Origin of the sequence: Parasulfuritortus cantonensis, from assembly GCF_004337445.1 — a bacterium.
GTDB classification, from domain to species: domain Bacteria; phylum Pseudomonadota; class Gammaproteobacteria; order Burkholderiales; family Thiobacillaceae; genus Parasulfuritortus; species Parasulfuritortus cantonensis.
This window is the reverse complement of sequence record NZ_SJZB01000018.1, coordinates 112,767-157,177: the sequence shown is the minus strand read 5'-3', so window position 1 is coordinate 157,177 and position 44,411 is coordinate 112,767. Positions and strand designations below refer to the sequence as shown.

General features: G+C 68.5%; 40 protein-coding genes and 1 pseudogene (1 of these 41 only partly in view). 24 read left to right on the top strand and 17 right to left on the bottom strand.

Annotated features, from left to right (window positions below; all coding sequences use genetic code 11):
* Positions 1–324: DUF4405 domain-containing protein (locus EZJ19_RS05595; RefSeq protein WP_131445313.1), on the bottom strand; the 324-nt coding region annotated here is incomplete at its 3' end.
* 136 nt (positions 325–460) lie between these two features.
* Here EZJ19_RS05595 and ygiD point away from each other — a divergent pair.
* Both ygiD and EZJ19_RS05585 read left to right on the top strand, forming a co-directional pair.
* Positions 461–1,249: a 4,5-DOPA-extradiol-dioxygenase gene (gene ygiD / locus EZJ19_RS05590; protein ID WP_131445311.1), complete on the top strand. Its 789-nt coding sequence runs from the start codon at positions 461–463 to the stop codon at positions 1,247–1,249.
* Positions 1,246–2,448 carry a Bcr/CflA family multidrug efflux MFS transporter gene (locus EZJ19_RS05585; RefSeq protein ID WP_131445310.1) on the top strand — a complete coding sequence of 401 codons (1,203 nt, stop codon included), beginning with the start codon at positions 1,246–1,248 and terminating at the stop codon, positions 2,446–2,448. The genes ygiD and EZJ19_RS05585 overlap by 4 nt, the downstream gene beginning before the upstream one ends.
* Here EZJ19_RS05585 and EZJ19_RS05580 read toward each other — a convergent pair.
* The 3 genes from EZJ19_RS05580 to EZJ19_RS05570 are packed head-to-tail and all read right to left on the bottom strand — an operon-like array spanning position 2,445 to position 7,020.
* Positions 2,445–3,998, bottom strand: coding sequence for an HD domain-containing phosphohydrolase (locus EZJ19_RS05580; protein WP_131445308.1), 1,554 nt, complete (start codon positions 3,996–3,998; stop codon positions 2,445–2,447). The two genes, EZJ19_RS05585 and EZJ19_RS05580, sit on opposite strands and share 4 nt — an antisense overlap.
* Positions 3,995–5,434 (bottom strand): bacteriohemerythrin, encoded by a 1,440-nt coding sequence (locus EZJ19_RS05575; protein ID WP_131445306.1) that lies wholly within the window; start codon positions 5,432–5,434, stop codon positions 3,995–3,997. Before EZJ19_RS05575 ends, EZJ19_RS05580 begins: the two co-directional genes overlap by 4 nt.
* Positions 5,431–7,020, bottom strand: coding sequence for an ATP-binding protein (locus EZJ19_RS05570; RefSeq protein ID WP_165873478.1), 1,590 nt, complete (start codon positions 7,018–7,020; stop codon positions 5,431–5,433). The genes EZJ19_RS05575 and EZJ19_RS05570 overlap by 4 nt, the downstream gene beginning before the upstream one ends.
* A 257-nt stretch (positions 7,021–7,277) precedes the next feature.
* Between EZJ19_RS05570 and EZJ19_RS05565 the strand changes: the two genes are divergently transcribed.
* The 9 genes and pseudogenes from EZJ19_RS05565 (at position 7,278) to EZJ19_RS16770 (ending at position 18,596) form a co-directional block, all read left to right on the top strand.
* Complete coding sequence (locus tag EZJ19_RS05565; RefSeq protein WP_131445303.1) at positions 7,278–8,417, top strand: KamA family radical SAM protein; 1,140 nt, start codon at positions 7,278–7,280, stop codon at positions 8,415–8,417.
* 117 nt (positions 8,418–8,534) lie between these two features.
* Entirely contained in the window at positions 8,535–9,200 is a 666-nt protein-coding gene (locus EZJ19_RS05560) for a mechanosensitive ion channel family protein (protein WP_131445301.1), read from the top strand.
* Positions 9,197–11,890, top strand: coding sequence for a cation-transporting P-type ATPase (locus tag EZJ19_RS05555; protein WP_131445300.1), 2,694 nt, complete (start codon positions 9,197–9,199; stop codon positions 11,888–11,890). The genes EZJ19_RS05560 and EZJ19_RS05555 overlap by 4 nt, the downstream gene beginning before the upstream one ends.
* Positions 11,891–11,974: 84 nt before the next feature.
* Positions 11,975–12,439 (top strand): CBS domain-containing protein, encoded by a 465-nt coding sequence (locus EZJ19_RS05550; protein WP_131445298.1) that lies wholly within the window; start codon positions 11,975–11,977, stop codon positions 12,437–12,439.
* A gap of 2 nt (positions 12,440–12,441) precedes the next feature.
* A complete protein-coding gene (locus EZJ19_RS05545; protein ID WP_131445296.1) occupies positions 12,442–13,782 on the top strand; it encodes an ArsB/NhaD family transporter in 1,341 nt (446 codons plus the stop codon).
* Between the two features lie 206 nt (positions 13,783–13,988).
* The gene (locus EZJ19_RS05540; protein ID WP_165873477.1) at positions 13,989–14,498 is read left to right on the top strand and encodes a MarR family transcriptional regulator; all 510 of its coding nucleotides are present in this window, start codon (positions 13,989–13,991) and stop codon (positions 14,496–14,498) included.
* Positions 14,495–15,916 (top strand): efflux transporter outer membrane subunit, encoded by a 1,422-nt coding sequence (locus EZJ19_RS05535; protein WP_165873476.1) that lies wholly within the window; start codon positions 14,495–14,497, stop codon positions 15,914–15,916. Before EZJ19_RS05540 ends, EZJ19_RS05535 begins: the two co-directional genes overlap by 4 nt.
* Entirely contained in the window at positions 15,834–17,063 is a 1,230-nt protein-coding gene (locus EZJ19_RS05530) for an HlyD/EmrA/EmrK family protein (RefSeq protein WP_240754665.1), read from the top strand. The genes EZJ19_RS05535 and EZJ19_RS05530 overlap by 83 nt, the downstream gene beginning before the upstream one ends.
* 10 nt (positions 17,064–17,073) lie before the next feature.
* Positions 17,074–18,596, top strand: a pseudogene (locus tag EZJ19_RS16770) (DHA2 family efflux MFS transporter permease subunit).
* Between the two features lie 8 nt (positions 18,597–18,604).
* On the opposite strand, the gene EZJ19_RS05520 reads toward EZJ19_RS16770, so the two are convergent.
* On the bottom strand, positions 18,605–19,291 hold the full coding sequence (locus tag EZJ19_RS05520) for a Crp/Fnr family transcriptional regulator (RefSeq protein ID WP_131445291.1): 687 nt from the start codon (positions 19,289–19,291) through the stop codon (positions 18,605–18,607).
* Between the two features lie 235 nt (positions 19,292–19,526).
* Here EZJ19_RS05520 and EZJ19_RS05515 point away from each other — a divergent pair, with 235 nt between their 5' ends.
* The 3 genes from EZJ19_RS05515 (at position 19,527) to EZJ19_RS05505 (ending at position 23,115) form a co-directional block, all read left to right on the top strand.
* Complete coding sequence (locus EZJ19_RS05515) at positions 19,527–21,425, top strand: type IV pili methyl-accepting chemotaxis transducer N-terminal domain-containing protein (protein ID WP_131445289.1); 1,899 nt, start codon at positions 19,527–19,529, stop codon at positions 21,423–21,425.
* The gene (gene narL, locus EZJ19_RS05510) at positions 21,422–22,075 is read left to right on the top strand and encodes a two-component system response regulator NarL (RefSeq protein ID WP_131445288.1); all 654 of its coding nucleotides are present in this window, start codon (positions 21,422–21,424) and stop codon (positions 22,073–22,075) included. The genes EZJ19_RS05515 and narL overlap by 4 nt, the downstream gene beginning before the upstream one ends.
* A 167-nt stretch (positions 22,076–22,242) precedes the next feature.
* Entirely contained in the window at positions 22,243–23,115 is an 873-nt protein-coding gene (locus tag EZJ19_RS05505; RefSeq protein ID WP_240754662.1) for a PEP-CTERM sorting domain-containing protein, read from the top strand.
* A 125-nt stretch (positions 23,116–23,240) separates the two neighbouring features.
* On the opposite strand, the gene EZJ19_RS05500 is transcribed toward EZJ19_RS05505, so the two are convergent.
* Entirely contained in the window at positions 23,241–24,266 is a 1,026-nt protein-coding gene (locus EZJ19_RS05500) for a cytochrome-c peroxidase (RefSeq protein ID WP_131445287.1), read from the bottom strand.
* 306 nt (positions 24,267–24,572) lie between these two features.
* On the opposite strand from EZJ19_RS05500, the gene EZJ19_RS15785 reads away from it, so the two are divergent.
* The 3 genes from EZJ19_RS15785 to EZJ19_RS05490 all read left to right on the top strand — a co-directional run bounded on the left by EZJ19_RS15785 (position 24,573) and on the right by EZJ19_RS05490 (position 26,554).
* Complete coding sequence (locus EZJ19_RS15785) at positions 24,573–24,749, top strand: hypothetical protein (protein ID WP_165873475.1); 177 nt, start codon at positions 24,573–24,575, stop codon at positions 24,747–24,749.
* Between the two features lie 93 nt (positions 24,750–24,842).
* On the top strand, positions 24,843–25,601 hold the full coding sequence (locus EZJ19_RS05495; RefSeq protein WP_131445286.1) for a competence/damage-inducible protein A: 759 nt from the start codon (positions 24,843–24,845) through the stop codon (positions 25,599–25,601).
* Positions 25,601–26,554 (top strand): hypothetical protein, encoded by a 954-nt coding sequence (locus tag EZJ19_RS05490; RefSeq protein ID WP_131445285.1) that lies wholly within the window; start codon positions 25,601–25,603, stop codon positions 26,552–26,554. Before EZJ19_RS05495 ends, EZJ19_RS05490 begins: the two co-directional genes overlap by 1 nt.
* Positions 26,555–26,558: 4 nt before the next feature.
* Here EZJ19_RS05490 and EZJ19_RS05485 read toward each other — a convergent pair whose 3' ends face one another.
* The 10 genes from EZJ19_RS05485 to EZJ19_RS16845 form a co-directional block, all read right to left on the bottom strand.
* Positions 26,559–28,055, bottom strand: a complete 1,497-nt coding sequence (locus EZJ19_RS05485; protein ID WP_131445284.1) for a SpoVR family protein — start codon at positions 28,053–28,055, stop codon at positions 26,559–26,561.
* Between the two features lie 45 nt (positions 28,056–28,100).
* Positions 28,101–29,363, bottom strand: a complete 1,263-nt coding sequence (locus tag EZJ19_RS05480; protein WP_131445283.1) for a YeaH/YhbH family protein — start codon at positions 29,361–29,363, stop codon at positions 28,101–28,103.
* A gap of 13 nt (positions 29,364–29,376) precedes the next feature.
* The gene (locus EZJ19_RS05475) at positions 29,377–31,296 is read right to left on the bottom strand and encodes a PrkA family serine protein kinase (RefSeq protein ID WP_131445282.1); all 1,920 of its coding nucleotides are present in this window, start codon (positions 31,294–31,296) and stop codon (positions 29,377–29,379) included.
* 153 nt (positions 31,297–31,449) lie between these two features.
* Positions 31,450–31,719 carry a SemiSWEET transporter gene (locus EZJ19_RS05470; RefSeq protein WP_131445281.1) on the bottom strand — a complete coding sequence of 90 codons (270 nt, stop codon included), beginning with the start codon at positions 31,717–31,719 and terminating at the stop codon, positions 31,450–31,452.
* A gap of 61 nt (positions 31,720–31,780) precedes the next feature.
* A complete protein-coding gene (locus EZJ19_RS05465) occupies positions 31,781–31,945 on the bottom strand; it encodes a rubredoxin (protein WP_131445280.1) in 165 nt (54 codons plus the stop codon).
* Between the two features lie 29 nt (positions 31,946–31,974).
* Positions 31,975–32,115, bottom strand: a complete 141-nt coding sequence (locus EZJ19_RS15780; RefSeq protein ID WP_165873474.1) for a hypothetical protein — start codon at positions 32,113–32,115, stop codon at positions 31,975–31,977.
* A 103-nt stretch (positions 32,116–32,218) separates the two neighbouring features.
* Positions 32,219–33,163 carry a hydrogen peroxide-inducible genes activator gene (locus tag EZJ19_RS05460; RefSeq protein ID WP_131445279.1) on the bottom strand — a complete coding sequence of 315 codons (945 nt, stop codon included), beginning with the start codon at positions 33,161–33,163 and terminating at the stop codon, positions 32,219–32,221.
* An 81-nt stretch (positions 33,164–33,244) separates the two neighbouring features.
* A complete protein-coding gene (locus EZJ19_RS05455; protein ID WP_165873473.1) occupies positions 33,245–35,893 on the bottom strand; it encodes an HD domain-containing phosphohydrolase in 2,649 nt (882 codons plus the stop codon).
* Positions 35,894–36,056: 163 nt separating this feature from the next.
* Complete coding sequence (gene nhaA, locus EZJ19_RS05450; protein WP_476704069.1) at positions 36,057–37,178, bottom strand: Na+/H+ antiporter NhaA; 1,122 nt, start codon at positions 37,176–37,178, stop codon at positions 36,057–36,059.
* Positions 37,115–37,441 carry a Na+/H+ antiporter NhaA gene (locus tag EZJ19_RS16845; RefSeq protein WP_476704068.1) on the bottom strand — a complete coding sequence of 109 codons (327 nt, stop codon included), beginning with the start codon at positions 37,439–37,441 and terminating at the stop codon, positions 37,115–37,117. The genes nhaA and EZJ19_RS16845 overlap by 64 nt, the downstream gene beginning before the upstream one ends.
* 144 nt (positions 37,442–37,585) lie before the next feature.
* Between EZJ19_RS16845 and EZJ19_RS05445 the strand changes: the two genes are divergently transcribed.
* The 5 genes from EZJ19_RS05445 (at position 37,586) to EZJ19_RS05430 (ending at position 42,678) form a co-directional block, all read left to right on the top strand.
* A complete protein-coding gene (locus tag EZJ19_RS05445) occupies positions 37,586–37,771 on the top strand; it encodes a hypothetical protein (RefSeq protein ID WP_131445277.1) in 186 nt (61 codons plus the stop codon).
* 136 nt (positions 37,772–37,907) lie between these two features.
* Positions 37,908–40,082: a catalase/peroxidase HPI gene (katG, locus tag EZJ19_RS05440; protein WP_131445276.1), complete on the top strand. Its 2,175-nt coding sequence runs from the start codon at positions 37,908–37,910 to the stop codon at positions 40,080–40,082.
* A 175-nt stretch (positions 40,083–40,257) separates the two neighbouring features.
* Complete coding sequence (cfa, locus tag EZJ19_RS05435) at positions 40,258–41,424, top strand: cyclopropane fatty acyl phospholipid synthase (protein WP_131445275.1); 1,167 nt, start codon at positions 40,258–40,260, stop codon at positions 41,422–41,424.
* Positions 41,425–41,563: 139 nt separating this feature from the next.
* Entirely contained in the window at positions 41,564–41,740 is a 177-nt protein-coding gene (locus EZJ19_RS15775) for a hypothetical protein (RefSeq protein WP_165873472.1), read from the top strand.
* A gap of 5 nt (positions 41,741–41,745) precedes the next feature.
* Positions 41,746–42,678, top strand: a complete 933-nt coding sequence (locus tag EZJ19_RS05430; RefSeq protein WP_131445274.1) for a ZIP family metal transporter — start codon at positions 41,746–41,748, stop codon at positions 42,676–42,678.
* Positions 42,679–42,684: 6 nt separating this feature from the next.
* Here EZJ19_RS05430 and megL read toward each other — a convergent pair whose 3' ends face one another.
* Positions 42,685–43,884, bottom strand: a complete 1,200-nt coding sequence (megL, locus tag EZJ19_RS05425; protein ID WP_131445273.1) for a methionine gamma-lyase — start codon at positions 43,882–43,884, stop codon at positions 42,685–42,687.
* A 72-nt stretch (positions 43,885–43,956) separates the two neighbouring features.
* On the opposite strand from megL, the gene EZJ19_RS05420 reads away from it, so the two are divergent.
* The gene (locus tag EZJ19_RS05420; protein ID WP_131445272.1) at positions 43,957–44,322 is read left to right on the top strand and encodes a VanZ family protein; all 366 of its coding nucleotides are present in this window, start codon (positions 43,957–43,959) and stop codon (positions 44,320–44,322) included.
* A protein-coding gene (locus tag EZJ19_RS05415) for a ferritin-like domain-containing protein (RefSeq protein WP_131445271.1) crosses the window boundary here: on the top strand, positions 44,319–44,411 show its beginning. The gene runs 702 nt beyond the window's last position; only the first 93 of its 795 coding nucleotides appear in the window; it begins with the start codon at positions 44,319–44,321; the stop codon falls past the right edge of the window. The genes EZJ19_RS05420 and EZJ19_RS05415 overlap by 4 nt, the downstream gene beginning before the upstream one ends.

Sequence of the window (44,411 nt, the reverse complement as noted above, 5' to 3'; positions counted from 1 at the left end):
GATGGGGGCCTGGGCCAAGGCCCGGACCGGCGGCGCGAAGGCCGGCTCCTCGCTCTCGCCCGGGGCGAAGAAGCTGAGCAGCAGAACCAGGGCGAAGACGCCCATCAGGCCCTGACCGCGGCGTCCCGCCAGGTGGCGCTTGAAACCGTTGAAGTTCGCCACCACGTGCAATGCCACGCCGGCCAGGAGCGCCCAGCTGAGCCATTCGTGGGCGGCCTTGTTGAGGCCGGTGTCGATATGGAAGAAGATCAGCACGCCGGTCACGGCGGAAAGCAGGAAGGCGCCGGCGGCAAGCGGCGTCACCCAGTCGCGGGATAGTGTCATGGTGTCATCCTTGTTCTAAGCAGTTGAGGTAAACGATCTGAAACATTTATCTTCCCAGGAAGATAGTTTAAGGTAACCGACAATGATGCAAACAAAATGGATACCCGGCCGGCCGGCCGCTAGTGCGTGATCCGCCGTGGCGACTCCCTTCCCCACCCTGTTCCTCGGCCACGGCAGCCCGACCAACGCGCTCGACGACAACGGCGACAGCCGGACCTGGCGCGACCTGGGCCGGCGCCTGCCGCGTCCGCGCGCCATCCTGGCCGTCTCCGCGCATTGGGAACACGCCGGCCCGGCGCTGACCGTGTCGCCCCGGCCGGCCACGCTGCATGATTTCTACGGCTTCCCGGAAGACCTGGCGACCTTCGACTATCCGGTTCCCGGCGACCCGGCCCTGGTGGCCCGGGTCGCCGACCTGCTGGCACCCGGACCGGTCGCGGCCGACGGCGCCCGCGGCCTCGACCACGGCGTCTGGTCGCTGCTCGCCCACCTCTATCCGGACGCCGACGTTCCGGTCATCCAGCTGGCCCTCGACCGTACCCGCGCCGCCGCCGGCCACTACGAGCTGGCCCGCCGCCTGCGGCCGTTGCGCGACGAGGAAGTACTGATCTTGGCCAGCGGCAACGTCGTGCACGACCTCCGCCACATGGACTGGCGCCGCCCGGACGGCGGCTTCGACTGGGCCGCCCGTTTCAGCGCCGAGGTACGCACGCGCCTGGCCGCGGCCGACCACGCCGCCCTGGTCGACTACCTGGACCTCGGGCCCGAGGCGATCCGGGCCGTGCCGACGCCTGAGCACTATCTGCCCCTGCTCTACGTCGCCGCCGTCGCGGACCCCGGCGAAACGCCCGTCTTCGTCAACGACCACCTCAGCTACGGCAGCATCGGCATGCTCGGCGCCGTCTATGGCCTAGACCGGGCATGAGCGGCGCGGGGAACTGCGGGCGCGGCCTGCCGGCCTGGCTGGTGCTGCTCGGCGCCCTCACCGCCATCGGGCCGCTGTCCATCGACATGTACCTGCCCGGCTTCCCGGCCATGACCGCGGACTTCGCCGGCCAGGCCGGCCGACCCGAGTACACCCTGGCCGGCTATTTCGTCGGCACCGCCTTCGGCCAGCTCATCTACGGCCCGCTCAGCGACCGCTACGGCCGCAAGCCGCCGCTCTACGCCGGCCTCGCCCTGTACACCCTGGCCTCGCTGGCCGGCGCCCTGGCGACCGGTCTGGGCGAACTCACCTTCTGGCGCCTGACCCAGGGCCTGGGCGGCTGCGCCGGCATGGTGGTCACCCGGGCGGTGATCCGCGACCGCTGCGGCGTGCGCGACTCCGCGCGCGCCATGTCCCTGCTCATGCTAGTCATGGGGGTCGCCCCCATCGTCGCCCCCATGCTGGGCGGCTGGGTGGTCGCCAGCCTGGGCTGGCGCGCCATCTTCTGCCTGCTCACCGGCTTCGGCCTGGCCTGCCTGCTCGCCATCCGCCTGGGCCTGGCGGAAAGCCACGACACCCGGCACGCCCCGCCGCTCGGCTGGCGGCGCCTGGGCGAGGACTTCGGCGCCCTGCTCGGCGAGCGCGCATTCATGGGCTACTCGCTGGCCTCCGGCTTCGCCATGGCGGGCTTCTTCGCCTACATCTCGGGATCGCCGCACGTGTTCATGGAGCTGTACCACCTGAGCACCGAGCAGTACGGCTGGCTGTTCGCCAGCAATGCCGTGGGGTTCATCCTGGCCAGCCAGATCAACGCCCGCCTGATCCGCCGCCTGGAGCCGACCCGCGTGCTGCGCCGGGCCCAGACCGCGCTCGCCCTGCTGGCCGGCTGGCTGGCCCTGCTACCCCTGGCGGGCCAGCCCGGCCTGGTCGCCTTCGCCGCGCCGCTCACCCTGGCCATCGCCAGCCTGGGTTTCATCGTTCCCAACGCCACCGCCGCCGCCCTGGCCACGCACGGTCAGCGCGCGGGCACCGCATCGGCCCTGATGGGGGCGCTGCAATTCGGCCTCGCCACCCTGGCCGGCAGCCTGACCGGCCTGGCCCAGGGTGCGGAGGTGGCGCCGCTCGCCTGGATCATCGCGGCCTGCGCGCTGGCCGCCTGGCTCACCCACCACGCCCTGATCCGGGCGCCGGCGCACTAGCCACCGTCGCCGGGCGGTTCGGCATCGACCTGCGCCGACTGGGTCAGCGCATCGAGTTCGCCGCGCCGGTACAGCATCATGAAGGCCCGCACCACCTCGGGGTCGAACACGCTGCCGGCGCCGCGTTCGACCTCGGCCACGGCGTCGGCGAGCGTCCAGGCCGCCTTGTAAGGCCGCCGGCTGATCAGGGCATCGAAGACGTCGGCCGCCGTGGTGATCCGGGTCAACAGGGGCAGTTCGGCGGATGGCCGGCCTTCCGGATAGCCGCGCCCGTCCCAGCGCTCGTGGTGGCCGTAGGCGACCTCCTTGGCGAGGGCGAACGAGGGGTGGTGGTCGAGGATGCGGGCACCGATCCCGGTGTGCCGCTTCATGACCTCGAACTCCGCCGGGCTCAGGCGGCCGGGTTTGCGCAGGATGTCGTCGTCGATGCCGATCTTGCCGACGTCGTGCAGCCGGCTGGCCTTGCCGTACACGGCGGCATCCGTTTCCGAGATGCCCATTTCCAGGGCGATGGCGCGGGTTAGGCGGTCGATCCGGTTGACGTGGTCGCCCGTGGTCTTGTCCTTGAACTCGGCCACTTCCGCGAGCATGTCGATGGCGCTGTCGTAGGCCTCCTGCAGGTTGAAATGCAGGCGCAGGTTTTCCAAGGCGCTGGCGCATTGCTGAACCATCACCTGGATCAGCCTGCGGTCGCTTTCCGAGAGGCTGCCCTTCGGTTCGACGTAGACGAAGCCGACCGGCTCGGCATCGACCACGAGGGGCTCCACGAAGGCATCCCGGCGCAGGTCCGGGGCCGGCTTGCCGTTCAATACCAGGTCGGTGCAGGCGGCGCGGATCGACTCGAAGCGTTCGGAGCTGGAGAAGTCGTCGGTGACCGCCCGGACGGTGGTCTCGCCGCCGTCGAAGGTGGCGACGATTCCGTCGATGGTCTGGATGAAAGAGGCCTCGTCCAGCTTGCACAGGCCGACGATCTGGGTCAGGACGCCCTCGAAGAACGGCTGCAGGCTGGCATCGGCGGTGCGGTACAGGCTGGGCACGGCGACCAGGACCCGTTCCAGGCCGATGCGGTTGAGCTCGATGGCGCGCAGGTCGCGGTAGGCCTTGAGGGCCGAGCGCACGGTGGTGTAGAGCCGGGTGGCGCTCAGCTCGGTCTTGTCCTTGTAGTCGTCGATGTCGAAGTGGTCGATGACGTAGCGCTCGGGCGCCACGCCGGGCTGCCCGGTACGGATGACCAGGCGGACCATGGCGTTGCCGAGCTCGTTGCGGATGTATTCGACCAGGCGCAGGCCGGCGTCCTCGGTCTCCATGACGACGTCGATGAGGGCCATGGCGATGTCGCGGTGGCTCGCCAGGAGCGCTTTCGCCTCGGCGGCGGAGGCGGCCTCCAGGAATTCCAGGCCGCGACCGTCGAACTTGAAGTCGCTCAGGCTCAGCCGTGTCAGGGCCAGGATGTCCGGCTCGTCGTCGACGACCATGACCTTCCAGGGGTGGCGTGTCTTGCCGACGGCCAGCTCGGCAGCCGCGCCAGGCTTGCGGGAAACCAGTTTCACGGTGTCATCTCCAAGGCTGGATGGCGCATGTGGACCGGGAACTCGATATCCACGCGCATGCCGTCGCCGGGCCGGCTGGTGCAGGCGATGCGGCCACCCAGGCGTTCGCTGACGATGCTGTAGCAGAAGTACAGGCCCAGTCCGGCACCGCCGAGGTGGCGCCGGGCCGCGTAGAACGGCTCGAAGGCGTGTTCGATGACATCCTCCGGCATGCCGACGCCGTCGTCCATGTAGGCGATCCGGCAGTTGCCCGACGCCTCGACCGCGGCCTCGATCCTGATCGCGCCTCCGGGACGGCCGTAGAAACCATGTTCCAGACTGTTCTGCAGCAGGTTGGCGAGCACCTGCTCGACGAGCAGCGGGTCGCCGGAGACCGCCAAATCCGGGGCACAGGTCACGGCCACGGCCACGCCCGCGTCGCGCAGGCGCGGATGCCAGCCGAGCAGGGTTTCCCGGATGGCGTCGGCGAGCAGGTAGACCCGTTCCGTCTGGCCGGGCAGGTCGACGGACGTATGCCGGATGCGGTTCACCAGGGCCGCCGCCCGGTTCAGGTTGGTCAAGGCGAGCCGGTTGCCCTCGGTCAGGCGCTCGATGTAGGCACGCAGTTCGTCCTCGGCCACCTCCTCGCGGGAGAGCAGGCCGCGCAGCGCCGCCACGGTGTCGTCGCCGCTCGACAGGGCGCCCAGGGCAATGCCGAGCGGGGTGTTCATCTCGTGCGCCAGGCCGGCCACCATGCGCCCCATGGCCGCCAGCTTCTCGCCCGCCAGCTGTTGCCGCTGGGCCGATTCCACGGTGGCCAGGAGGTGGCGCAGTTCCTCGCCCTCGGCCGCCAGGCTGCGGTTTGCCTCGGCCAGGTCGCGGGTGCGCTCGGCCACCTTGGCCTCGAGCTCCCGGTTGGCGGCGTCCAGTTCGCGGTTCTTGTCGGCCAGCAGGCTGTACAGGTTGTGCAGGGCGTCGAGCAGGGTGGAGACGCTGTTGTCGACCGCCGCGTACTCCTTCTCGTAGGCCTCGGCGGCCGGCAGGCCGGCCTCGATGTCGGCCATCATCCTGGCCATGACCTGGTCCTCTCCCAGGATGTGCACGGTCAGCCAGGAGGACAGGAAACCCTGCAGCATCCCGGCCGGGTCGTCGCTCTGGTCCAGGCGCTGCCACATCAAGCCGACCTGCTCGACGAAGTTGTGGTGGTGTTCGGTGTGTTCGCGGACGTGCCGGGGATCGATGCCGCGCTTGCGCATCAGCCCCTCCTCGGTGGCGAAATGCACGCGCGCGTAGTCGGCCAGTTCGCCGAATATCCGATTGGCCTGCGCCTCGTCGCGGTCGCCCCGGACCAGCATCTCGCCGGTCTCGTTGACCAGATCGACCAAGTGGCGATGTTGGGCGTCGACCAGTTCGAGGCCGGTGACGAAGCGGTCGTCCCAGACGAATGCGGCGCTCATGGCAGTACCGTCCCGACGACGGTGGCGGGGAACTCGACGATGAAACGGGTCCCGGCACCCGGCTCGCTTTCGCAGACGATGCTGCCCTGCAGCCGGTGCTCGACGATGTCCTGGCAGATGGACAGGCCGAGGCCGGAGCCGCCGGAATCGCGCCGGGTGGTGTAGAACGACTCGAAGACGTGGCTACGCACCTCCGGCGTCATGCCCTGGCCGGTGTCCGAGTAGTCGATCCGGACCCGCTCGGGGGTCGCCAGGGTGACCACGATGCGAATCTCGCCGGCCTGGCGGTCGTCCGGGAAGCCATGGGTCAGGCTGTTGATGACCAGGTTGGTGAGCAGCTGCTGCATCTGGCCCGGCCAGCCGTCGATGCGGAGCTGCCGCGGACATTCGGTGTGCACCGTGATGGGCAGGCGCTTGAGGTAGTTGTGCAGCATGTACAGGACGTCCTGCAGGAGTTCCTTCATGTCGTAGACGCGTTTGGCGTCCGAGGTCTGGTCGACCGAGGTGCGCTTGAAGCTCTGGATCAGGTTGGCGGCGCGGACCAGATTGGCCTGGGCCATGTCGGCACCGCTCTTGAGCAGGCCCAGTTCGCGGCGCAGGTCTTCCTCGCTGACCTCCTCGGCGGCGAGCAGGGCATCGATGCGCGCCAGGGTGACGTCGCTGTTCGACAAGGCCCCCAGGGCCACCCCGATCGGCGTATTCACCTCATGCGCGAAGCCGGCGACCATGCGGCCGAGCGAGGCCATCTTCTCGTCGCGCAGCACGTGCTCCATGGCCGAACGCATCGCCACGACCTGCTGGTTGAGGTGCTGCATGCGCCAGCGCAGTTGCTCCAGCAGCCACCAGCCGAGCGCCACCACGAGCAGGTAGACGGCGCCGTGCAGGATGACGGTCTGGCGGATCCGGGCCGCCTCCAGCGCCATGGTACGGTCTTCGCTGAACGAGACGCTGATGCCGCCGCGCAGGTCGCCGATCTTGTAGCCCTGTTCGGCGTGGCATTGCAGGCAGGGCTTCTCCACCCAGAGCGGCGCCATGTACCGGAACAGCTGGCCGCCCTTGCCGTCGGCCTCGATCCAGGTCCGTTCCTTGCCGCCGGCCGCGAACGACTCCAGGGCCCGGGTCTCGCTGGCATCGGCCGCGTTGGCCGGGCGCAGGGGCTTCAAGCTGGTGATGTGGAGGCGGATGCCGTCCTTCTGTTCCGCGAGTTCGCCGACCAGCCGGGTCATGAATGCCGGGTTCACCAGGGTCAGCGGGCGGCCGTCCTGGGTGACCACGTCGCGCCAGGGCACCTTCAGGTAGGGGTTGGGCTGGAACTTCTCGGTGACCGGGACGTAGACCCCGCCGTGGTTGGCGTTCCAGCGCCGGACCAGGACCACCAGGTTGAAAATCTCGCGGGCCGAGCTCTGCGACAACTCGAAGCTGTGGCGCCGGATCGCGTCCGTCTGGTAACGCAGCGAGGCGCCCACCAGCAGCGTCCAGACGACCAGCGGCAGCCACCACCACAGGCGGCCCTGCAGGAGGGTCTGGAAATACCGCTTCACGGGCGACGGATCGCTTGCGCGGCGTGCTTCTTCAACGGCTGCCATGGACATGCTCCAAGGGGGTACCTCGACTCGACGCGGCCCGATCCCGGTCCGCGCAGGGCGCGGCGATACCAACAACTACGGCAGGAAACGCCGCAGATTTAGCCCGCCGTCCCGACCGACGCGGCGGCCGGCGGCCCGTCCCCCGGCAGGTAAGGAAAACCCTTACGGGATCACCGGGTTTTCGCCCTTGATCGCAGCCGGGACAATGAAAATCCATACGGGCTGCGGCCCGTTTTGTTTTTCCGAGGAGTCCGCTATTGCGTTACATCAAGAACCTCGCGGCCATTCCCGCGCTGCGGGCGGCCGGCGACCTGGCGACGCTCGAGCGCGTCGGCGCGCACTACGCCTTCCGCAGCAGTGAATACTACCTCGGCCTGATCGACTGGAGCGACCCGGCCGACCCCATCCGCCAACTCATCGTCCCGCGCGCCGAGGAACTCGACGCCTGGGGCGACCTGGACGCCTGCAACGAGGCGGCGGTCACGATCAGCCACGGCGTCCAGCACAAGTATGCCGACACCGTGCTGCTGCTCTGCAACGAGGTGTGCGGCGGCTACTGCCGCTACTGCTTCCGCAAGCGCCTGTTCATGGACGACAACGAGGAGGTCAACAAGGCGGTCTGGGACGGCCTCGACTACATCGCCGGCCACCCGGAAGTGACCAACGTCCTGCTCACCGGCGGCGACCCGCTCCTGATGAGCACCCGCCGGCTGGCCGAGATCATCGGCCGGCTACGCGAGATTCCGCACGTGCAGGTTATCCGCATCGGCTCCAAGATGCCGGCCTTCGACCCCTGGCGCATACTCGACGACCCGGAATTGCTGGCGATGTTCGAACGCCATTCGACGGCCGAGAAGCGCATCTACGTGATGGCCCATTTCGACCACCCGCGCGAACTGACCGAGCCGGCGGTACGCGCGCTCGACCAGTTGATCCGGCATGGCGTCGTCCTGACCAACCAGTGCCCGCTGATCGCCGGCATCAACGACGACCCGGTCGTGCTCGGCGAGCTTTACCGCAAGCTGTCCTGGCTGGGCTGCCCGCCCTACTACCTGTTCCAGGGCCGCCCGACCGCCGGCAACGCCCCCTACCGGGTGCCCATCGTGCGCGGCTGGCAGACCTTCCAGGAGGCCATCCACCGCGGCTCCGGTCTGGCCCGCCGGGCGCGCTACGTGATGTCACACGAATCCGGCAAGATCGAAATCCTGGCGGTCGACGAGACGCGCATCTACCTGCGCTACCACCGCGCCAAGGACCCGGCCCTGCGTGGCCGCTTCATGATCTACCACCGCAACGATGCGGCCTATTGGCTGGATGACCTGGACCCGGTGGACGCGGCCTTCGACGTGCGCTTCGGCCACGATTCGCTGTACGAGACGGCGGCGGGCCCGGAATGACCCGGGAGGCCTTGATAAGGGTTTCCCGTACGGGCATACCCCGATTCGACCCCGCAGGCGGCAACCTAGTATCGCGCCGGCACCCTGTATAGTTTTCGCTGCGACCAAGGAGTATCCATGAATCAGCAAATCGACATCTTCCTCGCCTCCTTGCAGACCTTCTGGAGCCAGATCGCCATCTTCGTGCCCAAGCTCCTGGCCGCCCTGATCCTGCTCTTCCTCGGCTGGCTCCTGGCGCGCGTCCTCAAGACCGGCGTCGAACGCCTGCTCAAGGCCCTGCAGTTCGACAGCCTGGCCGAGAAATCGGGCCTCGAGGCCCTGGCCAGCACGGGTGGCGTCAAGCTGACCCTGTCGAGCGTGATCGGCCTCCTGTTCTACTGGCTGGTCATCCTGGTGGTGGCGGTCTCGGTGGCCAACAGCCTGGGCCTGGAGACGGTCGCGGAGTTGCTCAACCGGGTCGTCCTCTACCTGCCCAACGTGGTGGTGGCCATCCTGGTCCTGCTGTTCGGCACCCTGCTGGCCCGCTTCGTCAACCGGCTGATCTTCGCCTGGCTGAGCGGCATCAAGGCGCCCAATGCCCTCGGCATCAGCACCGGGGCGGAATACGCCGTGCAGATCTTTGCCTTCTTCCTGGCCCTGGAGCAGTTGCAGATCGCCACCCAGCTGGTGACCGCGGCGTTCTCCATCGCCTTCGGCGGCCTGGTCCTCGCCCTGGCCCTCGCCTTCGGCCTGGGTGGCCGGGAATGGGCCGCGCAAAGGATCAAGTCGTGGTCTGAAAAATGACCCCGGCCGCCTGGCATGACCGGCCGGCGTCCGAGGCCCTGACGGGCCTCGACAGCTCCCGGCAGGGTCTCGCCCAGGCGGAAGCCGAACGCCGGCTGGCCCGGCACGGCGCCAACCGGCTGCCGCCGCCGCGCCGGCGCGGCCCCCTGCAGCGCTTCCTGCTCCAGTTCCACAACGTCCTCATCTACGTCCTGCTCGCCGCCGGCGCGGTCACCGTCCTGCTCGGCCACTGGCTGGACAGCGGGGTGATCTTCGGCGTCGTGGTGATCAACGCCTTCGTCGGCTTCGTCCAGGAAGGCAAGGCCGAGCACGCCCTCGAGGCGATCCGCAAGATGCTTTCGCCGGCCGCCCTGGTCCTGCGCGACGGCCAACGCCACAGCCTGCCGGCGGAACAGCTGGTACCCGGCGACATCGTCTTCCTGGCCTCGGGCGACCGGGTCCCGGCCGACCTGCGCCTTATCGACGTCAAGGGCCTGAAGATCGAGGAAGCCGCCCTGACCGGGGAATCGCTACCGGTCGAGAAGCAGGCAGCGGCGGTACCCGGCAACGCCGAACTGGGCGACCGCGCCTCGATGGCCTGGTCGGGCACCCTGGTGACCTACGGCCAGGGCACCGGCGTGGTGACCGCCACCGGCGCCGCCACCGAGATCGGCCGCATCAGCACCCTGCTCGCCGAGGTTCAGACCCTGAGCACCCCGCTCCTGCGCCAGATGTCCGGTTTCAGCCAGTGGCTGACCTGGGTCATCCTGGCCATCGCCGGCCTCGCCTTCGGCTTCGGCATCCTGGTGCGCGACTACGCCGTCGGCGACATGTTCATCGCCGCGGTCGGCCTCGCCGTGGCGGCGATTCCGGAGGGGCTGCCGGCGGTGATGACCATCACGCTGGCCATCGGGGTGCAGCGCATGGCCCGGCGCCGGGCCATCGTCCGGCGCCTGCCGGCGGTCGAGGCACTCGGTGCGGTGACCGTGATCTGCACCGACAAGACCGGCACCCTGACCCGCAACGAGATGACCGTGCAGCGCCTGCTCACCGCCGGCCACAGCTACGACGTCTCCGGGGTCGGCTACGCGCCCCACGGCGGCTTCAGCCTGGCCGACAAGGACGCCCCGGTGGCCGAGCACCCGGAACTGCTCGACGTCGCCCGCGCCGGCCTGCTGTGCAACGACGCCGTCCTGCACCGGAGCGGCGACGACTGGCAACTCGCCGGCGACCCGACCGAGGGCGCCCTGGTCACCCTGGCCATGAAGGCCGGCCTCGAGGCCGCCTTCGAACTCGAGGCCCTGCCGCGGGTCGACATCATCCCGTTCGAGTCGCAGCACCGCTTCATGGCCACCCTGCACCACGACCATGCCGGCCACGCCCTGATCTACCTGAAAGGCGCGCCGGAAAGCGTCCTCGAGCTCTGCCGTTGGCAGCGCGAGGCGGGCGAGGCGCGCCCCCTGGACCTGGCCGCCTGGCAACCCCGGCTGAGCGCCGCCGCCAACGCCGGGATGCGCCTGCTGGCCCTGGCCGTACGCGAACAGGCGGCGCCGAGCACCGGCCTGAACTTCGCCGACGTCGAGGCGGGCGGCTTCACCCTGCTCGCCATCGCCGGCCTGGCCGACCCGCCGCGCGAGGAGAGCGCGGCCGCCGTGGCGGCCTGCCGGGCCGCCGGCATCCGGGTGGCCATGATCACCGGCGACCACGCCGACACCGCGCGTGCCATCGCCCGCCAGATCGGCCTCAGCGACGCCCCGCAGGCGCTCACCGGGGCCGACCTGGAGGCCATGGACGACGCCCGCCTGCACGAGGCGGTGGCCCACATCGACGTCTTCGCGCGCGCCAGCCCCGAGCACAAGCTGCGCCTGGTCAACGCCCTCCAGGCCCGCGGCGAGGTGGTGGCCATGACCGGCGACGGCATCAACGACGCCCCCGCCCTAAAGCGCGCCGACGTCGGCGTCGCCATGGGCCACAAGGGCACCGAGGCGGCCAAGGAGGCAGCCGAGATGGTGCTCGCCGACGACCACTTCGCCACCATCGCGGCGGCGGTGGAGGAAGGCCGCACCATCTACGACAACCTCAAGAAGGCGATCGTCTTCATCCTGCCCACCAACGGCGGCGAGGCGGCCATCCTGCTGGCCGCCATCCTGCTCGGCCTGACCCTGCCCATCACGCCGGTGCAGATACTCTGGGTCAACATGGTGACCGCGGTCACCCTGGCCCTGGCCCTGGCCTTCGAGCCGGCCGAGGCCGACATCATGCGGCGACCGCCGCGGGCGCCGGCCGAACCGCTCCTGTCCGGCTTCCTGGTCTGGCGCACCGTCTTCGTCTCCCTGCTCCTGGTCGCCGGCGGCCTCGGCCTGTTCCTCTGGGAGACCGACCACGGCGCCAGCCTGGCGGTCGCCCGCTCGGCGGCGGTCAACGCCCTGGTCATGGGCGAGATCGTCTACCTGTTCAACTGCCGGCGCCTGACCGCGCCGACCTGCAACCGGGCCGGCCTGGCCGGCACCCCGCCGATCTGGATCACCACCGTCACCCTGCTGGTGCTGCAAGGGCTGTTCACCTACCTGCCCGTGATGCAGAAGCTGTTCGGCGTCGCCGGCCTCCCAGCCGCGTCCTGGGGCCGCATCGTCCTGTTCGGGCTGGCGATGTACTGGGTGGTGGAGCTCGAGAAGGCCTGGCTGAGCCGGCAGGCGAAAAGCACAGTGTAAGTAAATCCCTTACGTACATCCCCCAATTCGGGCGCGCGGCCGGATGGGTAGGATGCACGCCCACTGTGGATGCATCCGTAAATCATGACCGTTCGCGCTTTGCCCGTCTGCCCGCCCACCCTGACTTTGGCCCCCGAGGCCACGGTCGCCGAGGCCATGAGCATGATGATCCAGCGTGAAGTCAACCACATCCCGCTGTGCGAGCCGGGCGGTCGCTTCCTCGGCCTGATCAGCAGCAACGCCATCCTGCGCGCCCTGGTCCCGGCCAGCGCCCGGGTCGAACACGGGGTCGAGAACCTCAACTTCGTCGGCGACGCCCTGCCCATGCTGCTCGACCACATGAAGGGCAATGCCGACCGGCGCGTGGTCGAACTGGCCGACGCCAGCGTGGCGCCGGTGCGCATGGAGACGCCGCTGCTGGAGGCGGCCCTGCTCCTGTCGCGGACCAACACGCCGCTGCCGGTGGTGGGCGACGAGGGCCGCCTGCTCGGCATGATGAGCCGGCGCATGCTGCTCACCTACCTGCTCGACAAGTCGCGGAACGGCTGACCATGCACGGCGTCGTCCACACCACCAGCCAGGTCATCCTGGGGCTCTCGCCCCTGATGGTGTCGCTGGCCGTGTTCGTGCTGACCTACGCCGTCATCGTCACCGAGCGCATCAACCGCGCCATCGTCGCCCTGATCGGCGCCGGCGTGATGATCCTGACCGGCGTCCTGCACCAGAGCGAGGCCTTCGCCGGCATCGACTTCAACACCATCGGCCTGCTCACCGGCATGATGGTCATCGTCGCCATCACCCAGAAGAGCGGCGTCTTCCAATACGTCGCGGTGAAGGCCGCCAAGCTGGTCAAGGCGGATCCCTGGGGCCTGATGATGATGCTGGCCGTGGTCACCGCCCTGTTCTCCGCCCTGCTCGACAACGTCACCACGGTGCTGCTGATCGCCCCGGTCGCCCTGCTCATCACCGACGCCCTGCGCATCAATCCCTATCCCTATCTGTTCGCCATCATCTTCGCCTCCAACATCGGCGGCACGGCGACGCTGATCGGCGACCCGCCCAACATCATGATCGGCTCGGCGGTCGGCCTCACCTTCAACGACTTCGCCCTCCACCTCGCCCCGGTCGCCCTCGCCATCCTGGCCCTGACGATGATCCCGCTGTGGTGGTTCTGGGGCCGCAAGCTGCACGCCGAGCAGGACGCCCGCGACCAGGTCATGGCCTTCGACGAGCGCGAGGCGATCACCGACGCCCGCCTGCTCAAGCAGTCCCTGGCGGTCACCGCGCTGACCATCACCGGTTTCGTGTTCGCCCACTCGCTGGGCCTGGAGCCGGCCACCATCGCCATGTTCGGCGCCGCCCTGCTGCTCCTGCTGCGCGCCGCCGGGCACGATCCCGAGCACCAGACCGAACAGGTGCACAAGAGCTTCGCCGAGGTCGAGTGGGTGACCATATTCTTCTTCGTCGGCCTCTTCGTGGTGGTCGCCGGGGTCGAGAAGGCCGGCGCCCTGAAGATCGCCGCCGATGCCCTGGTCGACTTCACCGGCGGCGAACTGGCGCTCACCGCCTACGTCATTCTGTGGGCCTCGGCGGTCATCTCCGCCGTGGTCGACAACATCCCCTTCGTCGCGACCATGATCCCGGTGATCCAGAACCTGGGCTCGGTGGTCGGTCCGGAAAACCTCAACACCCTCTGGTGGTCGCTCGCGCTGGGCGCCTGCCTGGGCGGCAACGGCAGCCTGGTTGGTGCCTCCGCCAACCTGGTCGTGGCCGGCTTCGCCGAGCGCGCCGGCACGCCCATCCGTTTTCTACCCTTCATGCTGGCCGCCTTCCCCCTGATGCTGGCCAGCATCGCCGTGTCCAGCCTCTATGTCGGCTGGCGTTACCTGTAGGAGGTGGACGGGCGAGTACAGAATGTCTCTGAGCAGGACATCCGCGGAATGACGATCGCGGTTCTTTCGGGGCGGCCTTAGCCGCCCCCTTTTTTTTCCCGCGTGGCAAGGCGGGGACCATGCCCGGGCGCGGAGCCGGGAAAATAGTTTCGATTGAAACTATTTCGACTGGTACGATCTCCAACGGCATCCGACCCCATCCCGCCATGCACTACGACTTCGACTTCTTCGAACAGGGTATCGACCGCATCGCCCGGCAGTTGCCCGGCATGCCGCGCGAGCGCGTCGTGCTCAACCGCCTGTTCTTCTTCGTGTTCAAGGAATTGGACGAGGCCTACAGCCAGCACCTGGCCGGCTTCGGCCTCAACAGCACCGCCTTCCTGACCCTCGTCATGCTGATGAGCAGCGAGGAGAACCGGGTCAACCCCTGCCACCTGAGCGACGCCCTGATCGCCTCGCGCACCAACATCACCCGCCTCACCGACGAACTGGTGCACGCCGGCTGGGTGGAACGCCGGCCCAGCACCGAGGACCGCCGCCGGGTCGAACTGTCGCTCACCGACAGCGGCCGCACCCTGGTCCGGAAGGTCCTCCCGGCGGTCTGGTGGCTGGTCGAGCGGCAATGGGCCGACTTCAGCGCCGACGAGGTGGCCGAGTTCGACCGCCTGCTGCGCAAGCTGCTGTCCGGCCTGCACCGGCTCGGGGAGACGCCGTGAGGCGCCTGGCGGCCGGCACCCTGCTGGTCGGCCTGGCCGCCTGCGCGCCGCTGCCGGCCGACTTGCCGGCGCGGCCGGCCCTGAGCACGCCGTCGGCGGACGCCACCCTGGCCAACCTGGCCGCGCCGTTGCCGCATACCGCCGCCGACGCCCGCCCGGCGCCCTGGTGGCGGGCGTTCGGCGCGCCCGAGCTCGATCGCCTGATCGACACCGCCCTGCGCGACCAGCCCGACCTGGCGGCCGCGCAGGCACGCCTGGCCGCGGCCGGCCAGGCCGAACGCCTGGCCGCGCTGGATGCCGGCGCGCACTACGCCACCGACGTCTCGCTGAGCCGCCAGCGCCTGAGCGAGAACGGCCTCTATCCGCCGCCCATCGGCGGCAGCACCTACACCGAGACGCAGATCAGCCAGGGCGTCGCCTACAACCTCGACTGGTGGGGCCGCAACCGCGCGCTGCTGCGGGCCGCCGGCAACGAACGCCGGGCCGCCGGCTCGGAACTGGCGGCCGCCCGTCTGAGCGTGGCGGCGGCCGTGGCCGACACCTACTTCGGGCTCGCCGACGTCGACACCCGGCTGCGCCTGGCGCGCGACCTCGAGGCCTGCCATGTCCGCGAGCGCGACCTCCTGCAGGCCCGCCATGACCTCGGCCTGGATGCCGCCCTGCCGCTCATCGACGCCCGCCGCAAGCTCGACTACGACGCCGACCTGGTGCACCGCCTGGACTACCTCGGCCATGCCTGGCGCTACCGCCTGAGCGCCCTGCTCGGGTCCGACCCGGACCACGCCGGCGCACTGCCCATACCGCACGCCAACCCGGCTCCCCCCGCCCTGCCGGCCAGCCTGCCCGTGGCCTGGCTGGCCCGGCGTCCGGACGTCGCCGCCCTGCGCAGCCGCGTCGAAGCCGCCGCCGAACAGAGCACGGCCGCCAAGGCGGAGTTCTACCCGAACCTGGACCTGCGCCTGATGGTCGGCCTCGACACCCTGGAACTGGGCAAGCTGCTGCGCGCCGGCAGCCTGACCGCCGCGGCCGGCCCGGCCCTGCACCTGCCCATTTTCAACACCGCCACCCTGCGCGCCCGCCTTGGGCTGCGCGAAGCCGACTACGCCGGCGCGGTCGCCGCCTACAACCACGCCGTCCAGGAGGCGGCCCGCCAGGGCGCCGATGCCTATGCCCTGATCGCCAGCCTGGAGCGGCGCGCCGCCGCCCAGGACCAGGCGATGCAGGAGGCCGTGCGCACCCGGACCCTGGTCGGACAGCGCCGCGACGCCGGCCTGGCCGGGCCGCTCGACGCCCTGGAAGCCGATGCCGCCGTGCTCGGCGAACGCCTGAACGACAGTGAGATCCAGGCCGCCCGCCTGCGCGCCCGCGTGGCGCTCTACCAGGCGTTGGGCGGCGACCTCGAGGACGCCACGCCATGACCCCCTGCACACCCCGACGGCCAACCCGGCCAAGCGCAAGCGCCTGCTCCTGATCCTCGGTCTGGTCTTCCTGGCCGCCGCCCTGGCCTGGGGCGGCCACTGGTACCTGCACGGCCGCCACTACCGGAGCACCGACGACGCCTACGTGGCCGGCAACCTGATCCGGGTGACGCCGCGCATCGCCGGCACCGTGGTCGCCGTCCTGGCCGACGATACCGACACCGTCAAGCAGGGCCAGGTGCTCGTGCAACTGGACGACGCCGACGCCCGCCTCGCGCTCGACAAGGCCGAAGCCGACCTGGCCGAGACGGTGCGCCAGGTGGCGCGCAGCTTCACCCTGCCGGGCCAGGAGCGCGCCAACCTCGCCGTCAAGCAGCGCCGGCTCGACCAGGCCGAGGCCGACCTGGCCCGGCGCGAGCGGGCGGTCGCCCTCGACGCCGTGTCGCGCGAGGAGGCCGAGCACGCCCGTGCCGCCCGCGACCAGGCCCGTTCCGAGCTGGACCTGGCGCGCGCCCAGTTGGCCGCCGCCGATGCCGAGGTCGCCGGAACCACGGTGACCGGCCACCCGGCGGTCAAGCAGGCCGAGGCCCGCGTCCGCGAGGCCTGGCTGGCGCTCAACCGCTGCGCGATCCGGGCGGCGGTGGACGGCCAGGCGGCCAAGCGCTCGGTCCAGGTCGGCCAGCAGGTCAAGCCGGGCGACCCGCTCATGGCCCTCGTGCCGATGACCCAGCTCTGGGTCGAGGCCAATTTCAAGGAGGATCAGCTCAAGGGCATGGCGGTCGGCCAGCCGGTCACCCTCGTGTCGGACCTCTACGGCGACCGCGTGCCGTTCCACGGCACCGTGGCGGGCCTGTCGCCCGGCACCGGCAGCGTGTTCTCCCTGTTGCCGGCGCAGAACGCCAGCGGCAACTGGATCAAGATCGTCCAGCGCCTGCCGGTGCGCATCGCCCTCGACCCGGCCGAGCTGGCCCGGCATCCGCTCCGGGTCGGCCTGTCCATGAAGGCCGAGGTGGCGACCGCCGCGGCCGGCCGGGCCGGCGCACCGGCGGGCACCCGCTATGCCACGCCGGTATACGGCGAGGACCTCCAGGGCGCCGACGCGGCCATCCGCGCCATCGTCCAGGCCAACCTGACCGGCAAGGGCTGAGCGCGCGGCCATGAGCCAGGCGCCGCTGCACGGCTCGACGCTGCTCCTGCTCACCGTCGGGCTGAGCCTGGGCACCTTCATGCAGGTGCTCGACTCGTCCATCGCCAACGTCTCCCTGCCGGCGATTTCCGGCGACCTGGCGGTGAGCCCGAACCAGGGCACCTGGGTGATCACCTCGTTCGCGGTGTCGAACGCCATCGCCCTGCCCCTGACCGGCTGGCTCACGCGCCGCTTCGGCGACGTGCGCCTGTTCGCCACCTCGACCCTGCTGTTCACCCTGGCCTCCTGGCTGTGCGGGCTGGCGCCCAGCCTGCCCCTGCTGATCGCCGCGCGCGTCCTCCAGGGTGCCGTGGCCGGCCCCATGATCCCGCTCTCGCAGAGCCTGCTGCTGGCCAACTACCCGCCCGAGAAGAAGGGCCTGGCCCTGGCGCTGTGGTCGATGACGGTGATCGTGGCGCCGATCATGGGCCCCATCCTGGGCGGCTGGATCACCGACAACATCAACTGGCCCTGGATCTTCTACATCAACATCCCGGTCGGCCTGTTCTCGGCCTTCCTGGCCTGGAACATCCTGGGCCGGCGCGGCAGCGCGACGCGCTCGGTGCCGGTCGACAAGGTCGGCCTGCTGTTGCTGGTCGTGGGGTGGGGGCGCTGCAGATCCTGCTCGACAAGGGCAACGACCTGGACTGGTTCGAATCGGGCACCATCGTCGCCCTGGCCGCGGTCGCCGTGCTCGCCTTGAGCCTGTTGGTAGTCTGGGAGCTGACCGACCACCACCCGGTGGTCGACTTCCACCTGTTCGCCGAACGCAACTTCCTGGTCGGCACCGTGATCCTGAGCATCGGCTACCTGGTGTTCTTCGGCAACGTCGTCGTCCTGCCGCTCTGGCTGCAGACCAACATGGGCTACACCGCCACCTGGGCCGGCCTGGCGGCGGCGCCGATCGGGCTCGTGCCGGTCTTCCTGTCCGCCGTGGTGGGCAAGAACATGCACCGGGTCGACCTGCGCGCCTGGGCCACCTTCAGCTTCGCGGTGTTCGCCGCGGTGTCGTTCTGGAACAGCCACTTCAACACCGACGTCACCTTCGGCCAGATCGTCCTGCCCCGCCTGCTCATGGGCTTCGGAGTCGCCACCTTCTTCGTGCCGCTCACCTCGCTCACCCTGTCCGGCATCCCGCACGAGCTGCTGCCGAGCGCCACCGGCCTGTCCAACTTCTTCCGCATCCTGGCCGGCAGCTTCGGCACCTCGCTCAGCATCACCCTGTGGGACCGGCGCACCGACTACCACCACAGCATCCTGACCACGCACCTGTCGGCGTTCGACCCCGGCGCCACCGAGGCGCTCGCCGGCCTGACCGACCCGGCCAGCACGCCGGCCATGCTGGACCGGCTGATCGGCCAGCAGGCGGTGCTGATGGCGACCAACGACATCTTCTGGCTGTCCGGCTGCTTCTTCGCCAGCCTGATGCTGCTGGTCTGGCTGGCCAAACCGCCGGCGCACCCGGCCGGCGCGGCCGCCGCGGTGGCCGACTGAGGCGGCGCTCAGCAGGCCTGCAGGCGCAACTGCTCGGCGTCGGCGACCCGGATGGTGCGGCCGTGCATCTGGATGTAGCCCTGGCGGGCGAGCCGGCTGAGGACCCGCGAGAAGGTCTCCGGCGCCAGGTCGAGGTGGGAGGCGATATGCTGCTTGTTGACCCCAAGCTCGACCTCGAAGCTGTCGGCGTTGACCGGGGCCAGTTGGGTCAGGTAGTGGGCGACGCGCTGGTCGCTGCTGCGCTGGCTGCACGATTCCATGTTGTCGATCAGGTCCTGCATGCGCCGGGCCATGCCGGCCATGAGGTCGCAGCACAGGCAGGTGCTCTCGGCCAGGGCCGCCATCAGGGCCGGGCGCGGCACGATCAGGAGGATGCTGTCGCGCAGGGCCTCGGCGGTCATCGCGTGCGGACCGTCCGGGATGACCGCCTCCTCGGCGAACGCCTCGCCCGGGCTGGCCAGGCGGACGACCTTCTCGGTACCCTGCGGCGAGGGCAGGATGAGCTTGATCTGGCCGGTGACGATCAGGTACAGGCCGGCCGGCCGGTCGCCTTTCTGGAACAGCACTTCATGCTTGCCGACCCGGTATTCCAGGGTCGATTCGGCCAGGCGCCCGAGTTCTGCGCGACCGAGGTTGCGGAAGAGCGGTTGGCGGGAAAGGATTTCCGCGATCGAATGTCTGGTTTCCAGGATCATGGCTGTGCGTCCATATGTCGTTCACCTGGGCCAATTCTAGGAATCCGGTCGGGCGCGTAAACGGCGCCGCGTTCCCGAGCAATTCGCTCGACATACCACCTAAGTGGTAGTCGGGAAACGGCTGACACGTTTAGAATCAGGCCATTACAGGCCCCCTCCAAGGTCGCCGACTACCTCCTAAACTGAGGGGGTACCCCCAATAATCCGAGCCCGGCGTGTACTCCCGACCACAGCCATGTCGCTGACTGACCTGCCCGAGCGCCTGTCCAGGCGCGCCATCACCCTCGGCCTCGGCCTTGGCCTCGCCACCTTGTCGTTGATCGGGGTGATCGGCATGGCGACCTCGGTGGTCATCGTCGAGAACGTGCAGGGCAGCGCCAGCGCCATCAACGTGTCGGGCAGCCTGCGCATGCAGAGCCACCGCATGGGCGGCCTGGTCCTGGCCGCCATGATGGACGCCGACCCGGACCGCCAGGCCCTGGACGAGGCCATGGCACGCTTCGAGACCAGCCTGCGCCACCGTTCCCTGCGCACCATCCAGGAACGCGCGCCCGACAGCGAGTACGCCCGCCTGTACCGGCGGGTGCAGACGGAGTGGGAGACCGACCTCAAGCCCATGCTCAATGCCGAGGCGGACCGCAACGCGCCGGACTCGCCGCAGCGCCATCATGAACTGCTCGCCCGCATCGACGTCTTCGTCGCCGACATCAACCGCATGGTGGCGCAACTGGAGAACGACACCGAGGCCAAGATCGGCCAGCTGCACAGCCTGCTGGCCGTTTCCCTGACGCTCACCTTCGTGGTCATGCTGGCCGTGCTGTATGGCTTCAGCAAACGGGTCATCCTGCCCCTGAACCGCCTGGTCGAGGCGGCCAACGCGATCGCCCGGGGCGACTTCACGGCGCGCGCCAGCCATATCGGCCGCGACGAACTCGGCCGGGTCGGCGTCGCCTTCAATTTCATGACCGACGAACTCTCCAAGCTGTACGCCAACCTGGAACAAAGGGTCAACGAGAAGACCGAGCAGTTGACCCGGAGCAACCGTTCCCTGGAGTTGCTCTACCACTCCATCGCCCGCCTGTACAACGCCCCCGTCGCCCCCGAGACCTATCGCGCCCTGCTGACCGACCTGGAGCAGGTGCTCGACCTCAGCCACAGCATGGCCTGCCTGCTCCCGGAACCGGGCGGCCAGCCGCGCATCCTGGCCAGCACGGCGACCGGCGACGCCAGCCGGGGCATGTGCGCCGGCCAGGACTGTGCCGGCTGCGCCCACCACGAGGCCACCTGGGACCATGCCATGAGCGGGGGCGGCCAGGTGCACGCCGTCCCGCTCAAGGACGCCGAGCAGCGCTACGGCATCCTCCAGGTCGCCCTGCCGCCCGGACGCCATCTGGAAGCCTGGCAGGAACAGCTGATCGAGGCGCTCTCCCAGCACATCGGCATCGCCATCGGCATCGCCCGCCAGACCGAGCGCGAGCGCCGCCTGGCCCTGATGGACGAACGCTCGGTAATCGCCCGCGAACTGCACGACTCCCTGGCCCAGGCCCTGTCCTACATGAAGATCCAGGTCGTCCTGCTCCAGCAGGCCCTGCGCCAGGAGGCCGGCACCGCCAGTGCCGAGGCCATCCTCAAGGACCTGCGCGAGGGCATCAACGCCGCCTACCGCCAGCTGCGCGAGCTGCTCGCCACCTTCCGCCTGCGCATGGAGGGCGACTTCATGTCCCTGCTCGGCCGCACCACCGCCGAATACGCCGAACGCGGCGGCCTCGAGATCGCCCTGGATGCCCGCATGGGCGCCCAGTCCCTGGCGCCCAACCAGGAGATCCACGTCCTGCAGATCGTCCGCGAGGCACTCAACAACGTCCTCCGCCATGCCGAGGCGAAACGCGCCTGGGTGACGCTCGCCACCCACGGCACGGCCGTCGTGGTCGCCATCGAGGACGACGGCCAGGGCATCCCGGATGCCGCCGTGGCCGGCGACCACTATGGCCTGACCATCATGCGCGAGCGCGCCCACAGCCTGAACGGCGAGCTGCGCGTACTGCCGCGGCAGCCCTGCGGCACCCGCGTCGAGCTGAGCTTCGACGCCGGCGACGGCAGCACCCAGTCCGCCTTCGAAGAGGCCACGCCATGACCCCGCCCCGCCAGACCGTCGTCCTGATCGACGACCACCCCCTGTTCCGCCGGGGCCTGATCCAGCTGCTCGAAACCATCTCCGACTTCGAGGTGGTCGGCGAGGCCTCGAACGGCGCCGACGGCATCGCCCTGGTGCGCTCGCTGCAGCCCGACCTGCTCCTGCTCGACCTCAACATGAAGGACATGAGCGGACTGGAGGTGCTGAAGAAACTGCGCTCGGCCGATCTCGACACCCGCATCGTCATGGTCACCGTGTCGGACCAGACCGACGACCTGGTCGCCGCCCTGCGCCTGGGCGCCGACGGCTACCTGCTGAAGGACATGGAACCGGAGCAGATGATCGACAGCCTGGCGGCGGCGGCGGCCGGCAAGATCGTCGTCTCGGACGCCCTCACCCACCTGCTCGCCACCGCCCTGCGCGAGCAGCGCCAGCCGCGCAGCGCCCACGAGGCGGGCCTGACCGAACAGGAGCGGCGCATCGTCGAGCTGATCGCCGCCGGGCTCAGCAACAAGGTCATCGCGCGCGAACTGGGCATCACCGAAGGCACGGTCAAGGTCCACGTCAAGCACCTGCTGCGCAAGCTCGACCTGCGTTCGCGCGTCGAGGCCGCGGTGTGGGCGGTGGAACACCTGCACAAGGCGGGCTGAAACGCGCCCCGTGGCGGTAGCCGCCTTCGCCGGGACCGGTGCCCCGGTTGAGTAATCCTGCGGATTTATCGCTCGCTGCGGCCGTGTTAGCGTCCCTCCGGCTCGAACCGGCTGCCCCTGGCGACCGGTTGGCCGAGACGACTACACACCACAGGAAGGGAACCTCAATGAAATTCACAGCACTCGTGCTGGCTATCGCCGTGTCCGGCGCCGGCCAAGCCTTTGCCGACACGGACAATGTGGACATCTACGGGCAGGTACAGCTCCTCCCCGATCCGGGCTTGTCGGCAAGCGTCGACGGTATGGCGAGCTATTACTCCGCCGTCGGCGGCAACTACAGCAGCAGCAGCGTTTCCGACAACGCGGGCAACGATACCGGCAGCTATGTCAATATCGAAAACGCCAGCCATGGCCTTGGCTACAGTGCCCAGGCCTACGCCGAATACGGCGCCACCCACGCCGGCGTCAGCACCGTCTACGACCCCGCGCCGGTGGACGATGGCTACCTCAGCGCCACCGCCAGCGCGGCGGCCACCGCCGAGTACAGCGATTGGTTCATCATCACGGGCGGCAGCGGCGAGGCATCGGCCAGCGTGACGACGGTGCTGGAGGGCACGCTGTCGGGCGGCGGGACCGGCTACGCGGGCGTGAGCTTCGACGTCGCCTACACGCCGGACGACTATTGCTGGGACTGCGGCACCTCCTACGAGTACCAGAGCGTCGTCAGCGTCTACGACACCCTCGGCGGGCGGCAGACCAGCAGCTCGGTCGCCAACATCACCGGTGAATTCACCTTCACCTACGACGAGCCGTTCCAACTCACCACCACGCTGTCCGTCTTCGCCCAGGACGGCGGCTATGCGGATTATCTCGACACCGCAAGCCTGCTGAGCTTCGCCCTGCCCGCGGGCGCCAGCCTGCAGTCGTCGTCCGGCCTGTTCGTCGCCAGCGTGCCGGAACCCGAGACCTACGCGATGCTGTTGGCCGGACTCGGCCTGATGGCCGGCGTCGTCCGCCGGCGCAGGCTGCAGGTGGCCTGAGCGGTCCTCCGCCCGCCAGCTGTCGGTGCGAGGCCGACACGGCGGGACGGGGTCGCGCGGAGGCATGACAAAAAAAGGCCGCGGCGTATGCCACGGCCCCAACCCCGTCAGGAATCTACAGCAAATCAGTACGTGAAGGTCTTGCCCTCGGTGGCCGGCAGGCGCGGCATCTGCTGGCTCGGGAACTTGCCGGTCAGGGACTCGAGGAAGGCCACGATGTCCTTGGTGTCGGCGTCGTCCAGGGTCATGCCGAGCTGGGTCTTGGCCATCACCTTGACCGCCTCGTCGAGGTTCACCACGGCACCGTTGTGGAAGTACGGTGCGGTCAGGGCGACGTTGCGCAGGGTCGGCACCTTCCAGGTGTTCTTGTCCTCGTCGCGCTTGGTGACGTTGTAGTGGCCGAGATCGCTGCTGAAGCCGTACTTGGCCTCGTAGTCGCTGCCCGGCACAGCCGGGAACTTCATGAAGGCACCGGCACTGGCACCGGACTGGCCGTTGAAGGTCGGACCCGAGTGGCAGGCGACGCAGCCGGCGTCGGCGAACTTCTGCATGCCGCGCTGCTGCTGGGTGCTGAGCGCCTTCTTGTCGCCCTTGACGTAACGGTCGTAGGGGCTGTCCGGGGTGATCAGGGTGCGCTCATAGGCGGCGATCGCCTTGGCCATGTTGTCGGCGGTGATCGGCTGGCTGCCGCCGAACACCTTCTTGAACTCGGCTTCGTAGCCGGGAATCTGGCGCAGGCGGGCGACCACGTCGTCGAGCGAGCCCATGCCCATCTCCACGTCGGCCACCACCGGGCCCTTGGCCTGGTCTTCCAGGGTGGCGGCGCGGCCGTCCCAGAACTGGGTGGCGTTGAAGGCCGAGTTCCAGACGGTCGGGGCGCTGCGGCCGCCGGTCTTGCCGTGGATGCCCATGGCCACCGGGCGGTTGTCGTCGCCGCCGGCCATGACGTTGTGGCAGGAGTTGCAGGACACCGTGCCGGTGGCGGACAGGCGCGGGTCCAGGAACAGCTTCTGGCCGAGCGCCACCTTGGCCGCCGTGGTCGGGTTGTCCTTGGGCGCCGGTGCCTTGCCGGGCAGCGGTTGCCAATCCGCGGCGACGGCGGACTGGACGAAGGCGAGCAGACTGAGCGCAAACAGGCGTGAGGGTTTCATATCGATCTCCATGAGGTTTTTGCAGGGCTTCCAGGTGGTCGGCCGTCCCGGGGCAGGCGGTCGTTTCTCGTTCGCAGGAAGCTTTGCGCGGCCACCTTAAACCGACCTTAATCGGCGCTCCCGATAGCGCCATCGGGAAGACCGTTAGCAGTGCCCGGAAGCGGCACCGGGACTGGGTTTTGCCGGCGCACCGCGGGATTCCGGGGAGAGCCGCCGAAGGTCGGCAAAGCGGCAAAAAAACAACAGGTAAAACCACTCAAATAGGCTAGGATTTATATCAAACGTTATAAGTTTTCGACCGGCATCATGACGCTCATTCCCCGCTCGAACCACGCCATGGCGACGCTCGTCGACCAGGGCATCCTGATCGCCGAACAGTTCGGCAACGACAAGGGCAGCCGATTCATGCGCAGGCACAACGTGCCTTTCGAGGTCGCCCTGCGCGTCCTGTCGCGGCCAAGCGAGCGACGCAACGGCCAGTGAACGGCAACGCCCCGGGCCCGGGCACCTGCCCGGGTCACGAAGGTGTCAGGGATTTTTGGCACAATGGCAGGGTTGCCAGCGCCGCGGTATGCCATGTCCACGTCCATCAGCCTGCTCATCATCGGTGACGAAATCCTGTCCGGCAAACGCCAGGACAAGCATTTCGCGCGGGTCCGCGAAATCCTCGCCGAGCGTGGCCTACACCTGGCGCAGGTCAGCGTGCTGGGCGACGACCGCGCCCGCCTGACCACCTTCCTGCGGACCAGCTTCGCCGGCGACGACATCGTGTTCAGTTGCGGCGGCATCGGCGCCACCCCGGACGACCACACCCGCCAGGCGGCCGCCGCGGCCCTGGGCGCGCCGCTGGTCCTGCACCCCGAGGCCGAGGCCCTGATCAGCGCGCGCAGCCGGGAGGTCGGCCTGCCGGTGACGCCCGGTCGCCTGGAGATGGGCGAGTTCCCGGCCGGCGCGTCGATCATCCCCAACCCGGTCAACCGGATTCCCGGCTTCAGCGTCGGCCGGCACCATTTCGTCCCCGGCTTTCCGGAGATGGCCTGGCCGATGATCGAATGGGTGCTGGACACCCGCTACCGCGACCGGTTCCACGGCCATGACGAGGTCGAGCGCGCCTTCATCGTGCGCGGCCTGGCCGAGGCGACCCTGACCCCGCTGATGCTCGAGATCGAGCGCGATCACCCGGGCATCAAGGTGTTCAGCCTGCCCATACTGAACCCGGTCCAGCCGGACGACTACAAGATCGAACTCGGCGTGAAGGGCCCCGTGGCGACGGTCGACGCCGCCTTCGCCCGCCTGCGCGCCGGCACGCTGGACCTGGCCGGGCGCATCGAATAGTGGTCGACAGCTACGCCCAGCGCGTACTCAACCCGTTCCGCGGCGTCATGCAGGTCGTCCGCCACCAGGCCGCGGAGGCGGTCAGCATGGACGGCGTGCACTGGGACATCTACGTCAGCAACGACACGCTGCTGGCCGGAACCGAAGGCGCCAGCGGACCGGTCCAGGTCAGCGAGGCGCGCTTCGGCCGCTGGTCGGCCGGGACCGGCCTGGCGCGCGGGCCCCTGCATCCGTCGGAAGACTTCTACCGCATGGAACGCATGGGCATGGTGCTCTACGAACATCTGCGCCGGCTGCACGAACAGGTGCCGTTCCCGTTCCGCGACCGCTACGAACGCTGGCTGCTCACCCGCACCGGCGAACCGCTGGTGCTCCTCGACAGCAGCGTCGGCCGCCCGGCTGCCCGGTCGAACACCGGCGAGTTCGAATGGCGCATCGGCCTCGCCGCCCAGGCCCAGTTCGCCAGCCCGGCCGTGCCCGAGGCCATCGACAACGGCGGCCGCTACCTGATGGATTACGTCAACGGCATGGCGGGTTGCGCCGCCTGGTACCACCGCGAACCGGACGGCAGCGGGCAGGCCCTGGACGAGGTGGCCGGTGCGGCCGCCCGACTGCCGGCGGCCGCCTTTCCCGCCCTGCTGCTCCGGCGTACCGGCCACGACCTCGGACATGGCCGCCTGATCGACGACTTCATCGCCTGGCAGGCGCCCTGGCTGTTGCTGCTGGATGGCCTGGCGCACGAGGTCCGCGCGGACCTCGAACGGCAGGCGCGCCGGCGGGCGGCCGAGGTCGCGAAGCTGTATCGGTTGTATCCGGCCCAGGCCGACGCCGAGCAGATCCAGGCGGCACGCATCGAGGCCAGGCTCCAGGCCAGCCACAGCGAGCCCGGCAGCGCCTGCAACGACGACCTGTCGACCTTCTACATCGAACTCAACCCCGGCGGGGACGACTAGGCCCTCAGCTGCGTTGTCCGACCCGGCCCGGCGTGCACTCGTCAATGAGCCGGGCACCCTGGTCGTCGACGCTCTCGATGCGCACGATATAGCCCCACAGGCGGGCGACGTGGCGCAGCATCTCCTTGGTGCTGTCGCCCAGGGGCCGGCGGTCGTGCATGTAGTGGCGCAGGGTCAGGGAACGGTCGCCGTACACGTTGACGTCGTAGACCTGGATGTTGGGTTCCCGGTTGCCCAGGTTGTACTGTTCCGACAGCAATTGGCGCACCTGGCGGTAGCCGGCGTCGTCGTGGATGGCGGCGATCTCCAGCTTCTCCCGCTTGTCGTCGTCGACCACCGCGAACAGCTTGAACTCGCGGATGAGCTTGGGCGACAGGTACTGGGCGATGAAGCTCTCGTCCTTGAAGTTGCGCATGGCGAAGTCGAGGGTCTTCACCCAGTCGGTCCCGGCCAAATCCGGGAACCAGCGCCGGTCCTCCTCGTCCGGCTGCTCGCAGATGCGGCGCAGATCGCGGAACATGGCGAAGCCGAGGGCGTAGGGGTTGATGCCGCTGTAGTGGCGGCTGTGGAAGGGCGGCTGGTAGACGACGTTGGTGTGCGACTGCAGGAACTCCATCATGAAGCCGTCGGTGAGCTTGCCCTCTTCATAGAGATGGTTGAGCAGGGTGTAGTGCCAGAAGGTGGCCCAGCCCTCGTTCATCACCTGGGTCTGGCGCTGGGGATAGAAGTATTGGGCGATCTTCCGGACGATGCGGACGATTTCCCGCTGCCAGGGTTCCAGGCGCGGGGCGTGCTTCTCGATGAAGTAGAGCAGGTTCTCCTGCGGCTCGGGCGGGAAGCGGCTCGCCTGCTTGGCCTGCTCCTCTTCCGGCCGGGTCGGCAGGGTGCGCCAGAGGTCGTTGACCCGGGACTGCAGGTAGGCCTCCCGCTCGGCCTGGCGCAGCTGCTCCTTGGCCATGGACAGCTTGGCCGGCCGCTTGTAGCGGTCGACGCCGTAGTTCATCAGGGCATGGCAGGAGTCGAGCAGCTCCTCGACCGCCTCCTCGCCGTAGCGCTGCTCGCAGTCGCTGATGAAGTTGCGCGCGAACACCAGGTAGTCGAGGATGCCCTCGGCGTCGGTCCAGGTGCGGAACAGGTAGTTGCCCTTGAAGAAGGAGTTGTGGCCGTAGGCGGCGTGGGCGATCACCAGGGCCTGCATGGTCATGGTGTTCTCTTCCATGAGGTAGGCGAGGCAGGGACTGGAGTTGATGACGATCTCGTAGGCCAGGCCCATCTGGCCGCGCTTGTAGCTTTTCTGGGTGGCCAGGAACTGCTTGCCGTAGGACCAGTGGTGGTAGCCCACCGGCATGCCCACCGAGGAATAGGCGTCGATCATCTGTTCCGAGGTGATCACCTCGATCTGGCGCGGATAGGTGTCCAGGCCGTAGTGCGCGGCCACGCGGCCGATCTCGCGGTCGTAGAGGTCGAGCAGTTCGAAGGTCCACTCGGAACCTTCCGACAGGGGCTTGCGCGGCGGGGCGACGGGGGTGGGACGGGCTCTTCCATCTCAGGCCACCTTCTTCTTGAACAGGTCCCGGAATACCGGGTAGATGTCTTCCAGTGTCAGGATGCGGCGCATGGCGAACTGCCGGCTTGCGGCCTGCACCTGCTCGTATTCGCGCCACAGGCTCTGCGGCTCCTCGGCCTCGATCTCGACGTAGGCGAAGTACTGCACCAGGGGCAGGATGCCCTGGACCAGGATCTCGCGGCAACGGGGCGAATCCTCCTCCCAGTTGTCGCCATCCGAGGCCTGGGCGACGTAGATGTTCCAGGCCGCGCTGGGATAGCGCTCGAGGATGGTCTCGCGCGCCAGTTCCAGGGCCGAGGACACCACGGTGCCGCCGCTTTCCCGGGAATGGAAGAAGTCCTCCTCGTCGACCTCCTTGGCCACGGTGTGGTGGCGGATGAACACCACCTCGATGCGCTCGTAGCTCTTGGTCAGGAACAGGTAGAGCAGCATGAAGAAGCGCTTGGCGATGTTCTTGCGGTCCTCGTCCATGGAGCCGGACACGTCCATCAGGCAGAACATCACCGCCTGGCTGCTGGGCACCGGCTGGTCGACCCGGTTGGCATAGCGCAGGTCCCAGGTATCGATGAAGGGCACGGCGGCGACCCGGGCCTTGAGGCCGGCGATTTCCTCGCGCAGCTCGTCCGCCTCGGGGCTGTCGGCCAGGCCCTTGGCGACCAGTTCCTGCAGGCGTTCCTCCGCCTCGCGCAGGGCCTCGCGCGGCCCTGCCGCCATGGCCAGGCGGCGGCCGATGGCCTGCTTCATGGAGCGCACCACGTGCAGGTTGGAGGGGTTGCCCTGGCTGACGAAGCCGGCGCGCGACTTCTTCACCTCGGGCACGGCGGCGAGCTGCTTCTTCACCAGGTCCGGCAGGGCCAGGTCCTCGAAGAAGAAGTCCATGAACTCTTCCTTCGAGAGTTCGAAGACGAATTCGTCCTCCGACTCGCCGTCCTGGGAGGCGTTGCCGCCGCCCTGCCCGCCCCCGCCCTTGGGCCGGTCCACCTGGTCGCCGGCGATGAACTCCTTGTTGCCGGGATGGATGATGTTGCGCCGGCCGCCCGGGCCGTGATGGAAGAAGGGTTCGGACAGGTCCTTGGCCGGGATGGAGATCTTCTCCCCCCGTTCCAGGTCCGACACCTTGCGCCCGGACACCGCCTCGGTCACCGCCTTGCGGATCTGGCCCTTGAACCGGCGCAGGAAGCGTTGCCGGTTGACGGCGCTGCGGTTCTTGCCGGACAGGCGGCGATCGACGAACTGGCTCATGGCCGCCCCCCGATCAGGACGCCTTCCTCGCCCGCAAGTACCACTCGGCCAGCAGGCGCACCTGCTTGTCGGTGTAACCCTTGGCGACCATGCGCTGGACGAAGTCGTGGTGCTTCTTCTGCTCCTCGCTGGAGGCCTTGGCGTTGAAGGAGATCACCGGCAGCAGGTCCTCGGTGCTGGAGAACATGCGCTTCTCGATCACCGAGCGCAGCTTCTCGTAGCTGGTCCAGGCCGGGTTGCGGCCCTGGTTCTGGGCGCGCGCCCGGAGCACGAAGTTGACCACCTCGTGGCGGAAGTCCTTGGGGTTGGCGATGCCGGCCGGCTTCTCGATCTTTTCCAGTTCGCCGTTGAGCTGGGCACGGTCGAGGATCTCGCCGGTGTCGGGATCGCGGAATTCCTGGTCCTGGATCCACATGTCGGCGTAGGTGACGTAGCGGTCGAAGATGTTCTGGCCGTATTCCGAGTAGGACTCCAGGTAGGCGGTCTGCAGCTCCTTCTCGATGAACTCGGCGTAGCGCGGCGACAGATACTCCTTCAGATAGGCGACGTAGCGCTGCTCCACCTCGGGCGGCAACTGCTCCTGCTCGATCTGCTGCTCGAGCACGTAGAGCAGGTGCACCGGGTTGGCGGCGATCTCGCTATGGTCGAAGTTGAACACCCGGGACAGGATCTTGAAGGCGAACCGGGTCGAGATGCCGGTCATGCCCTCGTCCACCCCGGCGAAGTCGCGGTACTCCTGGTAGCTCTTGGCCTTGGGGTCGGTGTCCTTGAGGTTCTCGCCGTCGTAGATGCGCATCTTGGAGAAGATGCTGGAATTCTCCGGCTCCTTCATCCGGGTCAGCACCGAGAACTGGGCCAGCATCTCCAGGGTGCCCGGGGCGCAGGGCGACTCGGACAGGGAGCTGCCGTGGAGCAGCTTCTCGTAGATCTTCACCTCCTCGGACACGCGCAGGCAGTAGGGCACCTTGACGATGTAGATGCGGTCCAGGAAGGCCTCGTTGTTCTTGTTGTTGCGGAAGGCGGTCCACTCCGACTCGTTGCTGTGGGCCAGGACGACGCCGTCGAAGGGGATGGCGCCGAAACCCTCGGTGCCCTTGTAGTTGCCCTCCTGGGTGGCGGTAAGGAGCGGATGCAGCACCTTGATGGGCGCCTTGAACATCTCGACGAACTCCATCAGGCCCTGGTTGGCCAGGCTCAGGCCGCCGGAGTAGCTGTAGGCGTCCGGGTCGTCCTGGGAATACTTCTCCAGCTTGCGGATGTCGACCTTGCCGACCAGCGAGGAGATGTCCTGGTTGTTCTCGTCGCCCGGCTCGGTCTTCGAGATGCCCATCTGGCCGAGCACCGAGGGCCAGCGCTTGACCACGCGGAACTTGGTGATGTCGCCGTTGTACTCGTGCAGGCGCTTGACCGCCCAGGGCGACAGGACCCGGCCCAGGTAGCGGCGCGGGATGCCGTATTCCTCTTCCAGTATCTTGCCGTCCTCGTCGGGCGAGAACAGCGACAGCGGCGAGTCGTTCACCGGCGAGCCCTTGATGGCGTAGAACGGCGTCTTCTCCATCAGGTGCTTGAGCTTCTCGGCCAGGGACGACTTCCCGCCGCCTACCGGGCCGAGCAGGTAGAGGATCTGCTTCTTCTCCTCCAGGCCCTGGGCGGCGTGGCGGAAGTAGGAGACGATCTGCTCGATCGTCTCCTCCATGCCGAAGAAATCCCGGAAGGCCGGATAGACCTTGATGACCTTGTTGGAGAAGATGCGCGACAGGCGCGGATCCTGGCTGGTGTCGACCAGCTCGGGGGCGCCGATGGCCGCCAGCATGCGCTCGGCGGCGCTGGCGTAGGCGATGCGGTCCTTCTTGCAGATGTCGAGGTATTCCTCCAGGGAATATTCCTCTTCCACCCGGCGATAGCGTTCGATGTACTGGTTGAACAGACTCATGATGCTCTCCCGGTTGCGACCCGATTAAGTGGCTCATGCCATGTCCAGCAATGCCCATGCCATGGCGCAGGAACCGTCTGGATTCGACACCTTCCGGCCAAAATGGTGCCGGAAACTATCCGATGGGAGTATGCCTTGGTGCCGAGCGCACCATCATGGTGCAGCGACGTGGCGTATCTTCAGCACCAGCACCACGGAAGCCAGGGCCAGGGTGATGCCGTTGCCGAGCATGATGGGGACGCTGCCGAGCAGGACGCCGTAGGCCAGCCAGAGCGCCACGCCCAGCGTGAACAGGGCGTACATGGGCAGCGAGATACCGGACAGGTCGCGCGTGCGCCACGACTTCCAGGCCTGGGGCACGAAGGCCACGGTGGTCAGGAAGGCGGCGGGATAACCGATCAGGTTGTTCAGTTCGGCGGACATGGCGTGGCATCCGGATGCGATGGCCGCGATTCTCGCACGCCGGCCGGGGCGTCTGGCCAGGTCAGATCTCGACCATCATAAACTCGGACTTGCGCGCGCCGCATTCCGGGCACTCGTAGTCCTCGGGGACGTCCGCCCAAGGGGTGCCGGGCGCGATGCCATGCTCCGGATCGCCCTGGGCCTCGTCGTACAGATACCCGCATACGATGCACTGCCAGACTTTCATGTCGTTCTCCGGTGTCGTCGGCCGCCGGCTCAGGCGGCGACCTGTTTGAGTTGCGCCCAAGCACGCGCTGCGGCATCCACGGCCGCCGGGCAGGCGGTCGTCGGGGCGAAGCCCATGTAGCCCGCGGCCCAGGCGGTGGTGATCGAATCGGGGGATGGCGTCTGCGGCATTTCGGTCTCCTCGGGAGGGTGGCGCCGTACGGTCACGGCATGGGAGTCATCCTACGGGCCGGCAAATCATCACTCAAATTGATTAATTAAAATATATCGATAGCTATTGGTTATCCCGCCCGCCCGGCACGATCTTGCGCACGCAGCTGAGATCGGTCGCCAGGACCGCCTGGCGGATCGCCTCGATGGCGCGCGGGCGCGGGTAGCTCTTGCGCCAGGCGATGGAGACCAGGCGCGAGGGCGGCGTGTCCTTGAACGGCCGCAGCGTGAGCAGGTCGTCGTCGACGTAGTTCATGCGCGTCGCCGTACAGGGCAGCACGGTGACCCCGACCCCGCTCGCCACCATGTGCCGGATGGTCTCCAGGGACGAGCTCTCCAGGGTCTTGGCCAAGCCGCCGCTGGCGGCCCGGTTCAGGCACGGACAGGCCTGCAGGACCTGGTCGCGGAAGCAATGGCCGGTGCCCAGCAGGAGCATGTTCTCGGCCTCCAGGTCGGCGCTGGTCACGGCCTTCTTCTTGCGCAGCGGGTGCTCGGCCGGCAGGGCGACCTGGAACGGCTCGTCGTAGAGCGGCAGCGACAGCAGGCCGGGATCCTCCACCGGGGTGGCGATCAGCATGGCGTCGATCTCGCCCTTGCGCAGCCGCTCGGTCAGCACCTTGGTGTAGTTCTCTTCCAGGAGCAGCGGCATGCGCGGCGCGCTGCGGTTCATCTCCGGGATCAGCCAGGGCAGCAGGTAGGGCGCGATGGTGTAGATGACGCCCAGCTTGAGGGGGCCGACCAGGTCGTCCTTGGCGGCCGCGGCGAGGTCCTTGATGCCGTCGACCAGCTCGAATATGCGCGCCGCCTGCTCGACTACCCGTTCCCCCGCCGGGGTGACGCTGATGTCGCCGCCGCCGCCGCGCTCGAACAGCATGACGCCCAGTTCCTCCTCGAGCTTCTTGATCGCCACCGAGAGGGTCGGCTGGGCCACGAAACAGGAATCGGCGGCACGGCCGAAATGGCGTTCGCGGGCGACGGCTAGGACGTATTTCAGTTCGGTAAGCGTCATGGCGAATCCCGTCAATGGCCTAAGCGGACGGATATTCAGCCAAGTGGGGGTATTTGTCCATCATCCGGCCGGCGCGCCGGATCAGAGCAGTTCCTGCAGGTACTCCCGGTCGCTCCCGTGCGGGTCCAGTTGCCGCACCTCGACCTCGACCGGCGTCCCCGCGAGCGGCGAGGCTGCCTTCAGGCGGGTACCGTCGAGGTCCAGCGGCCGGCCGGCCAGGAGCACGAAGTCGTCGCCCATGACGCGGAACACGACGGCCTCCGGATAGGCCTCCGTGAGGGTCGCCGCGAAGCCCGCCAGGGCACTGTTGCCGGCCGCCCAGCCGGCACTGTCGTTGAGGTCGGCGAAATCGCGCAGGAGGACCGCATAGGCGTGGCCGTAACGGGTCGGCAGGCCGTTGCGCAGCATGAGCTGGAGATAGCTGGCGTTGTGCACGCCGGTCAGCTGGTCATCGAAGAAATAGGCGAAGCGCTGGCGCTCCAGGGCGGTCTTGGGCAACTGGTCGGAGACCGACGGCGGCTGCACCTCGCCGAGCACCGCGCAGGCCGCCTCGACCACCTCGGCGTCGAACTGCTCGCCGGCCATCTGGCGCAGTTCGTCGAGCGCCACCGGAACCTCCTTGCGCGGCTTGTAGATGCGGTTGGTAGTCATGGCGTCGAAGGCGTCCGCGACCGCCATGATGCGCGCCAGCAGCGGTATCTGGCCGTCGGTGAGGCCGTGCGGATAACCGGAACCGTCGAGGCGCTCGTGGTGGTAGCGCATGATCTCGGCCAGTTCCCGGTACATCTCGATGCCGGTCAGGGTGCGGTAGCCTTCTTCGGCGTGCTGCTTGATGAGGTCGTATTCCAGGGCCGTCAGCTTGCCCGGCTTGAGCAGCACCGCATCGGGGATGGCGATCTTGCCGATGTCGTGCAGGATGGCGGCGCGCTTGAGCTTCTCGATCTCCTCCGGGCTGCGCCCCATGCGCGTGGCGATCATCTCGCAATAGTAGGCGACCCGGCGGGTGTGGCCGGCCGTGTAGGTATCCCGTTTCTCGATCATGTCGACCAGGGACAGGATGGTCTCCTCGTAATTGTGGATGCGTTCCTGCTGCAGCCTGCGGGTCTCCTTGCGCTGGCCGAAGGCATGGATCGCGAAGCCGATGTCGCCGGCCAGCTGTTCGAGCATGGCCACCTCCTCGGCGTCGAAGCCCCGTTGCCGCGCGGTCAGCACGCCGAGCACGCCGAGCGGCGCCGAGAAGGCATCCTCGCGCAAGGGCAGGGCGATGAGGCCACGGCCGCCGGCCTTGGCCAGGTCCGGCGCGCGTTCGGCCAGGTCGGCCTCGACCACGGTACGGTTGCCGGCCACGGCGTCGACGGCCGGGCCGTGGTCGCCGGCCAGGGCGACGGAACGGATGAACTCCGCCGCCCCGTAGGAACGCGCCGCCACCTCCTGGCGACCGTCCACCGCCAGGCCGACCCAGGCGAAGCGGTAGTCGCCGTGGGCGACCAGGCGATCGCAGCAGGCCTTGAGCATCTCCTCCATGGAGCCGGCCGTGATCAGTATCTGGTTGACGTCCGCCACCATCTCGACCACCCCGCGCAGGAAGTGCTCGCGTTCGAGCAGGCTGGCCACCTCGGCGGTCCGTTCGCCGACCCGGGTTTCCAGGCCGGCGTTGAGTTCCTCCAACTGCTGCTGGTTCTGGCGCAGGCGCCGGTTGATGCGGCCGACGTAGACCACCGTCGCCAGGATGGCCAGGCTCAGCATGGCCGCCAGTGCCAGCCATTGGCCGTACTGGGCCAGGACTTCGGCTGCCGTCAACCGGCGCAGGTGTTCATAGGGGCCGATGCGCAGTTCCTTGAGGGCGTCGTGTACCGGCTGGTAGTTGAGCGGCAGGGTCCAGCCGGTGATCTGGGCGGCCCGCGCGGCCGGGGCGTCGGCCGGCATCTGCATGAGGGCGATGGCCACCCGCACGGCGAGGTCGTCAGGCACCTGGCGCAGCTTGGCCAGCGGCCATTCCGGGTAGAGCGCGGTACTGAGCAGGAGCGGGAACTCGGCGGCCGGCTGGCGGTTGAGCACGAAATAATCGCTCAGCTTGATGCGGCCCTCGGCCGCCATGCGTTCCAGGGTGTCGGTGCGCACGATGCCGGCGTCGGCGTGGCCGTCGCGCACGGCGTAGACGACGGCATCGTGGGTATGGGCGAAGTAAAGCCGGCGCAGGTCGCGCTCGGGGTCCACGCCCAGGCGCTTCATCTCGCGCCAGCCGGCCAGCCAGCCACCGAAGGAACTGGCATCCACCGCGGCAACGACGCGACTCCGCAGGTCGCCCACGGCCCGGATGTCGCCGCGATCGGCACGCGTGAAGATGACGCCGCCGAACTGGCTGAACCCCGGCCCGCCGTCGAAGCGGTTCTTCAGGGTGGCGACGGCGCTGACGCCGTAGTGCGACTCCAGCTCGACGTAGTAGGACGAGTTGCTGAGCACGAAGTCGACCCGGCCCTGGCGCACGGCCAGGCGCACGTCGTCGAAGCCGAGCGGGACAATGCGGAAGCGTTGGTCGGGCAGGGCCTGGCCGAGATAGGCCGCCGTCGCCGACCACATCGACAAGGCCTTGTCGGGACCGCGCATGGCCAGGACGCCGATGTTGACCACGTCGGCCGCCAAGGCCGGCAGGGCGAACGCGGCCAACAACAGGGCCTTGAGGAACATGGCCGCTGGACGGCCGGGAGACAACTGACGCAGCCGATCCATGTGCGATTCCAACTGATACCCGGGGAGATTGCCAACCCGGGCCGGCGATGCCGCCCGGGACATCTGGATTATCGCCAGGAAATCCCCACCGGCCAACAGGGTTTGTCCGGCCAGATCGACCGCTCGGGTAGCCCGCGGGCGGGCCGGCGCGCGCCCGAACCGGTCAGCCGGGGCGCGCCACCAGACGCAGCCACGTGTAGCCGGCCAGGCCGGCAACCAGGGAGGCGAGAATGATGCCGGTCTTGGCCATGAGCAGGTTCTCGGCTTCGGCGGCGAAGGCCAGGTCGGCGATGAACATCGCCATGGTGAAGCCGATCCCGCCCAGCATGGCGACCCCGGCGATCTGGCTGAACCGGGTGCCGGCGGGCAACTGGCCGAGGCCGAGCCGCAAGGCCAGCCAACTGGCCCCGGCGATGCCGACGAACTTGCCCAGGAACAGGCCGAGGCCCACCCCCAGGGTAACCGGATGCCCCAGAGTGGTGGCGAGGCCGCCGAAATCGACCGGTATGCCGGCGTTGATGAAGGCGAACACCGGGATGATCAGGTAGGCGACCGGCATGTGCATGGCGTGCTCGAGACGTTGCAGGGGCGTCTGCACCTTGAGCACGCCGTTTTCCAGGGTCGCCACCGTGGCGCGCAGGCCGTCGTTGGTCATGATGCTCTCGCCGGGCCGGTGGCTGGCGTCGAAGCGCTTCATCAACTCGCGCACCTGGACGCTGAAGCGGGCCGGATCGTATTTCGGCCGGGCCGGGATGGTGAATGCGGTCAGCACTCCCGCCAGGGTCGCATGTACGCCCGACTTCAGGAGGGCGACCCAGAGCAGGCCGCCGAGCAGGAAATACGGCAACGGCTGGCGGATGCCGGCCAGGTTGAGCACCACCAGGAGGGCGAGCAGGACGGCCCCGGCCAGCAGGGCTTCGACCACCAGCTGCTCGGTGTAGAACAGGGCGATCACCACCACCGCGCCGAGGTCGTCGACGATGGCCAGGGCGACCAGGAAGGTGATCAGCGCCTTGGGCACGCGGCCGGCGAGGAGGACCAGGGCGCCGATCGCGAAGGCGATGTCGGTGGCCATCGGGATGCCCCAGCCGCGCGCCGCCGCGCCGTCCGGATTGACCGCATAGTAGATCAGCGCCGGGACCGCCATGCCGCCCAGGGCGGCGACGATGGGCAAGGCGGCCTGGCGCGGCGCCGCCAGCTCGCCGACCAGTATCTCGCGCTTCAACTCCAGGCCGACCAGGAAGAAGAACAGCGCCATGAGGCCGTCGTTGACCCAGTGGTGCAAGGTCTTCTCGATCGCCCAGCCCCCACCGACAGGCTGACCGGGGTGTGCACCAGGTGGTGATAGGCCTCGGCCCAAGGCCCGTTGGCCAGGATCAGGGCGAACAGGGCCGATCCCATCAGGAGCAGGCCGCTGGTGGTCTGCCGGTGGACGAACTCTTCGAAGGGCGTCAGGAAGCGGTCGAAGGTCCGTTCCCAGGGCGCGTGGATGACACCGGTCTCGTCGGCGGCCGGGCTCGGATGGGGCGTGGGTTCGGCATGGCTCATGAGGGCAAGGATACACGTTTGACGATATATAGTTTTTTACTATTCACTATTTAATATCTATCAATTAGCTCAATTGATCGTCATCCGCTTCAATAACGACAACCCGGCCGCACCGGGACCACCCAAGCCGAAAGGAGCACGATCATGACTTTGAGCCTCTACAGCACCTACAAGGCCCTCCGCCGCGACGCCGCCGCCGAGAAGGCGAAGCAGACCAAGACCGCGGCAAGCCCGATCCAGAACAGCGTCTGCCACGCCCTCGCCCTGCTCGGCATGGGCGTGGAAGGCGTGAGCTGCGGCGGTGACATCACCGCCTCGCGGCGCCCCTGACTACTGCCCCTGCCCAGGGCCCAGCCACCGCATTGCGAAATGCGACTCGAAGCAGCGTGGCGCAGCGCCGGCTTTCGCCGGCCGGTACCCAGCAGCGCTCGCCAAACCCGTTGACCAACCCCGATTGGAGATCAAGATGACTGCAAGCAACGCAAACAGCGCCGGCAAGTGCCCGGTAATGCACGGCGGCGCCACCGCCACCGGCATGTCCAACATGGATTGGTGGCCGAAGGCCCTCAACCTGGACATCCTGCACCAGCACGACAGCAAGACCGATCCGATGGGCGCCGAGTTCGACTATCGGGAAGCCGTGAAGAGCCTCGACTTCGAGGCCCTCAAGAACGACGTCAAGGCCCTGATGACCGACAGCCAGGATTGGTGGCCGGCCGACTGGGGCCACTACGGCGGCCTGATGATCCGCATGTCCTGGCACGCGGCCGGCACCTACCGCATCGCCGACGGCCGCGGCGGCGCCGGCACCGGCAACCAACGCTTCGCGCCGATCAACTCCTGGCCCGACAACGCCAACCTGGACAAGGCCCGCCGCCTGCTCTGGCCGATCAAGAAAAAGTACGGCAACAAGATCAGCTGGGCCGACCTGATCGCCCTGGCCGGCACCATGGCCTATGAGTCCATGGGCCTGAAGACCTACGGCTTCGCCTTCGGCCGCGCCGACATCTGGCATCCCGAGAAGGATACCTACTGGGGCGCCGAGAAGGAATGGCTGGCCCCCAGCGACAGCCGCTACGGCAACGTCGACGACCCCTCGACCATGGAGAACCCGCTCGCCGCCGTGCAGATGGGCCTGATCTACGTCAACCCCGAGGGCGTCAACGGCAAGCCCGACCCCATCAAGACCGCCGCCCAGGTGCGCGAGACCTTCGCCCGCATGGCCATGAACGACGAGGAGACCGTCGCCCTGACCGCCGGCGGCCACACCGTGGGCAAGTGCCACGGCAACGGCAGCGCCGCCAATCTGGGCCCCAGCCCGGAAGGCGCCGGCATCGAGGAACAGGGCCTCGGCTGGCAGAACCACACCACCCGCGGCATCGGTGCCGACGCCGTGACCAGCGGCCTGGAAGGCGCCTGGACCACCAACCCGACCGAATGGGACAACGGCTACTTCCACCTCCTGCTCAACTACGACTGGGAACTGAAGAAGAGCCCGGCCGGCGCCTGGCAGTGGGAACCCGTTGCCATCAAGGAAGAGGACAAGCCGGTCGACGCCGAGAACCCGTCCGTCCGCCACAACCCCATCATGACCGACGCCGACATGGCCATGAAAATGGACCCGGTCTATCGGGCGATCTCCGAGCGCTTCTACAAGGACCCGGACTACTTCTCCGAGACCTTCGCCCGCGCCTGGTTCAAGCTGACCCACCGGGACATGGGCCCGAAGGCGCGCTACATCGGCCCTGACGCGCCCAAGGAAGACCTGATCTGGCAGGACCCGGTGCCCGCCGGCCGGACCGACTACGACGTCGCCGCGGTCAAGGCGCGCATCGCCGCCAGCGGCCTCTCCATCGGCGAGATGGTGGCCACCGCCTGGGACAGCGCCCGCACCTTCCGCGGCTCCGACATGCGCGGCGGCGCCAATGGCGCCCGCATCCGCCTGGCCCCGCAGAAGGATTGGGAGGGCAACGAGCCGGCCCGCCTGGCCAAGGTGCTGGCGGTGCTGGAGCCGATCGCCGCCGAGTCCGGCGCCAGCCTGGCGGACGTCATCGTCCTGGCCGGCAACCTCGGGGTCGAGCGGGCCGCCAAGGCGGCCGGGGTCGAGGTCGACGTGCCCTTCGCCCCGGGCCGGGGCGACGCCACCGAGGCGATGACCGACGCGGCCTCCTTCGCGGTCCTGGAACCGGTCGCCGACGGCTACCGCAACTGGCTGAAGAAGGACTACGTGGTCAGCGCCGAGGAGCTCATGCTCGACCGCACCCAGCTCATGGGCCTCACCGCCCCCGAGATGACGGTCCTGGTAGGCGGCATGCGGGTCCTGGGCAGCAACCACGGCGGCAGCGGCCACGGCGTGTTCACCGACCGGGTCGGCGTCCTCAGCAATGACTTCTTCGTCAACCTGACCGACATGGCCAACCAGTGGCGACCGGCCGGCAACGGCGTATACGAGTTGCGCGAGCGCAAGACCGGCCGGGTGAAGTGGACGGCGACCCGGGTGGACCTGGTGTTCGGTTCCAACTCCATCCTGCGTGCCTATGCCGAGGTCTACGCCCAGGACGACAACAGGGAGAAGTTCGTGCGTGACTTCGTCGCGGCCTGGACCAAGGTGATGAACGCCGACCGCTTCGATCTGCTCTAACCCACCTCCCCCGCGCCGCCATCCGGTGGCGCGGGGCCAGCCGGGTCATTGATTCCGGCTATCGGGTCGTTTGGCAGAATCAATTGGCCGGACCGTCGGCCGTTGCTTCTAATCGAGCTGACGCGCTGACAAGGCGTTCATCCGCCCGTGCGCGCAAGCCAAGGAGGAGACGCCCATGCATCAGATCAGCGAGCAATCCGTCGCCTGGAATCCGCCGGCCCCCGCCGAAGCGCCGGCCATCCTGCGCGAATTGGCGGCCATGGCCGGCGTCCGCTTCAATGGCGACCGGCCCTGGGACATCCGGGTCCACGACATGGATGTCTACCGGCGCATCCTCAGCCACGGCTCCCTCGGTTTCGGCGAAGCCTACATGGACGGCCTTTGGGACTGCGACCGCCTGGATCAACTCTTTCACCGCCTGCTCGCCGCCGACGTCGACTGCCGCCTGGGCGGCTGGGCGCGCGTCCGGCTGTTGGGCGAATACCTGCGCCATGGCCTGTTCAACCTGCAATCCGCCCGGCGTGCCTTCCAGGTTGGGGAACAGCACTACGACATCGGCAACGACGTCTTCGAGGCCATGCTCGACTCCAGCATGGCGTATTCCTGCGCCTACTGGCAGCGCGCCGACACCCTGGCCCAGGCCCAGCACGACAAACTGGACCTGATCTGCCGCAAGCTCGAGTTGAAGCCGGGCGAACGGGTGCTCGAAATCGGCTGCGGCTGGGGCAGCCTGGCCCGCTTCGCCGCCGAGCATTACGGTGTCGAGGTGCTCGGCGTCACCGTATCGAAGGCCCAGCGGGAACTGGCGCTGAAACGCTGCGCCGGGCTGCCGGTACGCATCGACCTGATGGATTACCGCGATATCGAGGGCCGCTTCGACAAGGTCGTCTCGGTAGGCATGTTCGAACACGTCGGGCAGAAGAACTACGCCACCTACTTCGACGTCGCCCGGCGCGTCCTCGATGACGATGGCCTGTTCCTGCTGCATACCATCGGCAGCCACGTCAGCGTCGGCCGGACGGACCCGTGGATCGACAAATACATCTTCCCGAACGGCAAATTGCCGTCCGCCCGGGAACTCGCGCAGGCCGTCGAGGGTCGCTTCGTGGTCGAGGACTGGCACAACTTCGGTACCGACTATGACCGCACCCTGATGGCCTGGTGGGCAAATTTCGAACGGGCCTGGCCGGACCTGGCCGGGAAGTACGGCGAGCGCTTCCGGCGCATGTGGAAGTACTACCTGCTGTCGTGTGCCGGTTTCTTCCGGGCGCGCCAGGGCCAGCTCTGGCAACTGGTACTGAGCAAGCGGGAACGCCGGCCCGTCTACCGCTCGGTACGCTGACCGCCCGGCCCGTCGGGCCTTGGCATCCGTGCAACATCGGCATGACGCTATCTAAATGATAGCGATTTTCATATTGCCTAATCGAGGAATAAATCCTCTAATCAAATCAACGATATCGTTCGCATATAAGGAGGTTGAAATGAGCCTGCAGATCTATTACCGGTTGAAGGCCTGGCACCGTGCCCGGCACGAGCGCAAGGACCACCACGCCGAGCCGGCCTACAAGCCGGCTGCCGCCGAGCCCTATGACGCCAACCCGGTGGTCTATGCGGCCGGCATCGCCTGCGCCGGCCAGGTGGGCGAGCGCAAGCGCTGAACACGATGGCCGACGGCAGCGCCGCGCTCGGGCGCGGTTTCGGGCAGGATTGGAACGCGCATCTCCAGCGTCACCCGTGGGCGGCCGGCGGTCTGGCGCTCGCCGGTGCCGCGCTGGTCTGGCTGCTCGGCGCCAGCCTGTGGCAGCAGGCCGAGGCGGGCAACGGCAACGTCCTCCGTTACGCGGCGCTGGGGGGCTTGGCCGGCCTCGCCGCGACCAGTCTCGGTGCCCTGCCCGCCCTGTTCCTGCGCGGCATCGCCCAACGCACCGAGGACGTCATGCTCGGCCTGGCGGCGGGCATGATGCTGGCCGCCAGTTCGTTCTCCCTCCTCACCCCCGGCCTCGAGGCCGGTGCCTCGATCACCGGCAGCGCCGGCCTGGGTGCCGCGACCGTGGTGGCCGGCATGGCCCTCGGCGTCATGCTGATGCTCGGCCTGGATGAATTCACCCCGCACGAACACGAGAACAGCGGCCCCTGCGGTCCGGGTTGCGAACGCATCGGCCGGGTCTGGCTGTTCGTCCTCGCCATCGCCCTGCACAACCTTCCGGAAGGCATGGCGATCGGCGTCTCCTTTGCCCGCGGCGACCTCAACGTCGGCCTGCCCCTGACCTCCGCCATCGCCCTCCAGGACATACCCGAAGGGCTGGCCGTGGCCATGGCCCTGCGCGGCGCCGGGCTCGGGGTCGGCAACGCAGTCCTGGTCGCGGCCGCCACCGGCGTGATGGAACCGCTCGGCGCCTTGCTCGGTATCGGCCTGACCAGCGGCCTGGCCATCGCCTACCCGGTCGGCCTCGGCCTGGCGGCCGGCGCGATGCTCTTCGTGGTCTCCCACGAGGTGATCCCGGAGACCCACCGCAACGGCCACCAGACCCCGGCCACGCTCGGGCTCATGGCCGGCTTCGCCATCATGATGGTGCTCGACACCACCCTGGGCTGAGTCGCCTCAGGCCGCAGCGGCCAGCGCCGTCTCCAGATCGGCCAGCAAATCCCGGACATCCTCCAGACCGACCGAAAGGCGGACCAGGCCGTCGCTGATGAGGTGGCGTTCGCGTTCCTCGGCGTCGTAGGACGAGTGCGTCATGCTGGCCGGGTGCTGGGCCAGGCTCTCGGCGTCGCCCAGGCTGACCGCGCGGGTGATCAGCTCGAGCGCGTTGATGAAACGCCGCCCGGCCTCCAGGCCCCCCTTCAGCTCGAAAGCGATCATCGCGCCCGGCTGAGCCATCTGGCGCCGGGCCAGCTCGTGCTGCGGGTGCGACGCCAGGCCCGGATAGTCGACCCGGGCCACGGCCGGGTGACCGGCCAGGAACTCGGCGATCGCCCCGGCGCTGGCGCAGTGGCGGTCCATGCGGATGGGCAGGGTCTTCAACCCACGCAGGACCAGATAGGCGTCCATGGGCGACAGGCAGGCGCCGGTCATCTCCTTGATGCCCACCCAGCGCATCGGATCGATGATCTCCTTGCGCCCGACCGCCGCACCGGCGATGACGTCGCCGTGGCCGTTGATGTACTTGGTCAGGGAATGCACGACGACGTCGGCGCCGAGATCGAGCGGCCGCTGCAGGTAGGGTGTGCAATAGGTGTTGTCGACCGCGACCAGGGCCGGGCTGGCCTCGTGCACCAAGGCACTGACCGCGGCGATGTCGGTCAGGCGCATGTTCGGGTTGGCCGGCGTCTCGAAGAAGACCAGCTTGGTACGCGGGCCCAGGTGGCCACGCAAGTTGTCCGGATCGGTGAAGTCGGCCGCCTTCACGACGATGCCGAACTCGGGCAGCAGGTGGTGGGCAAGGGAGTGGGTGCAGCCGTACAGGGTGAGGTCGACCAGCATCTCGTCGCCCGGCCGCAGCGTGGTCCAGACCAGGGACGTGATGGCCCCCATGCCGGAGCCGAACGCGACCGCCGCCTCGCCGTTTTCGAGCGCCGCCAGCCGCGTTTCCAGATTGGCCACGGTCGGATTGGTGACGCGGCTGTAGATCATGCCCGGCTCCTCGCCGGCGAAACGCGCCGCACCCTGCTCGGCGGACGCGAAGGCGAAGGTGGACGACCAGTAGATGGGCGGATTCAGTGCGCCCTGGTGGCCGGCGGCATCGTGGCCGCCGTGGATGGCGCGGGTGGCGAAACGCCAGGCGGAGTCTTGCTGGGACATGCGGGGGCTACCTCGTGGTTGGTGTGGTTTGGACGTGGTGGTAGGCCCCGAATTAATCATAGAATCGCCGCCATGCCTACCCTCACCCATCGCCCCCTTTGGCTGGCCGTCGGCTGGAGCCTGGTCGCCCTGGTGACCGTGCTCTCCCTGATCCCGGCGCCGCAACTGCCCCACGTCGGCTTCAGCGACAAGATCCAGCACGCCATCGCCTACTTCACGCTGATGGCCTGGTTCGGCCAGGTGTTGGGCGCCCGCCTGCGGCCCTTCCTGGCCCTGCTGGCGATGGGCGCGCTGATCGAAGTGCTCCAGGGCATGAGCGGATACCGCGAGATGAGCGCCTACGACCAACTCGCCAACACCGTCGGGGTCGGCCTCGGCTGGTTGTTCACGCGCCTCCTGCCCGACCTCCTCGAGCGCCTGGAGACCCGGCTGCCGTGAACCTGCAGTGCGCCGTCCGCGCCGTCCTCGCCGAAACCGACGTCGATGCCAAGCTGGCCGGCGCGGACCGCCTGTGGGCGGACTGGCAG

Coding starts and splice junctions, on each gene's coding strand:
- EZJ19_RS05585 (WP_131445310.1), top strand. CDS start 1,246: ATGAGCGGCGCGGGGAACTGCGGGCGCGGCCTGCCGGCCTGGCTGGTG.
- EZJ19_RS05480 (WP_131445283.1), bottom strand. CDS start 29,363: ATGAGCCAGTTCGTCGATCGCCGCCTGTCCGGCAAGAACCGCAGCGCC.
- EZJ19_RS05515 (WP_131445289.1), top strand. CDS start 19,527: ATGTCGCTGACTGACCTGCCCGAGCGCCTGTCCAGGCGCGCCATCACC.
- EZJ19_RS05560 (WP_131445301.1), top strand. CDS start 8,535: ATGAATCAGCAAATCGACATCTTCCTCGCCTCCTTGCAGACCTTCTGG.
- narL (WP_131445288.1), top strand. CDS start 21,422: ATGACCCCGCCCCGCCAGACCGTCGTCCTGATCGACGACCACCCCCTG.
- EZJ19_RS05445 (WP_131445277.1), top strand. CDS start 37,586: ATGACTTTGAGCCTCTACAGCACCTACAAGGCCCTCCGCCGCGACGCC.
- EZJ19_RS05465 (WP_131445280.1), bottom strand. CDS start 31,945: ATGAAAGTCTGGCAGTGCATCGTATGCGGGTATCTGTACGACGAGGCC.
- EZJ19_RS05430 (WP_131445274.1), top strand. CDS start 41,746: ATGGCCGACGGCAGCGCCGCGCTCGGGCGCGGTTTCGGGCAGGATTGG.
- EZJ19_RS05470 (WP_131445281.1), bottom strand. CDS start 31,719: ATGTCCGCCGAACTGAACAACCTGATCGGTTATCCCGCCGCCTTCCTG.
- EZJ19_RS05555 (WP_131445300.1), top strand. CDS start 9,197: ATGACCCCGGCCGCCTGGCATGACCGGCCGGCGTCCGAGGCCCTGACG.
- EZJ19_RS05545 (WP_131445296.1), top strand. CDS start 12,442: ATGCACGGCGTCGTCCACACCACCAGCCAGGTCATCCTGGGGCTCTCG.
- megL (WP_131445273.1), bottom strand. CDS start 43,884: ATGTCCCAGCAAGACTCCGCCTGGCGTTTCGCCACCCGCGCCATCCAC.
- EZJ19_RS16845 (WP_476704068.1), bottom strand. CDS start 37,441: ATGAGCCATGCCGAACCCACGCCCCATCCGAGCCCGGCCGCCGACGAG.
- EZJ19_RS05505 (WP_240754662.1), top strand. CDS start 22,243: ATGAAATTCACAGCACTCGTGCTGGCTATCGCCGTGTCCGGCGCCGGC.
- EZJ19_RS05495 (WP_131445286.1), top strand. CDS start 24,843: ATGTCCACGTCCATCAGCCTGCTCATCATCGGTGACGAAATCCTGTCC.
- EZJ19_RS05460 (WP_131445279.1), bottom strand. CDS start 33,163: ATGACGCTTACCGAACTGAAATACGTCCTAGCCGTCGCCCGCGAACGC.
- EZJ19_RS15785 (WP_165873475.1), top strand. CDS start 24,573: ATGACGCTCATTCCCCGCTCGAACCACGCCATGGCGACGCTCGTCGAC.
- EZJ19_RS05455 (WP_165873473.1), bottom strand. CDS start 35,893: ATGGATCGGCTGCGTCAGTTGTCTCCCGGCCGTCCAGCGGCCATGTTC.
- EZJ19_RS15775 (WP_165873472.1), top strand. CDS start 41,564: ATGAGCCTGCAGATCTATTACCGGTTGAAGGCCTGGCACCGTGCCCGG.
- cfa (WP_131445275.1), top strand. CDS start 40,258: ATGCATCAGATCAGCGAGCAATCCGTCGCCTGGAATCCGCCGGCCCCC.
- EZJ19_RS05575 (WP_131445306.1), bottom strand. CDS start 5,434: ATGAGCGCCGCATTCGTCTGGGACGACCGCTTCGTCACCGGCCTCGAA.
- EZJ19_RS05475 (WP_131445282.1), bottom strand. CDS start 31,296: ATGAGTCTGTTCAACCAGTACATCGAACGCTATCGCCGGGTGGAAGAG.
- EZJ19_RS05570 (WP_165873478.1), bottom strand. CDS start 7,020: ATGGCAGCCGTTGAAGAAGCACGCCGCGCAAGCGATCCGTCGCCCGTG.
- EZJ19_RS05550 (WP_131445298.1), top strand. CDS start 11,975: ATGACCGTTCGCGCTTTGCCCGTCTGCCCGCCCACCCTGACTTTGGCC.
- EZJ19_RS05500 (WP_131445287.1), bottom strand. CDS start 24,266: ATGAAACCCTCACGCCTGTTTGCGCTCAGTCTGCTCGCCTTCGTCCAG.
- EZJ19_RS15780 (WP_165873474.1), bottom strand. CDS start 32,115: ATGCCGCAGACGCCATCCCCCGATTCGATCACCACCGCCTGGGCCGCG.
- EZJ19_RS05520 (WP_131445291.1), bottom strand. CDS start 19,291: ATGATCCTGGAAACCAGACATTCGATCGCGGAAATCCTTTCCCGCCAA.
- EZJ19_RS05420 (WP_131445272.1), top strand. CDS start 43,957: ATGCCTACCCTCACCCATCGCCCCCTTTGGCTGGCCGTCGGCTGGAGC.
- katG (WP_131445276.1), top strand. CDS start 37,908: ATGACTGCAAGCAACGCAAACAGCGCCGGCAAGTGCCCGGTAATGCAC.
- EZJ19_RS05540 (WP_165873477.1), top strand. CDS start 13,989: ATGCACTACGACTTCGACTTCTTCGAACAGGGTATCGACCGCATCGCC.